Genomic DNA, 57,039 nt, shown 5'->3' on the forward strand with positions numbered 1-57,039 from the left:
TTGGACAAGCGTGAGGATGTGGATAATTATCTGGCGGTGATGGAGCGGTTGTGTATTGACGCCGAGCCCGCCACCCGCATCCGCGACACCCTCGGCTCGATCCTCCGCGACCTCTGACACGGCGTCGCCGCCGGAAGGTGTGAGGGCACCAACGCGACGAGCGCGTGAAGCGCGCGCGTTCCGTCCGCCGTGCGGGATCGATCTCAGAGTTCGCGCATGATCTTGCTGATCAGGTCCATGGACTCATCCGGCGAGGCGCTCTGGACGCACAGTCGCTCCATCGCCGCCGTGTAGTGGTCCATGTCGTCGTCCTTCTCCAGGTACATCGCACCCGTGAGCTGCTCGATGTAGGCGATGTCGGGGAGTTCCGGCTCGGGGAACCGCAGGATCGTGAACGCCCCGGCCTCACCGGCGTGGCCGCCGACCCGGAACGGCATGACCTGCACGGTGATGTTCTCGCGCCGGGCGGCCTCGTGCAGCGCGCGGAGCTGGGCCCGGGTCACCTCGACGCTGCCGATCGGCCGCCACAGCGCCGCCTCATCGATCACGGCCCACAGACGCGGCGGATGCGGCTGGTAGAGGAGCCGCTGCCGGCGCATCCGCAGCTCGACCCGGCGTTCGATCTCGGCCGACGACGGATCGGACATGCCCTGGCGGACGACCGCCCGCGTGTACTCCGGGGTCTGCAGCAGGCCGGGGATGAACTGCACCTCGTAGGTCCGGATGACCTGCGCCGCCTCCTCCAGGTCGACGTAGGGGCGGAACCAGGCGGGCATCGCGTTGCTGTAGGCCTGCAGCCAGCCCGGCCGGCTGGCCTCGCGTACGACGGTCAGCAGGGCGTCGCGCTCGCCGCGGTCGTCGATGCCGTACAGCTTGAGCAGCGCGACGACGTCGTCCTCGTCGAGGCCGGCCCGGCCCTGTTCGAGGCGGCCGATCCGGCTCTCCGTCGCGTTGATGGTCTCGGCCGCGTCCTTGCGGCTCACCCCGGCCGCCTCCCGCAGGCGCCGCAGCTGCGCGCCCACGATCCTGCGGCGTACGGTGGGCCTGCTCACCGAATGCACCGCGACGGCCACGGGTACCCACCTCCGATCACCATAATGCGGGCAGAGTCTGCCATCGATGACCACTGGTGAACAGACCTGACGGCCCTCTCTGACCGAAATAGCCCTTGAAAACCTTCTTTTATGGCGGATCGGTCCAATGGGGCGAGTCGCCGGCCGGCTCCACCCGTCTTCTCTGGGCGGCTCAGGCGGTCGCGGTGGCCTCTTCCTCCTCGATCCGGCGATTCCACTCCGCCTTGCTCGCCCGCCAGCCCTCGTCGTCCGCGCCACGGCGCCAGTAACCGGAGATGGACAGCCGATCCATCGACAGGCCCCGCTCGATTCGCAGGTGCCGCCGCAGCCGCTTGACGAACTCCGCCTCACCGTGCACGAACGCGTGGACCTCGCCCGGCGGGAACTCCAGGTTCTGGACGGCCTCGACGAGCGCGGCACCGACCTCACCGGTGTCACGGTGCAGCCACACGATCCGGGCGTCGCCCGGCGAGGCGAGCGGCACCTCGTCCTCCGCGCCGGCCACCTCGACGAAGACCCGGGCGGTCGCGTCCTCCGGGAGCCTCTCCAGCGAGGCGGCGATGGCCGGCAGCGCGCTCTCGTCACCCACGAGCAGGTGCCAGTCGGCCTTCTCGCTCGGCGCGTACCCTCCGCCGGGCCCCAGGAAGAGCACCTCCTCGCCCGGCTTGACCCCGGCGGCCCACGGGCCGGCCAGGCCGTGGTCCCCGTGGTACACGAAGTCGATGGCCAGCTCCCGAGCCTCCGCGTCCCAGGAGCGGACCGTGTACGTACGTTGCCGCGGCCACTGGTCGCGCGGCAGGTCGCGGTGTACGGCCTCCATGTCGAACGGCTCGGGGTAATTCACGCCGGGCACCGGAAAAAGGATCTTCACGTAGTGGTCGGTGTAGGCGCCGACGGGGAACCCCGCCAGCCCCTCTCCGCCGATCACCACCCGGACCAGGTGCGGCGTGATCCACTCGACGCGCTCGACGCGCCCGCGGTTCACCCGCCGGCCCCGCCGGGCGGGCCTGTCGTCAGTCATAGGGGTCTCCTTGTTTAGGCAAGCCTAACTTTATGCCGCGATGGCTCTCGCATCCCAACGGCGTGAGCGGGATCACGGCCGGGACGCCCACACCGGGGCGGACCCCGGCTCCGGGACGACCAGGCCGACGGGGACCGCTCCGAGGGCGGGACGGTGGACGGCACCCGTGACATCTGTCATGGGAAAGTCGGTGATAGCGCGCTCTATAGGGACGAGGAGGGCTCTGCGAGGATCGACGTCGTGGAGGGAACCGAAATGCGGCTCCGGCCGCCACGTCACCTGGTCAGCAGGAAGGCCATCGGCTACTGGACCCTGCGCGCGCTGGGCGGCTGGCTGCCCATCGCCGCCGCGCAGGTCATCTGGATGCTCGATGACCGGGACCACGTCCCATGGCATCTCGCGGGCCTCATCCTGACCGGGGTGCTCGGCGCGGCGCACGTCATCGTCATGCCGCAGTGGCGGTTCCGTGTGCACCGCTGGGAGGTGACACCGGAGGCCGTCTACACGCAGTCCGGCTGGTTCGACCAGGAACGGCGCATCGCCCCGATCTCCCGGATCCAGACCGTCGACAGCGAGCGCGGACCGTTCGAGCGACTGTTCGGCCTCGCCAACGTCACCGTGACGACGGCCTCGGCGGCCGGCCCGTTGAAGATCCGCGGACTCGACCTGGAGGCGGCGGAACGGCTCGTCGACCACCTCACCGAGGGCACCGCGGCCGACCGGAGCGACGCCACATGAGCGCCACCGAACCAGGTGTCACCGAGCCGGGCGCCGGTGACTGGCGGCGGCTGTCCACCCGGATGCTCCTCGTTCACCCGGTGCAAGAGCTCCTGCGGGCCTGGCCGGTCCTCGTCGGCGCCGTGGTCGTCGGCAGCACCGGAGGGCACGGGTCCTGGTGGAGTCTGGGCGCCACGGGCCTCGTCATCCTCGGCGGGCTGCTGCGCTGGTTCACCACCACCTACCGCGTCACCGCCGAACAGCTCCAGGTCCGCAAGGGCCTCCTGCGACGGCAGGTGCTGACCGTCCCCCGCGACCGGATCCGTACGGTCGACGTCACGGCCCACGCCCTGCACCGCTCGCTCGGCCTGGCCAAGGTGGAGGTGGGAACCGGCCGTACCGACCGCAAGAACGACGGGGTGAAGCTGGACGCGATGACGGCCACCGAGGCCGCCCGGCTGCGGGAGGAGCTCCTGCACCGCGCGGCGGGTCCCGCCGCGCGGCCGGCCGAGCGGCCTCGCGAGACGCTCCTGGCCCGGATGCGCCCGGACTGGGTGCGGTACGGCCCGTTCACGCTGACGGGGTTCGTCACGGTCGGCGTCGTGGCCGGCGTCGTGTGGCGTTCGCTCAACGAGGCGCACGTCGACCCCCGGCGCATCGAGGTGCTGAGCGCGCTGCTGGACCGGTTCGGGCGGACCTCGCCGGCCGTGGACGTCCTGGTCGTCGCGGTCGCGCTGCTCGTGGTCGTGTCGGTGGCCTCCACCCTCGGGTACGTCCTGTCCTTCCACGGCTTCCGGCTCACCCGCAACGACGCCGGCACCCTCCACGTCACCCGCGGCCTCATCACGACCCGCTCGATCACCATCGAGGAGCGGAGGCTGCGCGGAGTCGAGTTCAGCGAGCCGCTGCTGCTGCGGGCCGTCGGCGGGGCCCGGTGCATCGCCATCACCACCGGGCTGCGGGTCGGGCGCGGCGCCGAACGCGGCGGATCACTGCTGCTGCCGCCCGCGCCGCGCGCCGAGGCCCTCCGGGTGGCCGCCGCGGTCCTGCGGGACGACGTCCCCTTCACCCGTGCGCTGACCGGGCACGGGCCGCGCGCGGCCCGCCGCCGGTTCTCCCGCGCCGTCGGCGCCGTCCTCCTCCTCGTGGCCGCCGTCCTCGCCCTGTGGACCCTCGGGGCGGTTCCCGCGTGGACGTGGCAGGCCGCGCTCGTCCTCGTGCCGCTCGCCGCCCTGGTGGCGACCGACCGCGCGCACGCCCTCGGGCACACCGTCGTGGACGGCACCCTCGTCAGCCGCCGCGGCTCGCTCGTACGACGCCGGAGCGCGCTGTCCTGCGAGGGGATCATCGGCTGGAACCTGCGGCGCTCCTTCTTCCAACGGCGGAGCGGCCTGGCCACCCTGGTCGCGACGACCGCCGCCGGACGTCAGCGGGTGGAGGTCCAGGACGTACCCCTGCCGCAGGCCCTGCGGATCGCCGAGGAGGCCCTGCCGGGCCTGCTGACACCCTTCCTGGAGCGCTGAGCGCCGCTCCGGCCCAGCGCCCGCAGCGCCCGAGCGATGCCTGCTCGGCTCCGCGTCCGGCGACGTCTGCTCGCCCGCCGCCCGCCGCCCGCTGCCCGCTGCCCGCCGGCCGCCGGCCGCCGGCCGGCGTCGGCTCAGGATTCGGCCGCGGCTGGGCGCTCGCGGAGGGCCCCGGCGGGCAGGGCGATGAGGGCGGTCATGACCGCGACCAGCGCGAGCGCGGTGGTGAGCGAGGTCGCCTGCGCGACGAACCCGATGACGGGCGGGGCGATCATCCATCCGCCGTACCCGACGGTGCCGACGGCGGCCACCGCCGTGCCCGGGTCCCGGCCGGGGGTACGGCCCGCGGCGCTGAAGGTCAGGGGGACGACCGTCGCCATGCCGAGTCCGAGCAGGACGAACGCGACGACGACCACCGGCGTGACCGGTACGAGCAGCCCCACGGCCAGGCCGACGGCGCCGATCAGGGCCGCCGTGCGCACCACGAGGGGCGCGCCGAGCCGTTCCACGACACGGTCCCCGACGAGGCGGGCGACGGCCATGGACAGGGAGAACCCGGCGTAGCCCCACGCGGCGACGCCGGGTGTGGCGTGGGCGGCCGTGCGGAGGTACACCGCGCTCCAGTCGGCCGCGGCCGCCTCCCCGAACAGGCTGCCGAAGGTGATGACGCCGAGGAGGAGCAGGGCGCGGTCCGGCCGGGCGAACACCTTCCCGGCGGCCGTGGGCGGCGCGGGTGTGAGGCGGGTGCCGCACAGGGTGCCGACCACGGCGATGATCACCCCGACGGTCAGCAGGTGGGCCGGTGCCGCGACGCCGGCACGGGCGACGAGTCCGGCGCTCGCCGAGCCGATCAGACCGCCAACGCTCCACAGGCCGTGCAGCCCCGACATGATCGACCGGCCGTAGCGCTCCTGGACCTTGACGCCCTGGGCGTTCATCGCCACGTCGAGGACGCCGCTGACGGCGCCGAAGAGGACCAGCGAGACGAAGAGCACCGGCAGGACCGGCGCGAAGGCCGGGAGCGGCAGGGCGACTCCGACGGCGATCACCAGCACGCGGGTCAGGGTGCGGCTGTCGACCCGCGCGCTCAGCCACGCGGCGACCGGCATGGCGGTGAGCCCGCCGATCGCCGCGCCCATCAGCGCCAGCCCAAGGTCGGCGGAGGTCAGGTGCCGCGCCTCCTTCACCCAGGGGATGCGGGCGGCCCAGCTTCCCGCCGCGACGCCGTGCAGGGCGAAGACGGCGGCGACGGCGAGGCGGGCCAGGCGGTCCCGGCGGGTCGGGCCGGTCGAGACGGGGGTCAAAGTCACCCGACCATGATCACCCACACGCGCGGGTCGGCGAACCCCGTCAACGGCGGTGCCGGCCCTGTGCGGGGGCCGCGTGGCCCTCGAGGATGTGCCGCAGGCGGCTGTTGGTCCGCCCGTACAGCAGGTAGACGATCAGCCCGAACGCCATCCAGATCCCGAAGTACTCCCACGTGCGCAGGTGCAGGTTGAGCATGAGCCAGCCGGTGGCGCCGATCGCCAGGATCGGTGTCACCGGCACGCCGGGCACGCGGAACCCGCGCGGCAGGTCCGGGCGGCTGCGGCGGAGCACCGGCACGCCCGCCGACACGAAGAGGAAGGCGAACAGCGTCCCGATGACGACCATCTGCTGGAGCGTGAGGACGCTGACCTTCCCGAACGTCCAGACGTCGACCTGGGACAGCGCGATGGCCGTGCCCCCGACCAGGAGCGCGGCGCGGGTCGGTACCTTGTACCGGCCGCTGACGACGGCGAGCGGCGCGGGCAGCAGGCCGTCCCGCGCCATTGCGAAGATCACGCGGGTCTGGGCGACCATGACGACGAGGATGACGGTGGCCAGGCCGATCACGGCTCCCACGTCGATGACCAGGCCCATCCCGTCCGACCCGACGGCGGTGAACGCGCCGGCCAGCGGCGTCGCCGGGTTCAGCCGGCCGTACGGGACCATGCCCACCACGGCGACCGCGACGCCGATGTAGAGGGCGATCGCGATGAGCAGGCTGACGATCATCCCGGCCGGCACCCGGCGCGGTGCGTCCTGGGTCTCCTCGGCGGCCGTGGCGATGAGGTCGAAGCCGATGTAGGCGAAGGCGATCGCCGACGTCGCGGCGAAGATGCCGAACAGGCCGAACGCGTGCGGCGCGCCGCCGGTGATCAGGTCCAGGACGGTCCGGTCGCCGCCGGTGGGCACGGGCCGGGCGGGCGGTACGAACGGCTTGAGGTTGGCGGGATGGAAGAAGAGGAGGCCGCCGACGATCACCAGCCCGATCGCGATGACCTTCGCCAGCACCATGAACCACAGCGTGTAGAGGCTGAGCCGCGCGCCGATGGCAACCACCACCGCCAGCAGGGCGAGGATGAGCAGGGAGAACAGGTCGAAGCCCGTCTCGTGCCCGACGACGCCCGCGATCGCCCCGGGCACGTGGATGGCGGAGACGCCGGAGATGGTGCCGACGTCGGTGATGAGCTGCGTCGCGTACAGGGACCAGGCCCGGCCGACGACCGCGGCGGCGAGTTGCAGTTCGAGCAGGAGAGCCCAGCCGATCACCCAGGCCCAGATCTCGCCGAAGGCGACGTAGGTGAACGAGTAGGCGCTGCCCGCGACCGGCATCGTGGACGACAGCTCGGCGTAGGAGAGCGCGGACAGTAGACAGGCGAGGCCCGCGATGACGAAGGAGACGATCACGGCGGGGCCCGCGGTCGTCGCGGCCTGCTGGCCGGCGATCTTGAAGATGCCGGCGCCCACCATCACGCCGAGGCCCAGAACGATCAGGTCGCGTGTCTTGTAGATGAGGGCCAGCCGGTGGCGGCCCCCGTAGTGCGGGCTGACGGTCTCCTCGATCGGCAGCCGGCGGAGCAGGTTGTTGCGGAACGGCGCCTGGACGCTCAACTCCTGTCGTCCCCCAAAGGTTTCTCGGCCGGTCGAGCCCCCCACCGCCTACGTGTCCTAGGGCCACCAAGGATGTCCAAGTTCCTGATGGATAACAAGGTCACAACCGCTTAATGGGTTTTCGGAAGGTACGCGACACTTCGGCCGTGTTCGGCCGATGTTCTGGAAGCAGGAGCGGTCGGGTGGCATGGTGGGGGCGAGCGTTCACCCTGGGTCAGGAGAGATCTCCATGCGCCGCAGAACCGCCGTCCTCGGGCTCGCCGCCCTCGCCCTGGCGACCCTCACCGTGCCCGCCCAGGCACGGAGCCTGCCCGGCCGGTCCCCGGGCCTCGCTCCGCCACAGGGCAAACAGGCGGTCGCGGTCGGATACGGCGGCGCCGTCTCGAGCGTCGACCTGGACGCCACCCGGGCCGGCATCGAGGTGCTCCGGAACGGCGGCAACGCGGTCGACGCGGCGGTCGCCACGGCCGCCACCCTCGGCGTGACCGAGCCGTACGTCGCCGCGATCGGCGGCGGCGGCTTCTTCACGTACTACGACGCCCGGACCCACAAGGTCTCCACCATCGACGGCCGGGAGACCGGCCCGGCGGGGATGACCAAGGACATCTTCATCGACCCGAAGACCGGCAAGCCGCTGTCGTTCGACGAGGCCGTGACCAGCGGGCTGTCGATCGGCGTGCCCGGCACGCTCGCGACGTGGGACAAGGCCCTGCGCGGCTTCGGCACCCGCCGCCTCGGCACGCTCCTCCAGCCGGCGATCAGGGTGGCCGACCACGGCTTCACGGTGGACCAGGAGTTCTACGACCAGACCGCGGTCAACGCCGACCGGTTCAAGGACATCGTGCCGACGCGCGAGCTGTTCCTGCCGGGTGGGCAGCCGCCGGCCGTCGGGTCGACCTTCCGCAACCCCGACCTGGCCGACACCTACCGCCAGATCGCCCGGCGCGGCCTCGGCTGGTTCTACGGCGGCGGGCTCGGCGCCGAGATCGCCCAGACGGTGCGCAAGCCCCCCGTCGACCCGAAGGCCACCCGGAACATCCGGCCCGGCGTGATGCGGACCTCCGACCTCGCCGCCTACCGCGCCGTGGGCCGCGCCCCGACGCACGTGAACTACCGCGGGCTGGACGTCTACGGCATGGCCCCGCCCTCCTCGGGCGGCTCCACCGTGGGCGAGGCGCTGAACATCATGAAGAACTTCCACTTCAGCGACCCCGTCCAGGCCGTGCACACCTACCTCGAGGCGTCCCGGCTCGCCTACGCCGACCGCAACGCCTACGTCGGCGACCCGGCGTACGTCGACGTGCCGCTGAAGACGCTGCTGTCCGACGGGTTCGCGAGTTCGCGGGCGTGCCTCATCAAACCGGACGAGGCGGCCAAGAGCCCGGTGCCCCCAGGCGACCTGAAGGCGCACGGCTGCGCGACCCCGCGGGGCCAGGGCCAGGACCTGCCGTACGAGGGGCCGCAGACGACGCACCTGGTGACCGCGGACCGCTGGGGCAACGTCGTGTCGTACACGCTGACGATCGAGCAGTTCGGCGGCAGCGGGATCACCGTGCCGCACCGCGGGTTCCTGCTCAACAACGAGATGACGGACTTCGACTTCACGTCCTCGACGCCGGCGGGCTACCCCGACCCGAACCTGCCCGCGGCGGGCAAGCGACCACGCAGCAGCATGGCGCCCACGATCGTGCTGCGGAACGGACGGCCGTACCTCGCCGTCGGCTCCCCGGGCGGCTCCACCATCATCACCACGGTCCTGCAGATCCTGCTGAACCGCGTGGACCTCGGCATGACGCTGCCCCAGGCGGTGGCGGCGCCCCGCGCCACCCAGCGCAACACGCCGCAGACCTTCGCCGAGCAGGCGTTCATCGACCAGTACGGCGCCGCGCTCAAGGCGAAGGGTCACGACCTGGCGCTGTTCCCCGGACCGCCGGCGGGCGTGATCGGCGCGGCGGCCGGGGTGGAGTTCCTCGGCGGCGGCAGGCTCCAGGCCGTCGCCGAACCGGTCCGCCGGCACGGTGGCAGCGCGATGGTGGTCCGGCCCAGCCGGTAACGCGCGGTCCCTCCCCGCCGCGGTCGCGGTTCCTCCGCCGGCCGCGGCGGAGCGCCGTCCCGGGCCGCCCGCGGGCTCAGGCCGCGCCGGTCGCCCATGGGCGACCGGCCGCCACGCCATCGTTCCGGAATGATTACGATCACTAGACGAGGTCGGCGCAGGTCAGGGCTACCATCGAGCGGGGGAGGGAGCGCCCATGGCCGAGGCGTACGTCCAGGTGACCACGAGCACCGACTCACGCCATGAGGCGGCCGAGATCGCCCGGTTCGCGGTCACCGAGCGCCTCGCCGCGGCCGCCCAGCTCGTCGGCCCCATCGCCAGCACCTACTGGTGGGAGGGCGAGATCGAGACGGCCGAGGAGTGGATGGTCGTCTTCAAGACCACCGCAGAGCGCTTCGAGGCCCTGGCCGGCCGGATCGCCGAGCGGCACTCCTACGACACCCCCGAGATCATCGCCACCCCCGTCGTCGCGGGGAGCGCCGACTACCTCGCCTGGGTCCGCGAGCAGACCACCCTGTGACGCCGCATCAGCGTGTCATCTGCTCGTATGCGGGCAATAATCACTTACTTGCTTGCGTCGTGGCGTGTCCTCCTGCGCGCCCGAGACGATCTCTCAAGGCGGTGACGGATGAGCGAGGATTACGGGCTGTTCGGCCCCGGATCCGTGACCTGGAAGGTGATGGGGGAGCCCGTCCTCTTGGTGGGCGGCCTCCGCGCGCTCATCCTGCAGGCACTGCACCCGCCGTCCATGTGGGGCACCGCGCAGAACTCCGAGCTCATGGACCCGCGGGCGGCCTGGGACCGGCTCGCCCGCACGGTCGAGTTCGTGCGCGTCCGGACGTACGGCACCCTGGACGAGGTCGAGCGGGTCGGCCGCCGGGTCCGCCGGATCCACTCCCGGCTGACCGGCTTCCACCCCCACACCGGCGAGATCTTCCGGATCGACGAGCCGGAGAACCTCCTGTGGGTGCACATGGGCGAGGTCGACTCCTACCTCGACGTCGCGTGGCGCTCCGGCGTGCCGCTCACCCCCGAGGAGGCCGACGCGTTCGTCGACGAACAGCGCCGCGCGGGCGCGGTCGTCGGGCTGGACCCGGCCGACATCCCCGCCTCGGTGGCCGAGATGCGGGACTACTACGCGCGGATCCGCCCGGAGCTCTTCGCCTGCCGGGAGGCCAAGCAGGGCCTTCGGCGCCTGTACAACCCGGCGATCCCGCGCCGGATGCTGCCCCTGAAGCTCGCCGCGCCGAGCATCGCGACGCTCGTCGTGGCGACCCTGCCCCGCTGGGCGCGCCGCATGTACGGCCTGCCGGCCACGCCGCTGGAGGACCTGTGGGCCACGACGACGCTGAAGGCGCTGTACCGCGGCACCCGGATCGTCCCCGAGCAGTGGCGTTACTCGCCCGACGCCCGCCGCGCCCGACGCCTGACCCGCGAGACGGTTTCGGACCTGGCCGCCGTGTCCTGACCGGGGCCCGAACCTATCGGGCGGGGACGTTCCAGGAGCCGATGACGGGACGGTCGTGCTCGGTGCCGAGGGCGGAGACGGTCCCGGTGTCGAGCCGGAACAGCCGGCCGTCGGCGGGCGGTAGGCCAAGCCACCGCGCGGTGAGCACGCGGAGCACGTGCCCGTGTGCGACGAGCGCCACGTTCCCCTCGGCGAGGTACGGCCGGACGCGCTCGATGACGGCGTCGGTGCGCGCGCCGACCTGTTCGGCGGTCTCGCCCTCGGGCACGCCGTCGCTCCAGAGGTACCAGCCGGGCCGGTCGCGGCGGATGTCCGGCGTCGTACGCCCTTCGTACGCGCCGTAGTCCCACTCCCAGAGCCGGTCGTCGACGTCGCCCCCGGGCAGGCCGGCCAGCTCGGCCGTGCGGCGGGCGCGCTGAGCGGGGCTGGTCAGGGTGAGCGTGACGTCGCGGGCGGCGATGATCGGAGCGAGCGCCTTGGCCTGCTCCTCGCCGCGCGAGGTCAGGGGGACGTCGGTACGGCCGGTGTGCCGGCCCGTGCGGCTCCATTCGGTCTCACCATGGCGCAGCAGTATCAATTCCCCCATGGGGGCACAATACGGGAAACCTGCACGGCGCTCCCCACCGCCCCGGGGGCGGGAGGAGCGCCGAGTGGGCCCGCGGCCGCGGTCAGGCGAGGACGTCGTCCAGCGCGGTGGCCTCGAGGCCGTGCGCCTCGGCGACCGGCTCGCTGACCAGGGCGCCGTCGTAGGTGCTGAGGCCGAGCGCCAGCGCGCGGTCGTCGCGCAGCGCCGCGCGCCAGCCCTTGTCGGCGAGCGCGACGGCGTACGGCAGCGTGACGTTGGTCAGCGCGTACGTCGACGTGTTCGGCACCGAGCCGGGCATGTTGGCGACGCAGTAGAAGACCGAGCCGTGCACCTGGTAGGTCGGGTCGGCGTGCGTCGTCGGGTGGGAGTCCTCGAAGCAGCCGCCCTGGTCGATGGCGATGTCCACGAGCACCGAGCCCGCCTTCATCCGGGACACCAGCTCGTTGGAGATCAGCGTGGGCGCCTTCGCGCCGGGGATCAGCACGGCGCCGATGACCAGGTCGGCGTCGAGCGCCTCCCGCTCGATGGCGTACGCGCTGGACACCAGGGTCTTCAGCCGGCCCTGGTGGATGGCGTCGATGTACCGGAGCCGGTCGACGTTGACGTCCATCACCGTGACGTCCGCGCCCATCCCGACCGCGATCTGCGCGGCGTTCAGCCCGGAGACGCCGCCGCCGACCACGACCACCTTGGCCGGGGCGACGCCGGGCACGCCGCCCGGAAGGACACCGCGACCGCCGTTGAAACGCATCAGGTTGTAGGCGCCGACCTGCGGAGCGAGCCGCCCGGCGACCTCCGACATCGGGGCCAGCAGCGGCAGGGACCGGTTCGGCAACTGCACGGTCTCGTACGCGATGGAGGTGACGCCGTTCTCGAGCAGCGCGTCCGTGCACGGGCGCGAGGCCGCCAGGTGCAGGTAGGTGAAGAGCGTCTGGCCCTTCCGCATCCGGGGGTACTCCTCGGCGATCGGCTCCTTGACCTTCAGGATCAGGTCGCCGGCCGCCCACACGTCGTCGGCGGACTCCAGGATCTTGGCCCCGGCGCCGATGTAGTCCTCGTCGGGGATGGACGAGCCGGCGCCGGCCCCGCGCTCGATCAGGACGTCGTGGCCGTGCCGGACCAGCTCATGCACGCCCGCGGGCGTGATCGCCACACGGTATTCATGGTTCTTGATCTCGCGGGGTACGCCGACCTTCACGTTTCCTCCTAGTGGTGCTTACACCCCAAGGGTGGCCGCGGAACGCCCGCAGCGGCGGCGGCAACATGTATCCGCCTCGCCGAGCTTGCTGACATGCTGTCAGCCGGTCGGGGGACCCTCCCGCCGGCGGGTGAACACCGCCTCCAGCTCCGGGCCCTCGGTGGCCAGCACCAGCACCTCATCCCCCGCCCGCAACAGCGTGTCCCCGCGCACCGGCATCAGGCGCCCGTCGCGGATGACGAAGCTGATCCAGACGTCCTCGCCGCACGGCAGGTCGTCCACGCTCATGCCGTCGGCGGCCGAACCCGCCCGCACCTGGTACCGGTGCAGCCCCTCGGGCTCCTCCTGGAACCGCACGCCCAGACTCCACGGTTCGGGCTCGACCACGCGCAGCGGGATGCGCAGGCGGCGGGCGAGCGCCGGCACGAGGCCGCCCTGCACGATCACCGAGAACGCCACGACGACGAAGATGATCTCGTAGGCGCGCCGGGCCCCGGGCAGCCCCGCCTGCAGGATGAACAGGCCGAGCAGGATCGGAACCGCGCCCTTCAGCCCGGTCCACAGCACGAAGATCCGTTCGGCGCGCCGCAGGCGCACCGGCCACAGCAGCAGCCCGACGAACAGCGGGCGGATGACGAAGGCCAGCGCCGCGGCGAGGACCAGCCCGATCCACCACGCGCCGCCGTCGTCCAGGCCGCGCAGGCTGATCGTGAGGCCGAGCATGGTGAAGGCGACGATCTCGGCGAGGCTCGCCAGCGAGGAGTGGAACCGCTCGATCTCCCGCTTGTACGGCGCGCGCTCGTCGCCCAGCACGATGCCGGCCACCAGGACGGCCAGGAAGCCCGAGCCGTGCGCGATCGTCGCCAGCCCGTAGACCGCCAGCGCCCCGAAGAGCACCCGCAGCGCGTACAGGCCCTCGCTGGGCAGCGGGACGCGCCGCATGAAGACCAGCAGGATCATCCCGCCGGCGACGCCGATGGCGGCGCCGACGACCATCTGCTCGACGAACGTGACGGTGACGTCGCCGATCGCCGACGCGCCACCGCCCGTGGCGCCCAGGACCGCGACCAGGAGGGCGATGCCGACCGGGTCGTTCGTCCCGGACTCGCCCTCCAGGAGGGTGCCGGTGCGTCCGGCGATCTCCCGGCGGCCCAGCACGGAGAACACCACGGCCGGATCGGTGGGGGAGAGGGCCGTGCCGAGCAGCAGCGCCAGCCGCCAGTCGATGCCGAGGCCGTAGTGGGCGAGCAGGGCGACCGCCGCCCCGGTGACGAGGGTCCCGGCGACGCCGATCCAGATCGTCGCGCCGGCCGCGGCCCGGAACCTGCGCCGGCCGATGTGCATCCCGCCGTCGAACAGGATCACCGCGAGCGCCACCGTGACGATCTTCTCGATCGTCGGGATCGAGACCGTGCCGAGGCGGGGCCACAGGTCCGAGGCGATCGCCGCGCACACCAGGAAGATGGCCGGTGCCGGGATCCGCGCGCGCTCGCTGAACCGGTTGGACAGGACCGCGACCGTGCCGATGAGTGCGATCAGCAGGATCGCGAGTCCGAACTTCTCGGTGTCCGACAAGGCACTGCCCTTCTACGGGGACGACGAAGACAGAGCCGACCAGACTTCCCGGCACACCTGAGGTCTAACGGTATCTACACCCGGCGCAACACGTGACCACGAGCGGCGACGTCCGCCCGCCCGCCGCGCTCCTCGAGGCGGGCGGCGATCTCGTAGCGGTGCTCGACCTCCTTGTTGCCGCCGTACTTGAACTTGGCGCGGACGTCGGTGACGGTGAGCTCGACGCCGCGGATGCCGGGCAGCAGCCGCCGGTCCGGGTCGTCCTCGGCGGACACCGGGAGCCGCCCGGAGCCGGGCTCGAAGTGGCCGAGCTGGCGGTTCAGCAGTTCGGCCTTCTCCGCCGGGTCGTCGACGATCCGGACGTCGCAGGCGAGCTGCACGGTCGCGTAGTAGGACGTCGGCACGCCGCGGCCGTCGGGAGTGGCAGCTCCGGCGTTCCACTCCGACCGTACGTAGGTGTAGTCGTCGACGACCGTGAGGAGCGCCCGGGGGTTCTCCTCCAGGGCCGCCCAGACCGGGTTGGGCCGGGCCAGGTGGAGCCAGGCGGTCCGTACGCCGTCGAAGGTGAAGTGGGTGGGCACGACGATCGGCACGTCGCGCCCACTCCCGGCGGCGATCAGCTGGCCGAAGTCGTGGTCGCCGAGCCAGGTACGCCACTCCTCCTCGTCGGCCGCGTCCCAGGGATGGATGAGCATGGCTCCACCTCTTCTCGTCCGAGATGCCGATCCTGTCAGGAGATGCCGAAGATCCGTTCGATGACGGTGATGCCGAAGTAGGCGACGAAGACCACCGAGATCAGCCACAGCAGCCAGCCGGCCCAGCGGCCACGGGCGGTCTGGATCACGGTGTAGGCGATGACGCCCGCGCCGACGCCGTTGGTGATGGAGTACGTGAAGGGCATGGTCACGATGGCGAGGAACGCCGGGATCGCGATGTCCAGGTCGTCCCAGGCGACCTTGGCGACCTGGGTCATCATCAGCGCGCCGACGATCACCAGGGCGGGCGCGGCCGCCTGCGCCGGCACGACGGCCGCGATCGGGGTGAGGAACAGCGTCGCGGCGAAGAGGATGCCGGTGACGATGTTGGCCAGGCCGGTCCGGGCGCCCTCCCCGATTCCCGCCGCCGACTCGACGAACACGGTGCCGGCGGAGGAGCTGGTGAGCCCGCCGGTGATCGCCGACAGGCCGTCCACGGCGAGGACGCGGCCCAGCCGGGGCACCCGTCCCTCCTCGTCGAGCAGGCCGGCCTCCTCGGTGAGGCCGAGGATCGTGCCCATCGCGTCGAAGAAGCCGCTCAGGACCAGGGTGAACAGCACGACGAGGGCGGTCAGCACCCCCGCCCGGCCGAAGCCGCCGAACAGGTCGACCTTGCCGAACAGCCCGAAGTCCGGCGTCGAGACGAGCTTGGAGGGCAGCTTCGGCACGACCGTGCCCCACGACTCGGCCGCGATCTTGGTGTTGCCGTTGATGATCACGGCGAGCACCGTGGCGACGGCGATGCTCAGCAGGATCGCCCCGGGGACGCGGCGGACGTACAGCACGATCATCAGCAGCAGGCCGATGACGAACACGAGCACCGGCCATCCCGTGAGGTGGCCCCCGGTCCCGAGGTTCAGCGGAGTGCCCTCGCCCTTGCTGACGAAGCCGGAGTCGACCATGCCGATCAGCGCGATGAAGGCGCCGATGCCGGCGGCGATGGCGTGCTTGATGGCCAGCGGGATGGCGTTCATGATGCGCTCGCGCAGCCCGGTCAAGGCCAGGATGACGATGATGACGCCCTCGAGTACCACCAGGCCCATGGCCTGCGGCCAGGTCATGTGCGGCGCGGCCTGGTAGGCGACGACCGCGTTGATCCCCAGCCCGGAGGCGAGGGCCAGCGGCACGTTGCCGACCAGGCCCATGATGAGCGTGGAGATCGTCGCCGACAGCGCGGTCATCGTCGTGAGCTGCGAGATCGACAGCTTCGCGTGGGTGACGTCGGTCGCCCCGCCGAGGATGATGGGGTTCAGCAGGATGATGTAGGCCATCGCCACGAACGTCGTGACGCCGCCGCGGACCTCGCGTGCGACCGTCGTCCGGCGCGCGGTCAGGTCGAAGAAGCGGTCCAGGGGACCTCCGGCCTCCAGCCGCGTCGTCATTCGGGGGCTCCGTTTCGCAGGACTGGGCGTGCGGCCTCCGACGAATCGATCGGGCGAGGGGATCGTCAGGGTCTCGGGCCGCAAGGGGGACGTCGGAAGACTAGCCGCCCAGGCGGCGTTCCGGACCACCCGGTACGGACGTTACACATCCGTCGTATCCAGGTAACACGTCCGTTGTCGGGCATCGGGCGGGGTGACGTGCGGCCTCGCGGGCGCCAGCGCCCCCGGCCCGGCGTCGGCGGTGAAGGGTGTGGTTCGGGGATACGTGGGTATTGGGGGGAATCGCGCTTCGGCTTTGCGGAGATCGGCCGCGAAGCGCGTGTCCGCACGCGGTGATCCCGCGGTGGGCGGCGGCGCGGGTTTCGAAGTCCTCAAAAAGGTCTTCAGTAAGAAGACGGCGAAAACTATCCTTTCTGGTACAAGTATTGTCAGCGACGGGGGACGGTCGGCCGGGGGGCGGCCGGTTCGCCGCTGATGAGAGGCGTGATCGTTGAACTGTCCTGGTTCACGGGGGAACCGCACCCAGGTCGAAGGCCGTGCCGTACGGGCCTTCGTGAGCCGAGACCCGGAGTCGACCACTCCTCCTGATTCTCTGTTGATTGTTTCGGTAAAAGTGGGTCAATGTGGACAGTCACCAATCGCTCGGGCAACGGATCCGCTGGGCACGGATGCGTAAGGGCCTTTCGCAGGCGCAACTGGCTCTCCCTGAGCTGTCCGACAGCTACGTCTCCCTGATCGAGAGTGGAAAGCGCACCCCCACCCCGGAGGTCGTACGGCTCCTGGCCCGCAAGCTCGGCTGCTCGGCGTCCTACCTCTCCAGCGGCATCGACGAGGCCACCCAGGACCGGCTGCAGACGACGCTCGACCAGGCCGAGACCGCGCTGCGGGGCGGCCGGGCGACCGAGGCGCGGGACCGCTTCGCGGAGTTGCTCGCCGACCCGGCGCTCAGCAGCCTGCCCGAGCCGGCGCGCCGGGCGCGCTGGGGACACGCTCTCGCCCTCGAGGCGGCCGGCGCGATCGAGGAGGCCCTCCGCGAGTTCGCCGCCCTCGGGTCGGCCCTGTCGCCGGAGTACGACACCGACGAGTGGATCCGCGTGAACGTCGCGGCCGCCCGCTGCCACTGGGACAACGGCGACCTGACGGAGAGCGCGGCCGTGGCCGAGCGCGCGTTCGCGCGGGTCACCGCGAAACAGGGGCCGTGGAGCGACGAGACGGTCAAGCTCGGCGCCACCCTCGTCGGCGTCTACCTCGAACGGGGCGACCTGGTCAGCGCGCGGCAGCTCACCGACCGGCTGGTCGAGCGCGCCGAGGCGACGGGCAGTCCGGTCGCCCGGATGGCCGCCTACTGGGAGGCCGCCCTGGTGGCCCAGCACAAGGCGGACTTCGAAGCGGCCGTGACGTACGGGGAGCGGGCGCTCGCCCTCTTGGGCGAGGTCGCCGACCTGCGCGACTCCAGCCGGTTGCGGGGGGAGTACGCCACCCTCATGCTGCTGGCCCGGCCGCAGGACGCGGCGCGCGCCCGTGACGAGCTCGAACGCGCCCTCCACGAGCGGACCGCGACCGGAGCGGCCGACGTCGACATCGCCTGGTGCCTGACCCAGCTCTCCCGCGCGGAGCTGGCGATGGGCGAGCCGCGGCGGGCCGCCGAACGGGCGAACGAGGCGCTCGAGCTCCTCGGCAACGAGGCCCGGCCGGCCACCGCCGGCGCCCTGATCGCGCTCGCCGAGGCCACGTCGCGGCTCAGCCGGCGGGAGGAGGCCACGGCGACCCTGGACCGTGCGATGGCGTGCCTCGGGGAGATCGGCCCTTCCCGTGAGGCGGCGCAGGGCTGGTTCCGGCTCGCCGAGCTGCTGTCGGACGCCGGGTCCCCGCAGCAGCGGGCCGACGCGTACCGGCAGGCGCTGACCTGCGCGGGCCTGTGACGGCGGTCGGGCGCGCCCTCTGAACGCCGATCCGCCGCACCGCGTCCCCCGACGGTGAATAAGCTGAGGAGGTCCGGGGAGCGCTCCCGGCGAGCGGGCGGACGGCCGAGGAGACCGCAGGCCGCGCCCGCCCGAGCGGTGAGCGACCCCGGGAGATCCGCCGACCCGGAGAGACGACCGCCTCGCCATGATGATCCTTTCGTTCGCGCACCGCCCCGGTGCCGCCGACGCCCATGCCGGCGCGCCGCGCGCAGCCGTCCTCCTCCTTCGGCGGCCGGTCTCCCGTGCGTAGGCACCGGCCGTACGCCGCGGCGGCACTCGTCGGCCTCACCAGCCTCGCCGCCCTCCTGATCGCGCTGGTGGCCGGTGGCGCGGTCCGCGAGAAGGTGATCAGTGGGCTCGCGGACGCCGGCGCGCTGACCCGGTGGGGGCTGCCGGTCGCCCGGCTGGCCATGGACGTCGGGGGCGCGCTGACCGTCGGGACCCTGCTGTGCGCCGTCGCCCTGCTGCCCTCGGCCAAGGGCGTCATGGACCCTCAGGCCGTGCGGTACGTGCGGGCGACGTCCTGGATCGCCGCGGTCTGGGCGGCCGGCGCGGCCGCCACGCTGATCTTCACGGTCTCCGACATCCTCGGCGAGCCGGTCGGCACGGTCGCCGGCGGCAACGAGCTGTCCAGCTACGTCGGGCAGCTCCCGCAGGGCACCGCGCTGATGATCGTCGTCCTGCTGGCCGCGATGATCGCTCTGCTGACCCGGACCGCGGCCACGCTCGGCAGCGCGGCGGGCCTGCTCGTCGTCGCCCTCGCCGCCCTGCTGCCGCCGCCGCTCACCGGGCACTCGGCGACCTCGCCCAACCACGAGCTGGCGATCAGCGGGCTGGCCATGCACGTCGTCGCGCTCGCGCCCTGGGTCGGCGGCCTGCTGGTCCTCGCCTGGCACGCCGTCCACGACGGCGACCATCTCGGCGTGGCCGCCCACCGGTTCAGCCGGATGGCGCTGTGGTGCTTCGTCGCGGTCGGCGTCAGCGGCGTCGCGAACGCCATCTCCCGGCTGCCGACCCCCGCCCAGCTGTTCACCAGCGACTACGGCCGGCTGGTCCTCGCCAAGGTGGTGCTGTTCGTCCTCCTCGGCGCCGCCGGATGGCTGCACCGCGAACGCACGCTGCCCGCCGTCATGGCGCACAACCCCAAGGGGTACGCGCGGCCGCCGATCGTGCGTCCGCCGTGGCCGCTGGTGCGGCTCCTCGCCGCCGAGGCCTTCGTGATGGCCGCCACGATGGGCGTCGCCGTCGCGCTCGCCCGGACCGCCCCGCCCGCGCCCTCCGCCGAAGAGTCGCCGATCCGCAGCCTCCTCGGCTTCGACATGCCGCCGCCGATCACCCTCGGCCGGCTGGCGACCATGTGGCGGCCGGACCTGTTCTTCGGCGTCCTCGTCGTCGTGCTGGGCGGCCTGTACCTCGCCGGCGTCTCCCGGCTGCGCCGGCGCGGCGACCGGTGGCCCGTGACCCGGACCGTCTCCTGGTTCGTCGGCCTGGTCACCGTGGTCGCGGTGACGATGACCGGCGTCGCGACCTACGCGCCGGTGCTGTTCAGCGTGCACATGGTGCAGCACATGACGCTGTCCATGCTCACCCCGATCTTCCTCGTGCTCGGCGCCCCGGTGACGCTGGCGCTGCGCGCGCTGAAGCCGGCCGCCATCCGCGGCGACCGCGGCCCGCGCGAGTGGCTGGCGGCGATGCTGAAGAGCCGGGCGGCCAGGTTCGTCGGCCACCCGGCCGTCGCCACGGTCATCTTCATGGGCAGCACGTACGCGCTGTACTTCACGCCGCTGTTCGGCTACCTCATGCGCGCCCACGTCGGCCACCTGGCGATGCTCGTGCACTTCATGGCGGCCGGCACCCTGTTCTTCTGGGTGCTGATCGGGGTCGACCCGACGCCGCGCCGGCTGCCGTACATCGCCCGGATCCTCCTGCTGTTCGTCACCATGCCGTTCCACGCCTTCTTCGGCATCGCGCTGATGGAGCTCGGGCAGCCGATCGCCGCGGGCTGGTACAACTCGCTGCACCGGTCGTGGGGGCCGTCGATCCTCGTCGACCAGCAGACCGGCGGGGGGATCGCGTGGGCGTTCGGGGAGATCCCGACGTTCATCGTCCTGCTCGCGATCGTGTTCCAGTGGTTCATGGCGGACCAGCGCCTGGCGCGCCGCGAAGAGCGCCGCGCCGACCGGGCGGCGGCGCGCAAGGAGAACGACGAACTGGCCGACTACAACGCCTATCTGGCGTCCCTCGACAAGCGGGCGCACAGCCAGGAGTGACGGTCCCGGCGGCTTCGGCGGTTTCGCCGAGCGCGGAGACCCCTGTGCCGCACGCCGTCGTGGGGGAAGGCTGACCGTCATGGGTGACTTCCGGTTCTCCTTCGTCCTTCTCGGCATGTCGTCGCACGCGGAGCTCGCCGAGCGCTGCCGGGAGGCCGAGCGCCTCGGCTACGACACCGTCTTCGCCGCCGACCATCTCGGGGTGCCCGCGCCCTTCCCGACGCTCGTCGCGGCGGCCGCGGCGACCCGGCGGCTCCGGGTCGGCACCCTCGTGCTGAACGCCCCCTTCTGGAATCCTGCGCTGCTCGCCCGGGAGGTGGCCACCACCGACCTCCTCACCGACGGCCGGCTGGAGGTCGGGCTCGGCGCGGGGTACGTCAAGTGGGAGTTCGACGAGGCCGGCATCGCATGGGAGCCGTTCGGCGCCCGCGCCGACCGTCTCGAGGCGACCGTCGACGAGCTGACCCGGCTGTTCGCCGCGGGCGGCTACGAGCGGCAGGCCGCGCTGCGCGAGTCCTACGGCTTGCCGGTGCTGGCGCCGGCGCAGCGGCGGGGCTTCGCCGGATCCGGGCCGCCGCTGCTGATCGGCGGCATGGGGGACCGGACCCTGCGGATCGCGGCCGAACGCGCCGACATCGTCGGGATCGCCGGGACGCTGCAGGTCAAGGGGCGGCCGCCGGGCACCTTGCGCCTTGCCACGGCGGCCGAGACGGACGAGCGCGTACGGTACGCCCGCGAGCGCGCCGGTGCGCGGGCCGACCGGATCGAGTGGCAGACCCTGGTGCAGATGGTGCGGCGGACCGACGATCGCCGGGCCGCGGCCGAGGAGCTCAGCGCCCGGTACGGCGGGGCGTTGAGCGCCGAGGAGGTCCTCGACACGCCGTTCGTTCTGATCGGCACCGTCGAGGAGATGGCCGAGCGGATCCTGCGCGACCGCGAGCGGTACGGCTTCACCTACTACACGGTGCACGCGCCGTTCCTCGAGGAGTTCGCCCCCGTCATCGAGCGCGTACGGGCCCTCGCGGGCTGAGTCGGCCCACGGCGGCGGGCCACACGGGCCTCGTAGTACAAGATACGTTCACGGCCCCGGCGGGGAGTCTCATGGCCCGCACTGCGCCCAGACGACCTTTCCCCGGTGCGGGGATGCCTGCCAGTGCAGCCGTCCGTTGGTCATGCAGTGGATCAGGAAGAGCCCGCGGCCCGTCTCGTCGGCGTCAAGGGGGTTGACGATGTGCGGCATCGTCGTGGCGTCGTGGTCCCAGACACCCAGCTCGATGACGGACGCGCCGCGCGGCCGATGAACCCAGACATTGACCAAGGCCCCCGGATACTGGCGGGCGGCATTGGTCGCCAGCTCGGTGAGGATCAGCCGACCGATGTCACGTAGGGTCTTCAGCCCCCACGATTCGACGGCCTGGTCTACGAGGTTGCGGACCAAGTAGACGTTTTCCGGACATGCATGCATATCGAGCGTAAATCGATCCGGGGACGTCCAGTCCTCTACCGGTAGGGCCGTCATAACGGTTCCTCGTCTTTCGCTGAAAACCTCGCCGATCCGTGTCGTTTCCGGGCTGGCCCCATCGCCTCCGTTTCGTGGATACTTACGGTGACAACCGCACTCCAGACGGCTACCGATTGTCAGTCGCCGCCTGGCCGGTTGTCGTCAGTGGTCCAGAGGCGGACGGGAGTGGTGATGTCGTCAGTACGGGGCCGGCCGAAGTCGCTGAAGGCATTCGGAGGGACCGTTAGGAAGCTCCGGACGGCCGCAGGCATGTCCCAAGACCAGCTCGCAGCGAAAATCCCGATCTCCGGCTCGCACATCGGCAAGATCGAGCGCGGCGAGGGCCGCTGCGACCGGGCCATCGCTGAGAGGCTGGACGAAATCCTCGACGGCCGGGGGACACTCCAGAACCTCTGGGATGACCTCGTCCTCGACTCGGCGTTCCCCGTGTGGTTCGACTGGCCAGTGGTCGAGGTCGAGTCGGTCACACTGAGCGCCTTCGAGTCTGTCGTCGTCTACGGACTGCTTCAGACCGAGTCCTACGCCTCCGTCCTCTTCAAGGGGAACAAGGAGGCGGTCGCTGCGCGACTGCGCCGGCAAGCCGTGCTACTGAGAGACGACCCGCCGCCACCACGGCTGACCGTCGTCATGCTGGAGCAGGTTCTCCATCACGAGATCGGCGGCGCCGAGATCATGCGTGAGCAGCTACAGCACCTGATGGACATCTCCGCTGAGCACATCAATGTTCAGATCGTCCCTGGCCCCGTTCCCCCAGACGCCACCGAGGGGGCGTTCGTACTCGCTACTCTCCAGGATCGCAGCGAGCTGGCGTACATGGAGAACCCAGTTCGAGGCATGACCACGGAGGAGACTGCGGACATCCAAATACTCTCGAACCGGTATGACGCGATACGGTCGTGTGCCCTCCCCGTGGGTGCGTCGAGGGAGTTGATCCGCAGGGTGATGGAGGAGAAATGGGCGTGAAGGACGCCACCTGGCGCAAGAGCAGCCGCAGCGGCAATACCGGCAACTGCGTGGAGCTGGCGGTCATCGAGAAGGACTCCGGGCAGCAGTAGCCGGCCAGGGCCGGCTAGGTGATGCCCCCCGCCCCGTGCGGGGGGCATCGTTATCGGAGGCGCACTGCCGGGCGGCCGGCACGGTTAGCCGGCCCGGCGGCGGGAACGTCCGTTCCTGTGTCCCGCACGATGATCACCGGGCTGTTGCTGCTGGCCTGCGCGCTGCCGATGGCCGTCGGCTGCGCCGAGACACACGCCCGGCCGACCACCGACCTGAGCGTCGGGACGCCGGTCGCCTCCGCTCGGACGCGGACGTCACCGGTCGGATCGGCGCCCGGCTCGTTGGGCGTGCCCCTTCCGTCGGACACCGACCAGAGCTTCTCGCTGCCCATGCGGGTCGTCCGCAACGGCGGCGGCACCCTCGTCTTCGTCCCGATCCGGGTCAACGGCATGGGGCCGTACGAGTTCGTCCTGGACACCGGGTCGTCGAACTCCTCCGTCGACCGCAGCCTCGTCCAGCGGCTGGCGTTGCCGCGCACCGGGCAGGAGCACCGCGTCCAGGGCGTCACGGGCAGCGGGATGGTCCCGATCGTCAAGGTGCGGCGCTGGACGCTCGGCGGTGTTCCGCTCCGGGCGACGTCGCTGGCGGTGGTCGACCTGAACATGGGCGTGGCGGGGCTGCTCGGCTCGGACGAGCTCCGCCACTTCAGCAGCGTCACCCTCGACTTCAGCCGCGACCGCATCGACTTCCGGAAATAGGTGGTGGCCGTCGTACCAGGGCGGCCGGTGAGGGTCAGTCAGGGGTCCGGCTAACCGGGCAACTGGCCGAGCGCGATCTGGACGGTGGTCTTGCTGCCGTCGGGGTGCTGGACCACCATCGGGACGGTCTGTCCGGGTTTGAGGCCGGCGAGGACGTCGGACAGGTCGGAGGTGCTCGGCGTCTTCGTGCCGTTGACCGACACGATGATGTCGTTGGGCCGGATCCCGGCCCGGTCGGCGGGACCGTCCCTCGTCACCGACACCACGCCGACGCCGACGACGTTGCCCGACAGATCGGCGACGTCCCGGACCGTGATGCCGAGCGCGGCCCGGCCGGAGTTGGTCACCCGGCCCGACCTGATCAGCTGGTCGGCGATCAACTTCACCGTGTTGCTCGGGATCGCGAACCCGATCCCCGCCGCCGCGCCGCCGATCTGCGGGTCGGAGGCGGCCAGCGCCGGGATGCCGATGACCTCGTTCTCCAGCGTCACGAGCGCGCCGCCGCTGTTGCCCGGGTTGATCGGCGCGCTGGTCTGTACGGCGCCCGAGATGGTCGCGCCGGGGAACGCGCCCTCGCGCGGAGAGGAGACCGTGCGGCCCACCGCGGAGATGATGCCGCTGGTCACGCTGCCCGACAGACCGAGCGGGTTGCCCATCGCCAGCACGATCTCGCCCACCGACAGGCGGCTGGAGTCGCCGAACCGCGCGGGCCGCAGCGACGCCGCCTCGTTCACCCGGACGACGGCCAGGTCGTCCGGGGCGTACTGGCCGACGAGCGTCGCGGGGAGCGCCTTCTTGCCGGTCGCGGTGGTCACCCGCAACCGGTTGGCCCCGGCGACGACGTGCGAGTTGGTGACGATGTCGCCCTTGTTGTCGTAGATGACCCCGGACCCGAGCCCGGTGTCGGTGTCGATCTGCACGACGGAGGGGAGCACCGCCTTGACGACCCGTTCGTAGTCCTGCTCGAGCCGCAGCCCGCCACCCTGGCCCGGCGGCGCGGGCGCCGTCGCGGCCGTGTTCGTGTTGTTCGCGTCGCCGCCCCCGCACCCGGCGATCAGGACGAGCGCAGTGGTCATGGTGACGCCACATCGCGTCATGTGTCCCACATCACTGCTCTTCCCAGCAGGTCGGCCGGGTAAAGCGGCACGGCCCGCCGGGTACGGGGAAGTACCGCCGAGTAAGCGTCGATCAGCCGCCGTGATATTCGAGCCAGTGCGCGGCGAAGGACCCGGCCGACGAGCGGACACCGAGGATCACGATGCCGAGCGTGAGCAGCGGCGTGACCACCCACTTCTCCACCGCGCCGTTGGTGTGGCCCACCAGCGGGATCGCGAGCCGCCAGGGGATGGGCCAGAAGACGGGGCAGCCCTGCGGCGTGATGCTGTCGGTGACGACGTGCGCGAGGCAGCCGAGCCCGACCGCGAACCCGGCCCACCCCAGCGTGAACCCGTGCCCGCCGATGCCCGGCCCGGCGAAGTGCATCCCGGCCATCAGGAAGGTCAGGCCGCCGGCGATCGCGGCGTTGAGCAGCGCGTCGAAGTGCTCGCGTTCCGGGACGCGGATCCCGATGCCGCGCAGGCCCAGGCCGATGATCAGGAACAGCATCACCCACCACGCCTGGACGACGTGTTCCGACAGCCAGTCGGCGCCGAGGGCCATGGCGACGCAGAACAGCAGCGAGTGGGTGGCATGCCGGTGGCCGCCGGACACCGCCGAGATGGCGCGGCACAGGGCGCGGGTGACCGGCCCGAACGTGTTGGCGATCGTGCCGTCGTGGTGGTCGAGGTCGGGCAGCAGCGCCGCCCCGGCGCACACGACCGCCCCGGCCGCGATCTGACCGGGGGTCATCCGCATCCCGTAGTCGGTCAGGAAGGGCACGGTCCCGAGCCAGGCCGCGGCCCCCGCCAGCGCATGCGTATGGCCCATCATGTGAAGATCACCCGCTCTGTTGCCACGCGCGGACTGTAACCCGCTTCGAGGGGTACGGACGCGCGACGCGCCGGGACGGTTCCCGTGATCGACGCGACACCACCGTGGCCCGCGGGCCCGTCCCCCGTACCCGGGAGGCGACGTGGGAGGCCGGCGTCTCGACGGGCGCGGCGGCGCGGGCCGGCACGAAGAGGTCCGCGGCGTCAGGGCGGCGATGGCGGGTCCCCGCGGGGCGCCGAGGCGGCGGTTCGGGGCGTCAGGATTCCCGGACCGGGATGAGACGCCAGTCGGCCCTCTCCTGGTCGTACGGCGCGTCGAGACGCTTGGCGACGACGCCCGGCAGGCCCTGCTCGTGAGCCGCGGCCCGTACCGCCGCACCGTCGTCGAAGCGGGGCGCGGTCTGCCATCGGGGCCCGGCGAGGCCCAGCCCCTCGAGAAGTTCCCGCCGTCGCCGGTACGGCTCGTCGACGAGCGGGCGGCCGTCGAGGTAGAGCAGGTCGAAGACCAGGTAGGTCTCGCGCCCCTCGAGGTCGGTGACCTCGCCGTCCAGGACGACCCGGTGGGCGGAGAGCGACTCCCCGAGGCCGGACGGGGCCTTCGCGGCCCTTCCGTCGCCGTCGAGGGCGCGCGTCGTACCGCGGTCGGAGAACACGACCAGCCGGCGTCCGCCCCACGCGAACTCGAAGCCGTACGCGTCCGCGCGCCGGGGGAGGCGCTCCCGCCGCTCCGGCCGTACCGGGTCGATCCGCTCGGGCATCGGCGCCGCGTCCGGGTCGACCGGCGGATCCATGCGGTGGATCATCCAGTTATCGCCGTTGGTCGGAAACAGCACGTACCGGCCTGAGACGCGGTTCCCGCGCAGGACCACCTTGACCTCGCGGTCGGTCCACTTCTCCGTCTCGTACGTGCCGCGGTCCCAGATGGTCACCCGGCCGCCGCCGTACTCGCCCTTCGGGATCTCCCCGGCGAAGGAGGCGTACTCCAGCGGATGGTCCTCGGTGTGCACGGCGAGGTGGTTGGTCCGCGGGTCGTCCGGCAGGCCCTTCGGCAGCGCCCAGGAGACGAGCACGCCGTCGCGTTCGAGCCGGAAGTCCCAGTGCAGCCGCCGCGCGTGGTGCTCCTGGACCACGAACGTGTCGTCGTCGCCCCGGGGGAGTGGCCCCTCGCCCGGAACCGGCTCCGGCGTACGGCTCGCGTCGCGTTTCTGGCGGTAAGTCCCGAGTCTGTCGGCCACGGCGCGGTACGTACCCGCGAGGAACCGGCCTATCTCACGGGAGCGTGAGGATCTCCGTGCCGCTGTCGGTGACGAGGATCGTGTGCTCGAACTGCGCGGTGCGCTTGCGGTCCTTGGTGACGACCGTCCAGCGGTCCGGCCAGATCTCGTAGTCGATCGTGCCCAGCGTCAGCATCGGCTCGATGGTGAACGTCATGCCCGACTCGATGACCGTCGTCGCGTGCGGGTCGTCGTAGTGCGGCACGATCAGCCCGGAGTGGAACGTCGTGCCGATGCCGTGCCCGGTGAAGTCGCGCACCACGCCGTAGCCGAACCTCTTGGCGTAGGACTCGATGACCCGGCCGATGACGTTGAGCTGCCGGCCCGGGCGGACGGCCTTGATGCCGCGCATCATCGCCTCGCGGGTGCGCTCCACCAGCAGACGGGACTCCTCGTCCACCTCACCCACCAGGAACGTCGCGTCGGTGTCGCCGTGCACGCCGTCCTTGAACGCGGTGATGTCGATGTTGATGATGTCGCCCTCGCGGACGACCGTGTCATCGGGGATGCCGTGGCAGATCACCTCGTTCAGCGAGGTGCACAGCGACTTGGGGAACCCGCGGTAGCCCAGCGTCGAGGGGTACGCGCCGTGGTCGAGCATGAACTCGTGCCCGATCCGGTCGAGCTCGTCGGTCGTCACGCCCGGCTGGATGCGCTTGCCGACCTCCTCGAGCGCCTGCGCGGCGATCCGCCCCGCCACCCGCATCCTCTCGATGATCTCGGGCGTCTTGACGTCCGGCTCCCCGGTCCGCGGCACCTTCTTGCCGACGTACTCCGGCCGGGGGATGTCCGACGGCACCTTGCGCATCGGGGAGACGTGACCGGGGCGGAGTTGCGTCGTCATGCTGTTGGAGTGTAGTCAGCCAGCCGGGGCACAGATGACACCATGATCGGAGGTCGCGATGAGTGACGAGGGAAAGTGGTTCTTCTGCCTCAAGCACCAGCGGGTCGAGCACGGCCCCGGGTGCCCGGACCGGGACCGGATGGGCCCCTACGCCAGTGAGGAGGAGGCGGCCCACGCGTTGCAGCGGGCCGCCGAGCGCAACGAGCAGTGGCGGCGCCAGGACGACGACTTCTAGGGCGTCAGGGGACGGCGGGGCCGCTGATCGTCTCCAGGAGCCGTGCCAGGCGGTCGCGCAGGCCGCGCCTGGGCACCGGCTCCCCGGCGGCGGCGCTGACGAGGTGCTGGGCGGCGTCGAACGACACGAGCCGGTCGTCGGACGGCACCGTCAGCGCCTCGTGCGCGAGGCCCTCCAGCTCACGGTCGCCGGTGTCCACCGCGAAGATCGTCGCGCCGATGCGGCGCGCGTCGTCCACCCGCTCCAGCAGCGGCGCGGGCGACTCGTCCTCGGACACGACGATGAGCGTCTCGCCGCGCCGGGCCGCCTCCAGGCGCTCCAGCCCGACCCGCAGGTGCGGCGGGGCGCCCGGCGGCGGCTCCCAGCGCACCAGCGTGGGCGCCAGCTCGGGCAGGCCGCCGAGCCGGCTCTCGTCGTCCAGGTGCGCGGCCAGGTGCCACGGCTCGTCATCGGGCGGGCCGAAGACCAGCAGGCCGCCCGGGGTCCGGGTGGACGACCGCAACGCCCAGGCGAACTCCCGTGTGCGCTCCGGCCAGCCGGTCGTCGCGAGCAGCTCCCGCAGAGCCGCCACCTGACTCGCGTCCATGGCCCCCATCGTGCCGTACGGACCGTCGGATCACGTGCACTTTGTTAGCCGCGAAGGATCTCAGGTAGGTATTGCCGCATGGAGATACTCGGGGTCGACATCGGCGGGTCCGGCATCAAGGGCGCGCCGGTCGACGTGGACAAGGGTGAGTTCACCCGGGACCGGCTGCGCCTGCCCACCCCGGAGGGCGCGCCGCCCCGGGAGGTGGCGCGGGTCGTCGCCGAGATCGTCTCGCACTTCGGCTGGACGGGACCGGTGGGCGTCACCTTCCCCGGCGTGGTCACCGACGGCGTCGTCCGTACGGCGGCCAACCTCGGGGACGCGTGGATCGACCTGGCCGCGCGCGACCTGTTCGCGGAGGCGAGCGGGGCGCCGGTGACGCTGCTCAACGACGCCGACGCCGCCGGGGTCGCGGAGATGACCTTCGGCGTGGGACGCGGCCGGGCGGGCACGGTCCTCATGCTGACGCTCGGCACCGGCGTCGGCAGCGCCCTGTTCCTCGACGGGACGCTCGTGCCGAACACCGAGCTCGGGCACATCGAGATCCGCGGCAAGGACGCCGAGCGGCGGGCCTCCGCCCACGCCCGGGAGGTCCACGACTGGAGCTGGCACGACTGGGCGAAGCGGCTGTCGGAGTACCTGGGGCGGATCGAGGACCTGCTGTGGCCGTCGCTGATCATCCTGGGCGGTGGCGTCAGCAAGAAGGCCGACCGCTTCCTGCCCCTCCTGGCCGACGTACGGACCCCGGTCGTCCCGGCCGAGCTGCACAACGACGCGGGCATCATCGGCGCCGCGATGGCCGCGGTACCCGGCGCGGCGCGGTCCTGAGGCGGCCTGGCAGGATCATCCACTATGAGCACTCAGCAGGCGGATCTGCCGGACGTCAGCGGTCTTTCCATCGGCATCCTCGGCGGCACCGGCGACCAGGGCAAGGGGCTGGCGCGCCGGTTCGCCCTCGCCGGCCATGAGGTGATCATCGGGTCGCGCAAGGCCGAACGCGCCCAGGAGGCCGCCGACGGCCTCGGGGACGGTCTGCGCGTCAGAGGCGCGGAGAACGCCGTCGTCGCCCGCGAGGCCGACCTCGTCATCGTGGCCGTGCCGTACGACGGCCACAAGGCGCTCCTGGAGTCCCTCCGGGACGAACTGGCCGGCAAGATCGTGGTCGACTGCGTCAACCCGCTCGGCTTCGACAAGCAGGGCGCCTACGCGCTGCCCGTCGAGGAGGGCAGCGCCGCCCAGCAGGCCGCGGCCGTCCTGCCCGACAGCACCGTCGTCGCGGCGTTCCACCACGTCTCGGCCGTGACCCTCCTCGACCCGGCCGTCGACGAGATCGACCTCGACGTCCTCGTCCTGGGCGAGGTCCGGGAGGCCACCAACACGGTGCAGGCCCTCGCCGGCCGGATCGGCGGCGTGCGCGGCGTCTACGGCGGGCGGCTCCGCAACGCCCACCAGGTCGAGGCGCTGACCGCCAACCTGATCTCCATCAACCGGCGCTACAAGGCGCACGCGGGCCTGCGGGTCACCGACATCTGAGGCCGTCGATGCTCGACGACCTCGGCGTCCCGTTCCGGCCCGCCCGGGACGTGCGCCGTGTCGTGTCGCTCGTGCCGTCCCTCACCGAGGCGATCGCGCGTACGGCTCCGGGTCTGCTGGTGGGCGCCACCGACTGGTGCGTCCAGCCGCCGGACCTCGGGGTCGTACGCGTCGGCGGCACCAAGAACCCCGACGTACGCCGGATCGCCGGGCTGGCGCCGGACCTCGTCGTGGCCAACTTCGAGGAGAACCGCCCGGCCGACCTCGACGCGCTGCGCGCCGCGGGCGTGCCCGTCTGGGTGACCGTGATCCGTACCCTCCCGGAGGCGCTGACCAGCCTCGGGCGGATGCTCGCCGCCTGCGGGCAGGACCCGCCCGGATGGCTCACCGAGGCCCGTACGGTGTGGGCCGACGTGCTCGGCGAGCCCCCGCCGCCCGGCGTGACGGCGGTGGTCCCGATCTGGCGGCGGCCCTGGATGGTGCTCGGCCGGGAGACCTTCGCCGGCGATCTCCTCGCGCGGCTCGGCGTCGCCAACGCGTACGAGCACGCCGACGAGCGGTATCCGAAGGTGTCCGTCGCGGAGATGCTGAACCGGCGGCCGGGCCTGGTCGTCCTGCCGGACGAGCCGTACGCCTTCTCCGCCACGGACGGGCCGGAGATGTTCCCGGACGTGCCGGTGGCCCTGGTGAGCGGGCGGCACCTGGAGTGGTACGGGCCGTCGCTCACGGAGGCGCGGCGGGTCCTCAGCGCGTCGCTGCCGCGCTCCGGCCCCTCCTCCAGTCCACGGCCATGATCGTACGAGCGGCGGCGAGCGGCATCAGGCCGGCGCACACCTTCTTCCGCAGCGCGTTCTCGACCTCGTCCTTGTCGGCGGCGGTGCCCCCGCCGGCGTCGTACCGGGGCTCCGGCCACAGGTTGCGCGGATCCCGCGGCGCCCCGCCGAGCTCCAGCGGGACCAGGTGGTCCTCCTCGTAGTGCGCGGGGTTCGTGTCGGGGTAGCCGTACTCGGCGATCTGCCGCACTTTGAGCGCGTTCGTGTACGACACCGGCGGCCGTACGGTCCTGGTCCACCCGGCCACGCAGATCGTCGAGCCGATCGTCTCCTGCGTGACGTCCGGATTGACCGCACCGGGCTGACAGCCGGGATCGGGCAGCGGCAGATAGGCACGGGAGCAGCTCCCGGGGGAGCCGGGCGCCGCGCCGACCGGAACGGCCGGGACGGCGAAGGCCGGCGATGCGGCCGTGGCCGACGCGGCGGTCGCGGTGAGGAGGGTGGTCGTGCACAGGACGGTTTCGAGGACGCGCGGCATGGGAGTGCCCTTCGGCGAGCGGGGGTTCGCCCCGCCGTTCGGGCACTCGTCCCTGACGGCTCGGACCGGTCGTCGGTTGTGGCGTTACACGGGAGTGGTGATCATCTACCCCGACCGGACGATCTTCAAAACGCCGTCGCGACCGGCGACGGCGCGGACGGTGCCGCGGCGTTCCCCTCCAGCGCGGCGAAGGCGTTCAGCACGGCGGCGCGGTCGTGGCCGGCGTCCAGCAGCAGGTGCATGAGGACACGGGCCTTGAGCGGTTCGAGACCGGTGACCGCCGTTCCGCCGGGCGGCGCGGTCGGGGAGTGGAGGACGACCGGGATGCGGGCGGCCGTCTCGGCGAGGACCGGGACCAGCGCGGCGAGGGCGGCCTGCCCGGCGCGGGCGGCGACGATCAGGCCGTCGCAGTGGCCGGCGAGCGTCCGCAGCAACGCGCCGTCGTCGCCGAGCGCCACGACGTGGAGCCCGACGCGCGGGGGACGCCCGGCGAAGGGCCCGCGCACCGTGAACCGCTCCGGCGGGCGCCACAGCAGACGCGGGATCCCGCCGATCACCTGGCCCAGCGGTCCCGCCCCCGGGGAGGCGAACGCCGGCGCCGCGATGCCGGTCGCCCTGACGTGCCGGGCCGCGTGGATGTCCCCGTGCGCCACGACCGCGCAGCCCAGCCACCGCGGACCGGCGGCCGCGACGGCGATGGCGTCCGCCAGCTCGGCCGGGCCGCCGGAGTCCGCGACCAGGGCGATGGGCGCGGAACCCTCGTGCAGCAGTTCCAGCGCCCAGGCGGTCTCCGCGAGGGTCTCCGCCGGATGGACGACGACGACGCCGGTCGCCCCGCCGGCGACCGCCTCGCCGACCGCGCGGGCCAGCTCGCCGACCCCGGCGAAGGTGGAGACGGGACCGGCGGCCGGGCGGCGTTCCACCCTGACCCCGTTCGGCAGCGACGGCACGGCGTCGAGCATGGCGCCGGACCCCTCCGGCACGAACACGACGACGAGCCGGGGCATGATCTCCGGCCCGCCGAGGGGCACGGTCCCGGCCGGAACGTCACCGGTCTCGCCGTCGGCCGGGCCCGCACCGGTCCGGAGAGCCGTGGACGCGCCCGGCGAAGGGGAGGGCGCGGTCGCGAAGGAGACGTCGTCCGGTACCGGTGCGCCGGACGGGCCCGTGGCCGGCGGCGAGACGACGGGGTACCCGTCGGACGGCGCCCCGGCCGCCGGAGCCCCGTCCGGCCGGGGCGGCGACGGCTCGGCGTCCGGTTCGCGCCCCGGGAGCGCGACCTGCCAGGAGGGTGGGATCGGCCACGGCGGCGGGCTCACAGAGGCGGTCATGCTCGGCATCCTTCGCGTCACGCGGCGCCGACGGCGTCCGCCTCGTGATCAGACGACGGACGAAACCTAATGCATTGAGATCGTTTACGGGGGCGACTTGTCGCGAATACGGGGGCCGGATGCGGCCGGGCGCGGTCAGGCGGGGAGGTGGTGGGCCTCGCCGGGCCAGGAGCCGTCGACGTCCTCGTCCCGGTCGGGCAGCTCCAGCTCGCACCAGACGACCTTGCCGTCGCCGGCGGGCCGGGCCCCCCAGCGCTTGGCGAGCCGGTGCACGACCTGCAGGCCGCGTCCGCCCTCGTCATCGTCGGCGGCCTGGCGGGCCCGGGGGAGCGCGTCGGAGTCGTCGCGCACCTCGCAGACCAGGGTGCGGTCGCGCAGCAGCCGCAGCTCGATGTCGCCCGAGGCGTACCGCAGCGCGTTGGTGACGAGTTCGGACACCACCAGCTCGGTGCTGAAGGACAGCTCCTCGCAGCCCCAGCGTTCGAGCGTCTCGCGGACCCGGACCCGGGCGTCCCGTACGGCGGACGGCAGGGCGGGCAGCCGCCAGGACACGACTTGACCGGCGGGCAGGCGGCGCAGGCGGGCGATGAGCACGGCGATGTCGTCGCGGTCGTGGTCGGCGTAGGCGCTGTCGAGGGTGGCCTTGGCCAGCTCCTCCAGCGGCCGGAACAGCGCCTCCGCGCCGAACAGCCCCTGTAGCCGGGACAGGCCGTCGTCGATGTCCTGCCCGCGGTTCTCCACGAGCCCGTCGGTGTAGAGCACGAGGACGCTGCCGTCCCCGATCGTGAACGTACGGGTCTCGATCATCCCCTCGCCGACGCCGAGGGGCGGCGCGGGCGGGACGTCGAGGAACTCGCTGGTGCCGTTCGGCCGGAGCAGCAGCGGCGGCAGGTGCCCCGCCGAGGCGATCTCGCAGGTGCCGTCGGTCGCGTCGTACACGGCGTACACGCAGGTGGCGAAGGCGGGCTCCCGCTCGCCGATCTCCCGCATCAGCGCGTCGAGCTGCTGCAGGCCGTCCGCGGGGGAGAGCTCGAGGTTGACGATGGTCCGCAGGGCGGTGCGCAGGCGGCCCATCGTAACGGCGGCGCGTACGCCGTGCCCGGCGACGTCGCCGACGATGAGGGCGACCCGGCCGCCGGGCAGCGCGATCGACTCGTACCAGTCGCCGCCGACCTCGATCAGCTGGTTGCCGGGCAGGTAACGGTGCCGGACCGCGACGCTGGAGGGCGCGGTGAGGCCGGTGGGCAGCATGCTGCGCTGGAGGGTGAGGGCGGTCGCGCGCTCGCGGCTGTAGTGCCGGGCGTTGTCGATGTAGAGGGCGGCGCGGGCGGCGAACTCCATCCCGAGCTCGACGTCGTACGCGTCGAAGGCCCGGTGCGCGGAGCTCCGGGTGCAGACGAGGAACCCCAGCGTCGTGCCCCGGGCGATCAGCGGCAGCACGACCATGGAGGTGTCGGCGAGGAGCTTGGCGACGGGCTTGCGCCGCCACAGCCGGGCGGTCCGCTTGGCGACCTTGCCGTCGAGGTGGGGCACCAGCACCGGCTCGCCGGTGGCCATGCAGCGCGTGTACGGGGTGTCGGGCGGGTAGGTGAGGACCTCCCCGGTCGGGAAGGCGGCGTTCCAGCGGGGGTCGGACTCGTCGGAGGCGAGGGCGACCCGGCGCAGCACGGTGGTGCCGTCCGCCGCGATCGAGGGCTGCTCGTCGGCGGCGACGATGGCCTCCTGGATGAGGACGCCGGCGGAGTTGCAGAAGTGCGGCACGATGACGTCGGCGAGCTCGCGCGCCATCTGGTCGAGGTCCAGGGTGGCGCCGATCCGTACGAGCGCGTCGTCCAGCATGGCCCGGCGCATCAGGGCCGGGTCGGTGAAGCGCTCGAGGTCGGTGACGGCGACCCGGATCATCATCAGGTCGACCGGGTCGGCGGCGGTGGTGTGCATCGGCTGGACGGTGACGACGCCGTTGCGCGCCTCGCCGTCCGGGGCGCGCAGCCCCAGGACGGCGGTCCGCTCGTGGCGGTCGGCGAGGGCGTCGAGGAGCCCGGTCAGGGCCTCCTTGCTCTCGTCGGCGAACAGGCCGGTCACGTTCGTGCCGACGATCTCTTCGGGGGCATGGCCGAGCACGCCGGAGGAGTTCTGCCCGCACTGGAGGATCTGGCCGGCCCGGCCGATGCCGAGCACCAGAGTCCTCGCCGAAGAATCGGCCATCCGCCGGAGTCCTTCCTGTGACCCGTCATCCCCCGTCGTAAAAGTATGACCAAATGTGATCGGCGGAGGAAGATCATCACCACTCCGGGTTCAGCGTGGCGCGAGTCCCACCATGAGGGCGTCGACGACCCGCTCCGCGTAGTCCTCCGGGACCGGGCCGGCGCCGGCGGCCCGCGTCCGGTGGGCGACGGCTCCCGTGAGGATCCACAGGGTCAGCTCGACGTCCAGGTCGGGGCGCAGCTCTCCGGAGGCGACGCCCCGCCGCAGGACCCCTCGGATGACCTCGCGCCGGGGCTCGACGACCTCGCGGGTGAAGCGGTCCATCAGCTCCGGGTAGCGCTCCGAACTGCCGAGGACGCTCCAGTAGCAGTCGACCCGCTTCTTGTCGCTCTTGTCGGCGACGAACGCCTTGGCGAGGGCGACGAGGTCCTCGCGAAGCGACTCGCCGCGCGGCTCGGGCAGCGGCCCCTTCAACGCGGCGAGCGCGTCGATGATGAGCGCCTCCTTGTTGGGCCAGCGGCGGTAGATCGTCGTCTTGCCGACCCCCGCGCGTGCGGCGACGGCCTCGATGGAGACGCCCGCCACCCCGCCCTCCTCGGCGAGGAGGTCCAGGGTGGCGTCGACGATCGCCTTGGCGGCGCGCTCGCTGCGCGGCCGTCCCGGCGGCCGCGCGGCGCACTGCTCAGTGGTGTGCGACATCACGCTTCACCGTCTCACACCTCGACGGCTTCGCGCTGTTCGACCAGGGGAATGTCGGGCTCGGCCACGGCCTTGCCCGGCATCCACCTCAGGACGACGAGCGCTCCGAGGAAGGCGACGGCGGCCGAGATGGCGGAGGTGATGTGCATGGCGTGGACGAAGGAGTCGTGCGCCGGCGGCAGGAGCGCCCGGCCCGCCGGTCCGAGCTTCTCGGCCACTCCCGTGGTCGCGCCGATGTCCGAGCCGGCGACGGCGCGCAGGTTCTCGGGCAGCGCGGTCAGGTGCGGCTTCATGCCGTTCCGGTAGATCGAGGCCACCAGGGAGCCCAGCAGGGCGGTGCCGAGCGCGACGGCGACCTGACGGGCGATGTTGTTGATGGCCGAGCCGGATCCGGCCTGCTCCCTCGGCAGCACCGACATGACGGAGGTGGTGGCCGGGGTCATCACCAGGGCCATGCCCGCGCCCTGCACGAAGAACGTGATCCCCAGGATCCAGATCGGGCTGTGGACCGCGGCGAAGTGGTAGCTGAGCAGCGCCAGCGCGACCATCGTCAGCCCCGTCGCGGCGACCGGCCTGGCGCCGTACCGGGCGACCAGCCCCGCGCTGCGCGGAGAGAAGATCATCTGGCCGGCGGCCAGCGGCAGCGTGAGCAGGCCCGCCTGCAGCGGGGTGTAGCCGCGGACGTTCTGCAGGTACAGCGAGATGAACAGGAAGACGCCGCCGAGCGCGAAGAACACCAGCGCGATGGCGCCGACGGACGCCGACAGCCGTCCGTCGCGGAACAGCCGGACGTTGAGGGAGGGGTGCTCGATACGGGACTCGTACCAGACGAACACCGCGAGCAGTGCAACGCCGGCGAGCACGGAGCCGTACACGGTCGGCGCGGTGACGGTCGCCTTCTCGCCGCCTTCGATGATCCCGTAGGTGAGCAGGATCAGGCCGGCGATGGACAGCAGCACACCACCGAAGTCGACCTTGGCGCGCACCGGGTTCCGCGACTCCGGAACGAGGAACGCGATGCCGATCACGCCGGCGATGACGATCGGGACGTTGATCAGGAAGACCGAGCCCCACCAGAAGTGGTCGAGGAGCAGGCCGCCGGTGATGGGCCCGACGGCGACGCCGATGCCGACGGCGCCGGCCCACAATCCGATGGCGCGGGCGCGCTCCTCCGGCTCGAAGACGTTCGTGATGATCGACAGGGTCTGCGGCATGACCGCCGCGCCGCCGAATCCCATCGCCGCGCGGGCGAGGATGAGCTGGTCGGGCGTCTGCGCGTACGAGGAGAGCAGCGAGGCCAGGCCGAACAGGAGCATGCCGACCATCAGCATGCGCTTGCGGCCGATCCGGTCGCCGAGCACGCCGAAGGTGAACAGCAGCCCGGCGAACACGAGCGTGTAGGAGTTGATGGCCCATTCGAGCTGGCCCTGGCTGGCGCCGAGGCCGGCGCGCGGGTCCGCGATCGTCTTCAGGGCGACGTTGAGGACCGTGTTGTCGAGCACGATGACGAGCAGGCTGACGATGAGCACGCCGAGGATGGCCCAGCGTCTCTTCTGGATGGTCTGCGGATCCATGAGGCCCTTCGAGGGGGAATATCGATACGAGTCAGTCTCGTTTCTTAACAACGCACAGCCTAGGGCGGTTCTTTCCGATACGCAACCGTACCGTTTTGAAATCTCCGGGAAGAGGCGGGGCTGTACGAGTCGTTGACCCCGTGGGATCATCGATCCGTCCGGGGACGCCACCGTGGCGCCTCGAGGCAGGAGGTTTCCGATGTCTGTATCGACCAGTCGGCCGACCACCCTCTACGGCGGCCAGACCGGGCGCCGCGTGACCGTCCGCGACATCGCGGCGGCGAAGGAGCGCGGCGAGAAGTGGCCCATGCTCACGGCGTACGACGCGCTCACCGCGCGGGTCTTCGACGACGCCGGGATCCCGGTGCTGCTCGTCGGCGACTCCGCCGGGATGGTGGTGTTCGGCCACGAGTCCACGATCCCCGTCACCGTCGACGACCTCATCCCGCTGACCGCGGCGGTCGTGCGCGGCACCTCCCGCGCCATGATCGTCGCCGACCTGCCGTTCGGCGCCTACCAGGCCGGTGTGGCCGAGGCCCTGCACACCGGCGCGCGGTTCCTCAAGGAGGCCGGCGCGCACGCGGTCAAGCTCGAAGGCGGCCGGCGGGTGCTGCCGCAGGTGGAGGCGCTCGTCGCGGCGGGCATCCCCGTGATGGCGCACCTCGGCCTCACACCGCAGTCGGTGAACGCCTTCGGCGGCTACCGCGTCCAGGGGCGCGGTGAGGACGGCGAGCGCCTGATGGCCGACGCCAAGGACCTCGAGGCGGCCGGCGCGTTCTCCGTCGTACTCGAGTGCGTGCCCACCGAACTCGCCGACCGCGTCACCGCCGCGCTGTCCATCCCGACCATCGGGATCGGCGCCGGCCCCGGCACCGACGCGCAGGTGCTGGTGTGGCAGGACATGGCCGGCCTCACCTCGCACACCGCGAAGTTCGTCAAGCGCTACGCCGAGGTGGGCGGCGTGCTGCGCGGCGCCGCCGAGGAGTTCGCCGCGGACGTCGTCTCCGGCGCCTTCCCCGGCCCCGAGCACACCTACCGCTGATCCCCGACCGCCGCCGCCCGCCCCGGACCGCCGGGGCCGGGCGGCGGCGTCTCGTCGAGGTCACGTTCAGAGAACAGGAAGATGCCGCCGAGGATGAGGGCGGCGCCGAGGAACTGGCGGCGGTCGACGCCCTCGCCGAGCGCGAGCATCGCGGTCGCCAGGCCGAACAGCGGGATGACGTTGAGGACGACGCCCGCGACGGTGACCGGTATCCGGGCGATGGCGTGGTTGAAGAGCAGGAACGCGATCGCCAGTCCGCCGCCGCACACGACCGCGGCGACGAACCAGTGCCCGGGGCGCGCGTCAGGGGTGGCGATCCCGGCGCCCGACGTCCACTGCCAGAGCACCAGCGGCAGGGTGAAGACCAGGCCGAACGCGAATTGGTAGGCGGTGACGACCAGCGGCTCGACGTTCGAGACGATGCGACCCGCCAGCACGGAGGAGCCCGCGGCCGACAGTGAGCCGAGGAGCACCAGAAGGTCACCCGCGGCGAGCCGCGCCCCCGGATGGGCGCCGCCGAGCGCGGCCACCCCGCCCGTGGCGATGAGGACCCCCGCGACCCCCCGGAGGGTGGGGAGCCTGCGCGCGGCGAGCGCGGACAGCGCGACGACGAAGCAGGACTCGGTGCCGGACAGCAGGGCCGCCTGCGCTGCCTCGATCGAGGTCAGCCCCAGCCCGATCGCGCCGTAGCCGATCATGGGTTCGAGCAGGCCGAGCAGGGCCATGGTGCGCAATTGCCGCCCGGTCGGGCGTCGATGTCCCTTGGCGAGCAGGACCGCCCAGAGCAGCGCGGCGGCGGCGGCCAGGGTCACGCCGAGCATCGTCATGACCGGCAGGCCCCGCAGCGCGTACTTCTCGCCGGTGGACCAGCAGCCCCAGATCGCCGAGGCGATGATCAGGAGAAGCGTGCCGCTCCGCCGGCCGACCGCGGTCCCCATCACCAGACCCTCTCCACTGGGAGGTCCGGCCGGCGTCCAGGTCCGTTCACCGGGGCGCTACGGCCGTCGCCCGCCTCAGGAGCGGGGACCGGGTGATTCTCGGCCGCACGGGATGGGCCGGGCAAACCATTAACGCCGTGGACGCGGCCGGACGCCGGTCGCGGTGATCGCCGAGGGCCGGCCCGTGCCATCGGCGAGCGGCCGGGCGAGCGTGGTCAGGCGTCCTCGGCGGTCTGCCGCTTCGCGACGCGCGCGGGGTCGCCGGTGTGCGGAGCGACGATCTCCCGCCACTTGTTCGTGATGGGGAGCCGGCGGTCGCGGCCGAAGTTCTTCGGGGTGATCTTCGGGCCGGGCGGGTACTGGCGGCGCTTGTACTCGGCCGCGTCGACCAGCCGGATCACCCGCTCGACCAGCTCCGGGTCGTGGCCCGCCGCGATGAGGCCGTCGCGGCCCATGTCCTTCTCGACGTAGTCGTCCAGGAGCGCGTCGAGGATGTCGTACGGCGGGAGCGAGTCGGTGTCGAGCTGGCCGGGGCGCAGCTCCGCGGACGGCGGCTTGTCGATGATGTTCTGCGGGATCGGCGGGGTCTCCGAGGAGGGCGTGAACGGGTGCGCCCCGTCGATCCGCTCGTTGCGCCACCGGCACAGCGCGAACACCGTGATCTTCGGAACGTCCTTGATCGGCCCGTAGCCGCCCGCCGAGTCGCCGTACAGCGTGGAGTAGCCGGTGGCCAGCTCGCTCTTGTTGCCGGTGGTCAGCACCAGGTGGCCGTGCTCGTTGGACAGGCCCATGAGGATGTTGCCGCGGACCCGCGCCTGGAGGTTCTCGGCGGCCAGGCCGTGCAGCTCCAGCTCGGCCTCGTAGGCGTCGACCATTCCGCGGATCGGGACCGTGCGGGAGTGGATGCCCTGCCGTTTGACCAGGTCCTCCGCGTCGGTGATCGAGTGATCGCTGGAGTAGCGGCTCGGCATGAGGACGGTGTGCACGTTGTCCGGGCCGATGGCGTCCGCGGCGATCGTCGCCACCAGTGCGGAGTCGATGCCGCCGGACAGCCCGAGGATGACCGAGCGGAACCCGTTCTTGCGGACGTAGTCGCGTACGCCGAGGACGAGCGCGCCGTACACCTCCCCGAGGTCGCCCAGCGGCTCGGCGCGGGGCGGCTCCTCCGGGGTGTACGCCGGAACCGGGTCGGGCGACAGCAGCACGCGCTCGATCGTGATGGTGGTGCCGTCGTGCCCGTCGGCGGGCGTCTCGCCCGGCGTGAACTCCGCCGGGGCGGCGGGCAGGTCGAGGTCGGCGACGAGCAGGTCCTCCTCGAACTGCGGGCCGCGGGCGATCAGCTCACCCTCGCCGGTGACGATGACGGAGTCGCCGTCGAACACCAGCTCGTCCTGACCGCCGACCGAGTTCACGTACGCGAGCGCGCACCCCGCCTCGCGGGCCCGGCGCGCGCACAGCTCCAGGCGGACGTCGTCCTTGTTGCGCTCGTACGGCGAGGCGTTCGGGGCGACGAGCAACTGGGCGCCGGCCTCACGGGTCACCGTGACCGGCCCGCCCTCCTGCCACAGGTCCTCGCAGATCGCCACGGCGACGTCGACGCCGTGCAGCCGCAGGACGGGCAGCCGGTCACCGCGGACGAAGTACCGGTACTCGTCGAAGACGCCGTAGTTCGGCAGGTGGTGCTTCGCGGTGCGGACGGCGACCCGGCCCCGGTACAGCACCGCCGCCGCGTCGAGCGGCGCGCCCGCGGGCTGGCCGACGCGGTCCACGACGTCGGCGCGCCGGTCGAGGTAGCCGAGTACGACGGCCAGCTCGCCCAGGCCCTCGTCGGCGAGCCGGCGGGCCGTCGCCTCCAGGGTGGCGATCGACGCGTCCACGAACGACTTGCGCAGCGCGAGGTCCTCCACCGGGTAGCCGGTGAGGAACATCTCGGGGAAGACGACGAGGTGGGCGCCGCGGTCGGCGGCGCGCCGGGTCCATTCGACGGTGCGGTCGGCGTTGCCGGTGAGGTCGCCGACGGTCGCGTTGGCTTGAGCGAGTGCGATACGAAGCTGTGCCACGCTTCGAGACTAGACGGGGTCTACCGGGCCGCGGGCCTCAGGGGATCTGGTGATCGGGTGTCAGGACCGGCGGTCGCGTGGCGGCGACGGCAGCGTCCGTACCTCGGGGAACAGCAGCGGGGTGAGGACGACGAGGACCTGCAGGGCGCCCGCGGTCAAGAGCGTCGTCCGCAGCCCGAAGCAGCCGGCGATGGGCGCCACCAGCGCCAGGCCGAGCGGCTGGCAGGCGAGCGCCCCCGCCCACTCGTAGGCGCAGACCCGCGACAGGGCGGTCTCCGGGATGTGCTGCTGCAGGGCCGTCTCCCAGAGCGTGTTGAAGACCATGAGGACGAGACCGCCGAAGAACGCCGCGATCGCGATGCCGGGCACCGTGAGCTCGCCCGCCAGGGCGAGGGCCGGGCAGGCGAACATCACCATCATCGCCAGTCCCGAGCGCAGCGGGAACCGCGGCCGTACGCAGAGCGCGATCGCGCCGCCGCCGAGACAGCCGGCGCCGAACGTCGCCGAGATCAGCGCCCACGCGCCCGCGCCGCCGAACGACCGGGCGCTCAGTGTGGGGCCGAGCACCGAGAAGGCCCCGCCGAGCAGGTTGACCAGGGAGGCGGCCACGATGACGCTCCACACCCACCGGCGGGACCGGAACTCCCGCCAGCCGTCGGCCAGCTCGCGGACGAACCGCTGCGGCCGTTCGTGGCCGGTACGCCGCAGCCGCAGCCGGGACAGGCAGGCGGCGCTGACCGCGAAGGTCGCCGAGTCCGCGGCGAGCGCCCAGCCCGGGCCCGCGCCGACGACCAGGGCGCCGGCCACCGCCGGCCCGGTGAGGAGGGACGTGGACATCGCCAGGACGCGCAGGGCGTTGGCGGGCTGCCGCTGTTCGGGCCGCGTCGTCGCCTGGACGACTCCGGCGACGGCGGGCCCGGAGAGCGCGGCGGCGATCCCGTGCACCGCCTGGAGGACCAGGAGGTGCCAGATCCGTGCGGCGCCGCTGATCAACAGGGCCGCCGCGACACCCTGGCTGACGGCGCGTACGAGGTCGGTGCCGAGCATCAGCGAGTGGCGTGGCAGCCGGTCGGCGATGACGCCGCCGACCAGGGTGAACATCACCTGCGCGGCCGATCCGGTGGCGAGGACGGCACCGAGGTCGACGGCGCGCCCGGTCAGGCCGAGGACGGCGAAGGCGAGGGCGGGCGCGACCATGCCGTCGCCGAGCATGGAGGTGCACTGGCCGAGGAAGAACCAGCGGAAGTTCCGCTCCCGGAGAACGGACAGTCCGTGCACCAGGCCACAGGACCTCGGAGCCTGCACCATTCAGCTCGTACGCCGCCTCGGAGGGGGACTAACCACCTGAAGTTAGACATTCTCACAGGAACCGGTCAACCCCCTCGGATCCTCCGGATCAGCCAAGGGCCTGCCGCCGGCGCCGCACCGCGGGTCCGAGCGCCAGCGCGCCGGCCGCGGCGGTTCCGCACAGGACCGCGCAGAGCAGCCACGGTGACCAGGAGGCCAGGCCGAGCAGGCCACCGCCGATCGGCGGGCCGAGCAGCGAGGCCGCCGAGAACGCCGTGCCGTACAGCCCGCTGTAGCGCCCCCTCAGGTGCGCGGGCGAGAGGTCCGCGATGATCGCCGTGGACACCGACGCGAAGAGGACCTCGCCCAGCGTCCACACCAGGACCGTCGCCGCGAACGCCCACGCCGACGCGGCGAACGCGGTCAGCCCGAATCCGGCGCCCACCACGGCCACGCCCGCGGCCAGGACGCGACTGTGGTCGCGGCGGGCGAGCCAGGCGCCGATCAGCGGCTGCACGATCACGATCCCGACGCCGTTGAGGGCCACCGCGAAGCCGTACGCCGAAGCCGGAAGCCCCGCCTGCCGCATCGCCAGCGGGAGCGTCGAGTAGGACTGCATGTAGACGAACCCGTAGCAGAGGACGACGAGCACCGAGCCGACGGCGACGCGGTCCCGCAGGACGTCCACGAGCCCGCCGGGTTCGCGCTCCGCGCGCGGGCCGCGGGTCTCGGGCACCGCCCGCCAGACCAGGACGCCGCACATCACGCAGGTGGCCGCGTCGATCCAGAACAACCAGGAGAAGCCCGCCCGCGACAGCGTCCCGCCGAGCACCATCGCGACCGCGAAGCCCAGGTTGATCGCCCAGAACAGCAGCCCGAAGGCGCGGGCGCGCTCGGCCGGCCCGACCAGGTCGGCCAGCAGCGCCTGCGAGGCCGGACGGAACGCGTCGATGGTCAGCCCGAGCACGAACACCAGCGCGATCAGCGCCGGGGTCGCGGTGGTGTACCCGAGCGCGAGCATCGCGGCGGCGGTGGCCAGCATCCCTCCGGTCAGCGTGGCGCGTCGCCCGATCCGGTCGGCGAGCACTCCGCCGACGAGCTGGGAGACGATCGAGCCGAGCCCGAACAGCGCCAGCACGAGCCCGGTCGCGCCGACGGACAGGCCGCGCACGCCCGTGAGGTAGAAGGCGAGGAACGGCTCGACCATCGTGCCGAGCCGGTTGACGAAGTTGCCGGTCCACAGCGCCCAGAAGCCTCGTGGCAGACCGCCGACCCGCGTGTAGAGGAACGCGGGGAGCCGGGAGGAAGGGGGAGCGGGCATCTCGTCGACGGAGGTCATGGGGGCATGGTCGACAACACCGGCATCCGGCTGGAACTCTTTTAGCGGTGCCTAAATGATCGAATTCCTCTTCACCCCGGATGACGTCGCGCGCGTCCGGTTCGCGTTCTCGCCGCTCTGGGAGCTCATGCACAGCCTGCGCGTGCTGGCCGACCCGTCCCGCCGCGCGCTGCATCTGCCGTGGGTCCGCGCCGTACGGCCCCGGCTGCGTGGGCTCGACCTGACGCCGTTGCGCGCGCTCGTCCCCGCGAATGGGTACATGCCCGACTTCCTGACCCCGCCGCCGGAGTCCCCGCTGCCGGATTTCGCGGCCGAACTGGCGCGGGTGCGGGCCACGCCCGCCCGCCGGGTCGCCTTGGAGATCCGAGACGTCGGAAAGAACGCCGAGGGCTCGGTGTCCCACGCTTCTTCTTCGGCTGCGGCGTTCGGCCAGGCGCGCACGGACGCCGCCGGCCTGCGCGCGCGGCGCCGGGCGATGGCCGAGGCGCCCGAGCGTGCCCTCGGCGAGGTCGCCGACCTGATCGCCGCGTACTGGGAGGCGGCGCTCGAGGAGTCCTGGCCGCGGATGCGGGCGCTGCTGGAGGGCGACGTCCTCCGCCGGTCCCGCGCCCTGACCGAGCGCGGGGCCGAGGGGCTCTTCGCCGGGTTGCACGAGTCGGTCCGCTGGCACGGCGACCGGCTCGCCGTCCAGCGCCGGTGGCACCATCACGGCCCGCTGGCCGGGCGCGGGCTGGTACTGGTGCCGAGCGCGTTCGTCTGGCCGGCCGTCTCGGTGATGACCCCGCCGTACCAGCCGATGCTGAGTTACCCCGCGTACGGCGTCGCGACGCTGTGGGAGACCGCCCCGGCGGCGCCTCCGGACGCCCTCGCGGCACTGATCGGGCGGGGCCGGGCGGCGCTGCTGCTCGCGCTGACGGTCCCCGCGTCGACGACGGAGCTCGCCGGGCGCCTGGCGGTGACCCCCGGCGCGGTCAGTCAGCACCTGGGCGTCCTGCGCGCCTGCGGTCTGGTGACCGGCCACCGGGTCGGCAGGCGCGTGCTGTACGCGCGCACGGCGGCCGGCGACGCCCTCGCCGACGCGGGCGGCGCGGGGGGCGCGAGGACGCGCTCGCCGAGGGCCGGTGACGCGCTCACGGCGCGGGCACCGCGATCGACATGGACGTGACGGTGCGCAACTGATTGACTCTTCCGCGTGAGTGGGACGGATGGAGCGTCGTACCCCCCTCGGAGGCACCGTGCACATCTTCACTCTCTCCCGCGCGTGCGCCGTGCCCGCGGCGGCGATGACCGCCTGCCTGCTGACCGCCTGCGCGCCGGCCGGCCAGACCGTGAGGGGCGTTCACCTGGTCGCCCGCGGCACGCTCACCACCTGCACGCACCTGCCCTACGCCCCGTTCCAGTTCCAGCGGGGCAAGGCGATCGTCGGCTTCGACGTGGACCTGATCGACCTGGTCGCCCGGCGTCTCGGCGTCCGGCAGAAGATCATCGACACGCGGTTCACCGCGATCACCTCGGGGGAGGTGTTCGCGGTCGCGGCGTGCGACCTGGCGGCCGCCGGCATGACCGTCAACCCGCAGCGGGCGGCGGTGGTCGACTTCTCCCGGCCCTACTTCGAATCCGGGCAGGTGCTGATGGTCCGGCGTGACGCGCGCGTCACGCCGGACGCCGCAGGCTCCGGCGGGCTGCGCGTCGGCGTGGTCGTCGGCACGACGGGACAGACGTACGCGCGCCGCCGGGGGTGGCAGACGAAGGGGTATGAGAACGCCGCCACCGAGCTGGACGCGCTGCGCACCGGTCAGGTCGACGCGCTGATCCAGGACGACCCGGTGGTGCGCTACTGGCTCACCGACGAGGCCAACGCGGACTTCACCCTCCTCCCGGGGCTGCGCACCCGCGAGCAGTACGGCTTCGCCGTGCGCAAGGGCCACAACCCGGCGCTGCTGCGGCTGATCGACGACGTCATCGCGCAGATCCGGCGGGACGGCACCTACCGGCGGACGTACGAGCGGTGGATGGGCCCGATGCCACCCGAGGCCACCAGGTGACGCCACCGGGCTGATCGGCCGGAACCGGCCACGGCGTCGCCGATGGGGGAGTCCGATGCGCAGAGTCGCCGTCGCCGCGGCCGGTGTGCTCATCCTGCTGGCGGCGGCCGTCTTCTCGTGCGCCGCCCTGCGAGGAGCGCGCGGCCCGGCGACGCCGGAGGAGGCCTCGGCCGCGTACTTCCGCGCCTGGAGCGGCGGCGACTTCGCGGTGATGGGCGAGGACGACGGCGTCCCCGGCTGGGCGGTGCGGATCCAGAACCCGGGGCGGCCGGCGCAGCAGCTCAAGGTCTTCCCCGGCCATGGCGCGGCGCCCGTCCGCACCACCATCGACCGGCGCGCCCAGGCGGCCGCCGACGCGGCCGTGGGATCGGCGCAGGCCGCCCTCGTCGCGATCCGCCCCTCGACCGGCGAGATCGTGGCGGTCGCCGACCGGCTGCCGCAGGCCGAGAGCGCCTTCACGGGCGTGTACCCGCCGGGGTCGACGTTCAAGGTGGTCGTCGCGGCGGCGCTGCTGGACGGCGGGATGACGCCGGCGAGCCCGGTCGACTGCCCCGCCGTGACGGTGGCCGGGCAGCGCACGATCCACAACCACGGCGGCCTGGCGCTCGGCCGGGTCTCGCTCGCCGACGCGTTCGCCGAGTCCTGCAACACGACGTTCGCGGCACTCGGCGTGGCGGCGGGAGCCGGGCGGCTGCGGGAGAGTGCCGCGGCGTTCGGTTTCGGCGCGCACTTCGACACGGGGACGGACCGGGCCTACTCCGGGGACCTCCTCGACCCGGGCGGCGACAACGGGCTGGCCGAGGCGTCGATCGGCCAGGGGAAGGTCCAGGCGAACCCGCTCGCGATGGCGGTGGTCGCCGCGGCCGTGGCCGACGGCTCGTACCGCCCGCCGCGGCTGGTGCCCGCGCGCCTCGTCCACGCGGGAACGGCCCGGCCGCTGCCGTCCTCGGTGGTCGCCGGGCTGCGGTCGATGATGCGGGCGGTCGCGACGCGGGGCACCGCGGCCCGGGCCGGACTTCCGGCGGGCACGGCGGGCAAGACGGGGACGGCCGAATATGATGCCCAAGGTCATACGCACGCGTGGTTCATCGGCTACCGGGGCGATCTGGCCTTCGCCGTCTTGGTCCTGCACGGCGGGGACGGCGGGCAGGTGGCCGGACCGGTCGCAGCCCGTTTTCTTGCTGTGATCAAGTCGTGACCCGCTGACGTTCTCGCAGGTGGCGAGCGGTATGACATAGTCGGACAGTTGTTTGTCCTGCTTATGGAGGAATTGTGGCTATAAGTCGTCGGCTTGCCGCCGCCACCGCCGGACTCTGCGCGGCCGCCCTCGCCCTCACCGCCTGCGGCGGCGGAGGGGACGGAGTGACGGTTCAGGGTGCCAAGCTGGTGAAGAAGGGCAAGCTGACCACCTGCACGCACCTGCCGTACCCGCCGTTCCAGTCGGCCCAGGGCGGCAAGGTCGTCGGCTTCGACGTGGACCTCATCGACCTGGTCGCCAAGAAGCTCGGCGTCACCCAGCAGGTCATCGACACCCCGTTTGAGACGATCAAGACGGGGTCCGCCCTGAACGCGGGGAAGTGCGACGTCGCCGCCGCCGGTATGACGATCAAGCCGGAGCGGGCGCGGTTCATCGACTTCACCAAGCCGTACTTCAACGCCACGCAGGCGCTCATGGCCAAGAAGGGCGTCACCTACGCGTCGCTGGACGACGTCAAGACCAAGAAGCTCAAGGTCGGCTCCCAGGCGAGCACCACCGGTGAGGACTTCGTCCACTCCAAGGGCATCGACTCGAAGTCCTTCAAGGACTCCGCCAGCCTCCTCAACGGGCTGCGCAGCGGCCAGGTCGACGTGATCATCGAGGACTACCCGGTCGTGCAGGGCTGGCTGAAGGACCCGGCGAACGCCGCGTACGGCGTCGCGGCCAGCCTCAACACCGGCGAGCAGTACGGCTTCGCGGTCCGCAAGGGCAAGAACCCCAAGCTGCTCTCGCTGATCAACCAGACCATCGACGAGGCCCGGCAGAGCGGCGAGTACAAGAAGATCTACGAGAAGTGGATCGGCCCGATGCCGGCGGGCGCCTGAGCCGACTCTGATCGATTCGAGAGGCCGCAATGACTGAACACGCGGAGGCGGCGCCGCGGCTGACCCGCACGCAGCGCCGTCGGCTGATCCTGGGCGGCGAGTACGGCATCTTCGTCGTCGCCGTCGTCCTGCTCGTGTCCCTGGCGGACTGGGGGGCGCTGAAGACCAACTTCGCCGAATGGCGGGTCGCCAAGACGCTGTTCCCCGACATCATCACGGTCGCGCTGCGCAACACCCTGCTGTTCACGGTCACCGGGTTCGCGCTCGGCCTGGTGGCCGGCCTGCTGCTGGCGCTGATGCGGCTGTCCTCAGTGCCGCCGTACCGCTGGTTCGCCATCGCCTACATCGAGGTGTTCCGGGGACTGCCCGCGCTGCTCATCTTCATCTTCGTGGGCACCGGCGTCCCGCTCGCCTTCCCAGGGGTCAACTTCCCCGGCGGCGTGTACGGCCAGGCCGCCGTCGCCCTGGGAGTGGTCTCAGCGGCGTACATGGCCGAGACCATCCGGGCCGGCATCGAGGCCGTGCCGCGCGGTCAGATGGAGGCGGCGCGCACGCTCGGCATGTCGCACGGGCGGGCCATGCGCTCGATCATCATCCCGCAGGCGCTCCGCATCGTGATCCCGCCGCTGACCAACGAACTGGTCCTGCTGTTCAAGGATTCGTCTCTCGTTCTGTTCCTCGGCATCACGCTGCAGCAGCGGGAGCTGTCCAAGCTCGCCCAGGACGCGGCCAGCCAGCAGGGCAACACCACGCCGATCATCGTGGCCGCCCTCTGCTACCTGATCATCACGATTCCGCTCGGCCACCTGGCGCGGCGGCTGGAGGCCCGGCAGAAGAGGGGACAGCGGTGACGACCGTGAACACCACCGCGGCGGTCCAGGTGACCGGGCTGCACAAGGCGTTCGGGGACCTTCAGGTGCTGCGCGGCATCGACTTCGAGGTCACGCGCGGCGAGGTCGTGTGCATCATCGGGCCGTCCGGGTCCGGCAAGTCCACGCTGCTGCGCTGCGTGAACCTCCTGGAGGAGCCCACCGCCGGGCAGGTGTACGTCGGCGGCGTCGAGCTGACCGACCCGGACGTGGACATCGACGCGGCGCGCCGCCGCGTCGGCATGGTGTTCCAGCAGTTCAACCTGTTCCCGCACCTGTCGGTGCTCGGCAACGTCACCATCGCGCAGCGCAAGGTGCTGCGGCGCTCCGCCGAGGAGGCCGACCGGATCGCGCGCGACAACCTCGCCCGCGTCGGGCTGGCCGACAAGGTGGACGCCTACCCGGCGCAGCTGTCCGGCGGCCAGCAGCAGCGGGTCGCGATCGCCCGCGCCCTGGCCATGGGACCGGACGTCATGCTGTTCGACGAGCCGACCTCCGCGCTCGACCCCGAGCTCGTCGGCGACGTGCTCGGCGTCATGCGCAAGCTGGCCCTCGAGGGGATGACGATGCTGGTGGTCACGCACGAGATGACCTTCGCCCGAGAGGTCGCCGACCGCGTGGTCTTCATGGACGGTGGCGTCATCGTCGAGGAGGGGCCGCCCTCGAAGGTCATCGGCGAGCCGACCCACGAGCGGACCCGCAGGTTCCTGTCCCGCGTCCTCGACCCGGCCGCCGCCGAGGTCGAGGAGTGACCCGATGAGTCCGTGGCGGTACGCCGCCACGGACTCATCGGGACCGCGGTCGCGCTTCGCGCCCTTGTAACGTGACCGAAACATGGACGCGGCACACTGATAGAACGCCAGAGTTGTCGTTCGCAGGTTTCAAAGGGGATCCGTTTTGGACCGTCAGCAGGAGTTCGTGCTCCGCACGCTCGAGGAGCGCGACATCCGCTTCATCCGGCTGTGGTTCACCGACGTGCTCGGATTCCTCAAGTCCGTCGCGGTGGCCCCGGCCGAGCTGGAGCAGGCGTTCGCCGAGGGCATCGGTTTCGACGGCTCGGCCGTCGAGGGGTTCGCCCGTGTCTACGAGGCCGACATGCTCGCCAAGCCCGATCCGTCGACGTTCCAGGTGCTGCCGTGGCGGGCCGAGTCGCCGGGCACCGCCCGGATGTTCTGCGACATCCTCATGCCGGACGGGTCGCCGAGCTTCGCCGACCCGCGCTACGTCCTCAAGCGCACCCTCAGCCGCGCGGCCGACCTCGGGTTCACCTTCTACACCCACCCTGAGCTGGAGTTCTACCTGCTCGGCGAGCAGCCCGACGACGGCAGCGAGCCGACGCCGGTCGACCTGGGCGGCTACTTCGACCACACGCCGCACCGCGCCGCGCACGACTTCCGGCGCAACGCCATCATGATGCTGGAGTCGATGGGCATCTCCGTCGAGTTCAGCCACCACGAGGGCGGTCCGGGCCAGCAGGAGATCGACCTGCGCTACGCCGACGCGCTCACCACGGCCGACAACATCATGACGTTCCGCCTGGTGATGAAGGAGGTCGCGCTCGAGCAAGGCGTGCACGCCTCCTTCATGCCGAAGCCGTTCACCGAGTACCCGGGCTCGGGGATGCACACCCACATGTCGCTGTTCGAGGGCGACCGCAACGCCTTCTACGAGCCGGGCGCCGAGTACCAGCTCTCCAAGGTCGGGCGCGCGTTCATCGCCGGCCTGCTCCGGCACGCCGCCGAGATCACGGCCGTCACCAACCAGTGGGTCAACTCCTACAAGCGCCTGTGGGGCGGCGTCGGCGCGTCCGCCGGCGCGGGCGGCGAGGCGCCGCCGTACATCTGCTGGGGCCACAACAACCGGTCCGCGCTGGTGCGCGTGCCGATGTACAAGCCGCAGAAGGGCCACGCGACCCGCATCGAGTTCCGCGCGCCGGACACCGCCTGCAACCCCTACCTCGCCTTCGCCGTGATCCTGGGCGCCGGCCTCAGGGGCATCGAGCAGGGCTACGAGCTGCCGCCGGGCGCCGAGGACGACGTGTGGGCGCTCACCGCGGCCGAGCGCCGCGCGATGGGCATCGAGCCGCTGCCGCAGAGCCTGGACGAGGCGATCAGCGCGATGGAGCGCAGCGAGCTGGTCGCCGAGGTCCTCGGCGAGCACGTCTTCGACTTCTTTCTCCGCAACAAGCGCGCGGAGTGGGAGGACTACCGCCGCCAGGTCACCGAGTACGAGCGCCGCCGCTACCTCTCGGTGCTCTGAGACGAGGAGATCATCTCCATCGCCACGGTGAGGCCGGTGGTGCGTCGCTCCTCGTCGGTGATGTCGTAGTCGTCGAAGGCGAAGAGGGCGATGTTCAGCCCGAAGATCGCCATCGCCGACTTGAGCTGGTCGGTCAGCGGCGCCTTCCGGTCGGCGAGCAGCTCGATCAGGGCCCGGACCCGGCACTTCATCTTCTCGCCGACCGCGAGGTCGCGCATGGTGCCCTGGTTCTCGTGGGCGAAGCGCATGAGCGCCGGCGCCGAGGTGTAGAGGTTGTCGGCGTAGCGGCGTACCAGCTCCTGCCGCGTCTCCAGGGTCGGCGGCTGTGCCTGCCCCCAGGCGATCAGGTCGTCCAACCTGGCGAGGGCATCGTCGAACAGGCTGACGATGATGTCCTCTTTGGTCTTGAAGTGGTAGTACAGCGCGGCCTTGGTGACGTGGAGGCGCTCGGCGATCTCCCGTAGCGAGGTCTTCTCGTAACCGTGCTCGGCGAACAGCTCCAGCGCGACCGCCTGAATCCGCTCCCGGGTGTCGCCGCGGGGCTCGCCCATGATCAATCTCCGTCCAAACTAACTTGACGACCGGCTAGTTCCTAACTTACCGTACGGCAGGTAAAGAAACTAGCCGGTCGACAAGTAAGCGTCCGACCACAGAGAGAGGTTATCGATGTCGGGGACGAACACGGCGGAGTCAGCGCCACCAGGCGCGGCGGAGCCGAGAAGCACGCGATCCATCTACATCGCGATCATCGGCCTGATGCTCGGCATGTTCCTCGCGATGCTCGACAACCTGATCGTCGGCACCGCGCTGCCGACGATCGTCGGCGACCTCGGCGGCCTCAGCCACCTCGCCTGGGTCGTCACCGCCTACACCCTCGCCACGGCGGCCGCGACGCCGATCTGGGGCAAGCTCGGCGACCTGTACGGCCGCAAGGGCATGTTCATGGCGTCCATCGTGATCTTCCTCGCGGGCTCCATGTTGTCCGGGCTGTCGCAGAGCATGGGCCAGCTCATCGGGTTCCGCGCGCTGCAGGGCCTCGGCGCCGGCGGCCTCATGGTCGGCGCCTTCGCGATCATCGGTGACCTCGTCCCGCCGCGCGAGCGCGGCCGCTTCCAGGCGATCATCGGCGGGATGATGCCGATCGCCTTCGTCGGCGGCCCGCTGATCGGCGGCTTCCTCACCGACCACCTGAGCTGGCGCTGGACCTTCTACGTCAACGTGCCGCTCGGCGCGATCGCCCTGCTCGTCACGGGTGTCGGCATGCGCCTGCACACCCCGCACATCAAGGCGAAGATCGACTTCCTCGGAGCGTTCCTGCTGACGGTCGGCGTCGTCTCCCTCACCCTGGTCGCGAGCTGGGGCGGCTCCGAGTACCCGTGGGGGTCCTGGCAGATCATCGGGCTGGCGATCCTGTCGGTCGTGGCCCTGGTCCTGTTCGTCCTCGCCGAGGCCCGCGCCGCCGAGCCGATCCTGCCGCCGCGGCTGTTCCGCAACAAGAACTTCGCGGTCGCCCAGGTCCTGAGCTTCCTCGTCGGAGCGGCGATGTTCGGCGCGGTCAACTTCCTCCCGCAGTACATGCAGGACGTCCAGGGTGCCTCGGCGACGGCGAGCGGCCTGCTCCTCCTGCCGCTGATGTTCGGCATGCTGGTCGTGATGCTGACGACCGGGCAGCTGATCTCCCGCAACGGCCGCTACAAGCTGTACCCGATCATCGGCGGCGCGGTGATGACGGTCGGCATGCTCGTGCTGCTCCTGCTGAAGGTGGACACCAGCACGGCGGTCAGCTCGGCGCTCACCGCCGGTGTCGGTCTCGGCATGGGCTTCATCATGCAGAACACGATGCTGATCACCCAGAACAGCGCGGAGCTGCGGGACATGGGCGCGGCGAGCGGCTCGGTCACGCTGTTCCGTACGGTGGGCGGCTCGCTCGGCGTGGCGCTGTTCGGCTCCATCTTCACGAACCGCCTGGAGCACACCATCTCCGACCGGCTCGGCCCGGAGGCCGCCCACAAGATCGCGTCGGGTGGCGCGCACGTGACGCCGGCGCTGCTGCACAAGCTGCCCCTGCCGGTGCAGGAGGCGTTCAAGTCCGGCGTCACCAGTGGCCTGCACGGCACGGTGATCGGCGGAGCGGTCGTCGCCTTCCTGGCCTTCCTCCTCGCCTGGTTCGTCCGCGAGGTGCCGCTGCGCGGCTCGGCGCCCAAGGGAGCGAAGGAGCAGCTCGAGGAGACCATCTCCGAACCGGTCATCTGATCCGGCCCGGCCCCGGGACCGGGGCCGAGCCGGTCACCTGATCCGATCTCACCGAGGACCAGGGGATTCCCGCCGGGAATCCCCTGGTCCTCGCTCAGCGGGGGAGCGTGCCGAAGCGGGCGCCGACGCCGAAGCCGAAGGTGCTCGCCTTGATCAGCTTGGTCGCGACGTCCGCGTACCCGTCACCGTTGACATCCCCAACCGCGACAGGGCGCTGCCCTCGGTACCGGAGGTGTCGTGCTAGTCCTTGTTGAAGTCACGGGCGGTCGGCGTGGCCCGTCCACCGCGACCGCCTTGGTTGACAGTCTTTCCCTAGAACCGACACGCTCGTTAGCGAGCCGGCGTCCTTCTTGGCGTCGATGTCATCGCTGGGTGGGCCGATCGCCAGATCGGAGTAACCGTCCCGGGTCAGCATCTTGGCCGTGAACGGCCGAGCTTGGGGCTCGGCCTTTCACACCTTGTTGCGCTCCCCGTCGCGGCTGGGTGTCGTGCCGGGGTCGCATCTCCCCTCCCTGTGGGGGTGGGGACGGGCATGCTGACAAATGCCCACATCACGCGCGCCCGTTTCCGGATGTTGGTGGCGGCGATGACGTCGGCGGGGCCAGCGAACCCGCACCGGCGACAACGAAAGGTGTCCCGGTCGGGCCGGTTGGCCCGCTCGGTGTGTCCGCACCATGGCACGGGACACCGCTGGGAGGTGTAGGCCGGATCCACCTCCAAGAACGGCACTCCGGCCCGCTGGGCCTTGTACTGGAGGAAGGTGCCGAGCTGGTGGAACGGCCAGGAGGAGTGTGTGGCCCGCTGGTGCCGCCTGAGCCGTACCCGGTCGCGTATCCCGCTCAGTTCCTCAAGCGCGATACCGCGTCCGGTGCGTCGGGCATCGGCCACGACCTTCTTACTGATCTTGTGGTTCTCGTTGGTGGCGTGCCTCGCCTCCCGCTGTGCGCGGCGGGCCAGCCGGCGAGCGGCCGACCGGCTGCCCGCGCTCTTCTTAGCCTGCAGTTCGGCGCGCAGCCGGGCCTGGCGGCTGCGATACCGGGCAAGACCCTTGCCCTGGTGGTTGTCTCCGTCGGAGGTGGTGGCCAGGTTCACGATCCCCCGGTCCACCCCGATCCAATCGGCGGGCTCAAACCGCGACGCCTGTTCGACTTCACAGGTGGCGATCAGGAGGAACATTCCGTCGCGGTGCACCAGATCGGTCTCGCCTTTGCGGTGGTCCGCCAGGAACTTGAGCTGCCCGGGCTCTCCGGTGAAGGCGATGCCGCGAAGACGGCCCTGGGCGGTCCAGATCGAGATGGTCCGGGCGTCCATCTGCCAGGACAGGTATCGGTCATCGAACGGCTGGGCCGCATCGGCCCGCACGGTGATGGGCTTGGAGACGGCCTTGCGGCGCCGCCGTGAGTGCTCACCGCCCAGCAGGCCCGCCTGGATCTGGGCGTGCAGCGTGGTGTAGGCGTCGGCGACCTTACGGATCACATGCAACGCGGGCTGCGGCGACAACCCCCGCGCCTTCAACTCCGCATACACCAGCTTTTGCAGCTTCTGCCGGGCAAACACCTTTTGCTCGAACGCGACCGCCGACACCTCATTCGCCGCGGTGTTGCACAGGGACAGGGTCGCCGCGGGCGCCGCCGCCTGCTCAGGCGCCGGCAGCAGCTTCACCTGCACCACTAGGTTCACGATCCGTGCCTCTATCATTACGAGTGGCTGATCTCGTTGTGATGGCATCGAACCTGGACGTCGCGCGAAACCTCGGTTTTCTCTGCGGGCCTCACGTGTATTGGTCTTCGTCTCCATGTACCGGCGGGGAGCTGATCGGCCAGATCCCGGACCGTCGCCACGAGATCATGGGTGCCGACTTCGACGCCGAACTTCGGAAGTTTCGTGATCTCCGTCTTCAGCGTCGTCAGCGCGCGCCGACGCGACCGGCCGGGCTCATCGGGGGCCGCCGTGCCAGTCGGGCATCGCCCGCTCGCCGACGGCGACGTCATAGGCCGCCCGGGCCAGCAGGCGGGTCGAGTCCAGCGTCGGCAGGGGAGAGACCTCGGGGGCGATCAGCAGGGGGATCTCGGTGCAGACGAGGGCGACCGCGTCGCAGCCCCGCTCGGCCAGCCGCTCGATGACGCGGACGTACTCCCGCCGCGACGCCTCGCTGACCACGCCGTTCACCAGTTCCTTGAAGATGACCTCGTTGACGATGGCCCGGTCGTCGGCGTCCGGCACCTCCGCGGCGATGCCGCGGGCGGCCAGCGCACGCGGGTACAGCGGACCGTCCATGGTGTAGCGGGTGCCCAGCACGCCGACGCGGGCGCGTCCCTCGGCCGCGGCCTGGTCCGCGACGACCTCGGCGATGTGCAGCCCCGGCAGCGGGAGGTCCGGGCCCGGCACCTCGAGGGCCAGGTGGGCGGTGTTGTCCGGGCACACGAAGAAGTCGGCGCCGGCCCGCGCGAGCCGCCGAGCACTGGTGGCCAGGGTGGCGCGGACCGCCGCGTGGTCACCCGCGTCCCACGCGGCCATGCTGTAGCCGAACGCGATGTAGTCCAGCGTCACGTCGGGATGCTCGTTGCGGCCGGTCCGGTGGAAGCCCTCCTCGCAGAAGGTCAGGAAGCAGAGGGCGGCTCCCCCTGTGCTGTGGGCGAGAACTCCAAGGTGTTTCACGACGGCTCCAGCGTTCCGGGATATCGGGTGAAGGCGCCGGCAGCGCGCCGAGCGGCCCGATCGGAGTCTCCCGCGAAGCCCGCCGGGCGCTCATGATTATCTTTGATCGTGAGCGAACGCCGTACGGAGAGCACGACCGCCCGGCTGGCCCGCCTCGGCATCACCGACGTCGCCGAGGCGCAGCGCCGGCTCGCCGGTCGGGGGCTCGGTGATGACCTGCTCGACGTCCTGGGGGCCGCCGCGGATCCGGACCTGGCCCTCACCGGACTGCTCCGGTTGCTGGAGCGGAGCGACATCCGCGCGGACCTGGCCGCCGACCGGGACGCCCTCGGCCGGCTGATCGCGGTCCTCGGCGTCAGCGCCGCACTGGGCGACCACCTGACACGGCATCCCGACCACTGGCGGGTCCTCGCCGGTCCCACGGCGCTCCAGCGCCCCACGGCCGACGAGCTGCGCACCGCGCTGCTGACCGCCGTCGGCGCCGATCCGGCCGATCCCACGCCCCGCGCGGGAGACCCGGAGCCGATGCTCGCGCTCCGGGTCGCGTACCGGCGGGCGCTGCTGAACCTGGCGGGCCGGGACCTGACGGGGGCGACGGACATCGAGGACGTCGCGGCCGAACTCGCCGACCTCGCCGCCGCCGCGCTCGAGGCCGGTCTGGCCATCGCCCGTGCCGAACTCGGCGAACAGGCCGGCACCTGCCGCCTCGCCGTGATCGGCATGGGCAAGTGCGGCGGACGCGAACTCAACTATGTCAGCGACGTCGACGTCGTCTTCGTCGCCGAGCCGATGCCCGGCCAGGACGAGACGGCCGCGCTGCGGGCCGCGACCCGGCTGGCGTCCGGGATGATCAAGGCGTGCTCGGCCAGCACCGCCGAGGGCGCGCTGTGGGAGGTGGACGCGGCCCTGC

The 57,039-nt window shown here is 72.0% G+C and carries 52 protein-coding genes and 1 pseudogene (1 of these 53 only partly in view); 25 read left to right on the forward strand and 28 right to left on the reverse strand.

The window, feature by feature from the left end:
* Positions 1–203 precede the first annotated feature (203 nt).
* Positions 204–1,073 carry a helix-turn-helix transcriptional regulator gene (locus AB0K82_RS29610; RefSeq protein ID WP_364403269.1) on the reverse strand — a complete coding sequence of 290 codons (870 nt, stop codon included), beginning with the start codon at positions 1,071–1,073 and terminating at the stop codon, positions 204–206.
* A 172-nt stretch (positions 1,074–1,245) separates the two neighbouring features.
* Entirely contained in the window at positions 1,246–2,094 is an 849-nt protein-coding gene (locus AB0K82_RS29615) for a siderophore-interacting protein (protein ID WP_364403272.1), read from the reverse strand.
* Between the two features lie 255 nt (positions 2,095–2,349).
* Between AB0K82_RS29615 and AB0K82_RS29620 the strand changes: the two genes are divergently transcribed.
* Together AB0K82_RS29620 and AB0K82_RS29625 are read left to right on the forward strand one after the other, a co-directional pair.
* Positions 2,350–2,832, forward strand: coding sequence for a PH domain-containing protein (locus AB0K82_RS29620; RefSeq protein ID WP_364403443.1), 483 nt, complete (start codon positions 2,350–2,352; stop codon positions 2,830–2,832).
* Positions 2,829–4,334, forward strand: a complete 1,506-nt coding sequence (locus AB0K82_RS29625; protein WP_364403274.1) for a PH domain-containing protein — start codon at positions 2,829–2,831, stop codon at positions 4,332–4,334. The genes AB0K82_RS29620 and AB0K82_RS29625 overlap by 4 nt, the downstream gene beginning before the upstream one ends.
* 134 nt (positions 4,335–4,468) lie before the next feature.
* Here AB0K82_RS29625 and AB0K82_RS29630 read toward each other — a convergent pair whose 3' ends face one another.
* Positions 4,469–5,644, reverse strand: coding sequence for an MFS transporter (locus tag AB0K82_RS29630; RefSeq protein ID WP_364403277.1), 1,176 nt, complete (start codon positions 5,642–5,644; stop codon positions 4,469–4,471).
* Between the two features lie 40 nt (positions 5,645–5,684).
* On the reverse strand, positions 5,685–7,250 hold the full coding sequence (locus AB0K82_RS29635) for an amino acid permease (protein ID WP_364403280.1): 1,566 nt from the start codon (positions 7,248–7,250) through the stop codon (positions 5,685–5,687).
* 229 nt (positions 7,251–7,479) lie between these two features.
* Between AB0K82_RS29635 and ggt the strand changes: the two genes are divergently transcribed.
* The 3 genes from ggt (at position 7,480) to AB0K82_RS29650 (ending at position 10,771) form a co-directional block, all read left to right on the forward strand.
* Complete coding sequence (ggt, locus tag AB0K82_RS29640; protein WP_364403283.1) at positions 7,480–9,303, forward strand: gamma-glutamyltransferase; 1,824 nt, start codon at positions 7,480–7,482, stop codon at positions 9,301–9,303.
* A 196-nt stretch (positions 9,304–9,499) separates the two neighbouring features.
* Entirely contained in the window at positions 9,500–9,823 is a 324-nt protein-coding gene (gene cutA / locus AB0K82_RS29645) for a divalent-cation tolerance protein CutA (RefSeq protein ID WP_364403286.1), read from the forward strand.
* 108 nt (positions 9,824–9,931) lie between these two features.
* Positions 9,932–10,771 (forward strand): oxygenase MpaB family protein, encoded by an 840-nt coding sequence (locus AB0K82_RS29650; protein WP_364403289.1) that lies wholly within the window; start codon positions 9,932–9,934, stop codon positions 10,769–10,771.
* 13 nt (positions 10,772–10,784) lie between these two features.
* Here the strand turns inward: AB0K82_RS29650 and AB0K82_RS29655 are convergent, their stop codons facing one another.
* The 5 genes from AB0K82_RS29655 to AB0K82_RS29675 form a co-directional block, all read right to left on the reverse strand.
* Positions 10,785–11,357, reverse strand: a complete 573-nt coding sequence (locus AB0K82_RS29655; protein WP_364403291.1) for a histidine phosphatase family protein — start codon at positions 11,355–11,357, stop codon at positions 10,785–10,787.
* A gap of 82 nt (positions 11,358–11,439) precedes the next feature.
* Positions 11,440–12,555 (reverse strand): alanine dehydrogenase, encoded by a 1,116-nt coding sequence (gene ald, locus AB0K82_RS29660; protein WP_364403294.1) that lies wholly within the window; start codon positions 12,553–12,555, stop codon positions 11,440–11,442.
* A gap of 99 nt (positions 12,556–12,654) precedes the next feature.
* Complete coding sequence (locus AB0K82_RS29665; protein WP_364403296.1) at positions 12,655–14,130, reverse strand: potassium/proton antiporter; 1,476 nt, start codon at positions 14,128–14,130, stop codon at positions 12,655–12,657.
* Positions 14,131–14,204: 74 nt separating this feature from the next.
* Positions 14,205–14,825 carry an FMN-binding negative transcriptional regulator gene (locus tag AB0K82_RS29670; protein WP_364403299.1) on the reverse strand — a complete coding sequence of 207 codons (621 nt, stop codon included), beginning with the start codon at positions 14,823–14,825 and terminating at the stop codon, positions 14,205–14,207.
* 35 nt (positions 14,826–14,860) lie between these two features.
* Positions 14,861–16,267: an NCS2 family permease gene (locus AB0K82_RS29675; protein WP_364403302.1), complete on the reverse strand. Its 1,407-nt coding sequence runs from the start codon at positions 16,265–16,267 to the stop codon at positions 14,861–14,863.
* 623 nt (positions 16,268–16,890) lie between these two features.
* Between AB0K82_RS29675 and AB0K82_RS29680 the strand changes: the two genes are divergently transcribed.
* The 3 genes from AB0K82_RS29680 (at position 16,891) to AB0K82_RS29690 (ending at position 21,531) form a co-directional block, all read left to right on the forward strand.
* Positions 16,891–18,189 carry a helix-turn-helix transcriptional regulator gene (locus AB0K82_RS29680; RefSeq protein WP_364403305.1) on the forward strand — a complete coding sequence of 433 codons (1,299 nt, stop codon included), beginning with the start codon at positions 16,891–16,893 and terminating at the stop codon, positions 18,187–18,189.
* A 284-nt stretch (positions 18,190–18,473) separates the two neighbouring features.
* A complete protein-coding gene (locus AB0K82_RS29685) occupies positions 18,474–20,501 on the forward strand; it encodes a cytochrome c oxidase assembly protein (protein WP_364403308.1) in 2,028 nt (675 codons plus the stop codon).
* 79 nt (positions 20,502–20,580) lie between these two features.
* Positions 20,581–21,531 (forward strand): TIGR03621 family F420-dependent LLM class oxidoreductase, encoded by a 951-nt coding sequence (locus AB0K82_RS29690; RefSeq protein ID WP_364403311.1) that lies wholly within the window; start codon positions 20,581–20,583, stop codon positions 21,529–21,531.
* A gap of 69 nt (positions 21,532–21,600) precedes the next feature.
* On the opposite strand, the gene AB0K82_RS29695 is transcribed toward AB0K82_RS29690, so the two are convergent.
* Positions 21,601–22,020 (reverse strand): ATP-binding protein, encoded by a 420-nt coding sequence (locus tag AB0K82_RS29695; protein WP_364403314.1) that lies wholly within the window; start codon positions 22,018–22,020, stop codon positions 21,601–21,603.
* Between the two features lie 174 nt (positions 22,021–22,194).
* Between AB0K82_RS29695 and AB0K82_RS29700 the strand changes: the two genes are divergently transcribed.
* The 3 genes from AB0K82_RS29700 to AB0K82_RS29710 all read left to right on the forward strand — a co-directional run bounded on the left by AB0K82_RS29700 (position 22,195) and on the right by AB0K82_RS29710 (position 23,777).
* Entirely contained in the window at positions 22,195–22,986 is a 792-nt protein-coding gene (locus AB0K82_RS29700; protein WP_364403317.1) for a helix-turn-helix transcriptional regulator, read from the forward strand.
* Complete coding sequence (locus AB0K82_RS29705) at positions 22,983–23,078, forward strand: DUF397 domain-containing protein (protein ID WP_364403320.1); 96 nt, start codon at positions 22,983–22,985, stop codon at positions 23,076–23,078. The genes AB0K82_RS29700 and AB0K82_RS29705 overlap by 4 nt, the downstream gene beginning before the upstream one ends.
* A gap of 117 nt (positions 23,079–23,195) precedes the next feature.
* Positions 23,196–23,777: a retropepsin-like aspartic protease gene (locus tag AB0K82_RS29710; protein ID WP_364403323.1), complete on the forward strand. Its 582-nt coding sequence runs from the start codon at positions 23,196–23,198 to the stop codon at positions 23,775–23,777.
* Between the two features lie 50 nt (positions 23,778–23,827).
* On the opposite strand, the gene AB0K82_RS29715 is transcribed toward AB0K82_RS29710, so the two are convergent.
* The 4 genes from AB0K82_RS29715 to map form a co-directional block, all read right to left on the reverse strand.
* A complete protein-coding gene (locus tag AB0K82_RS29715) occupies positions 23,828–24,853 on the reverse strand; it encodes a trypsin-like peptidase domain-containing protein (protein WP_364403325.1) in 1,026 nt (341 codons plus the stop codon).
* A 112-nt stretch (positions 24,854–24,965) separates the two neighbouring features.
* Positions 24,966–25,703: a metal-dependent hydrolase gene (locus AB0K82_RS29720; RefSeq protein WP_364403328.1), complete on the reverse strand. Its 738-nt coding sequence runs from the start codon at positions 25,701–25,703 to the stop codon at positions 24,966–24,968.
* Positions 25,704–25,962: 259 nt separating this feature from the next.
* The gene (locus tag AB0K82_RS29725; RefSeq protein ID WP_364403331.1) at positions 25,963–26,940 is read right to left on the reverse strand and encodes a DNA polymerase ligase N-terminal domain-containing protein; all 978 of its coding nucleotides are present in this window, start codon (positions 26,938–26,940) and stop codon (positions 25,963–25,965) included.
* A 34-nt stretch (positions 26,941–26,974) separates the two neighbouring features.
* Complete coding sequence (gene map, locus AB0K82_RS29730) at positions 26,975–27,823, reverse strand: type I methionyl aminopeptidase (RefSeq protein ID WP_364403334.1); 849 nt, start codon at positions 27,821–27,823, stop codon at positions 26,975–26,977.
* 58 nt (positions 27,824–27,881) lie between these two features.
* Here map and AB0K82_RS29735 point away from each other — a divergent pair, with 58 nt between their 5' ends.
* On the forward strand, positions 27,882–28,058 hold the full coding sequence (locus AB0K82_RS29735) for a hypothetical protein (protein WP_345363775.1): 177 nt from the start codon (positions 27,882–27,884) through the stop codon (positions 28,056–28,058).
* Positions 28,059–28,062: 4 nt separating this feature from the next.
* On the opposite strand, the gene AB0K82_RS29740 is transcribed toward AB0K82_RS29735, so the two are convergent.
* The gene (locus AB0K82_RS29740) at positions 28,063–28,644 is read right to left on the reverse strand and encodes a hypothetical protein (protein WP_364403337.1); all 582 of its coding nucleotides are present in this window, start codon (positions 28,642–28,644) and stop codon (positions 28,063–28,065) included.
* A gap of 78 nt (positions 28,645–28,722) precedes the next feature.
* Here AB0K82_RS29740 and ppgK point away from each other — a divergent pair, with 78 nt between their 5' ends.
* Genes ppgK through AB0K82_RS29755 form a run of 3 tightly spaced genes read left to right on the forward strand, consistent with a single transcriptional unit; the run spans position 28,723 to position 30,971 of the window.
* Positions 28,723–29,472: a polyphosphate--glucose phosphotransferase gene (ppgK, locus tag AB0K82_RS29745; protein ID WP_364403340.1), complete on the forward strand. Its 750-nt coding sequence runs from the start codon at positions 28,723–28,725 to the stop codon at positions 29,470–29,472.
* A 24-nt stretch (positions 29,473–29,496) separates the two neighbouring features.
* On the forward strand, positions 29,497–30,177 hold the full coding sequence (gene npdG / locus AB0K82_RS29750) for an NADPH-dependent F420 reductase (RefSeq protein WP_364403343.1): 681 nt from the start codon (positions 29,497–29,499) through the stop codon (positions 30,175–30,177).
* An 8-nt stretch (positions 30,178–30,185) separates the two neighbouring features.
* Complete coding sequence (locus AB0K82_RS29755; RefSeq protein WP_364403345.1) at positions 30,186–30,971, forward strand: helical backbone metal receptor; 786 nt, start codon at positions 30,186–30,188, stop codon at positions 30,969–30,971.
* On the opposite strand, the gene AB0K82_RS29760 is transcribed toward AB0K82_RS29755, so the two are convergent.
* From AB0K82_RS29760 to AB0K82_RS29780, 5 genes are all read right to left on the reverse strand, one after another.
* Positions 30,922–31,488 carry a hypothetical protein gene (locus tag AB0K82_RS29760; RefSeq protein WP_364403348.1) on the reverse strand — a complete coding sequence of 189 codons (567 nt, stop codon included), beginning with the start codon at positions 31,486–31,488 and terminating at the stop codon, positions 30,922–30,924. The two genes, AB0K82_RS29755 and AB0K82_RS29760, sit on opposite strands and share 50 nt — an antisense overlap.
* Before the next feature lie 125 nt (positions 31,489–31,613).
* Positions 31,614–32,819 (reverse strand): asparaginase domain-containing protein, encoded by a 1,206-nt coding sequence (locus AB0K82_RS29765; RefSeq protein WP_364403351.1) that lies wholly within the window; start codon positions 32,817–32,819, stop codon positions 31,614–31,616.
* A 135-nt stretch (positions 32,820–32,954) separates the two neighbouring features.
* Entirely contained in the window at positions 32,955–35,024 is a 2,070-nt protein-coding gene (locus AB0K82_RS29770) for a SpoIIE family protein phosphatase (protein WP_364403354.1), read from the reverse strand.
* A gap of 90 nt (positions 35,025–35,114) precedes the next feature.
* Positions 35,115–35,723, reverse strand: coding sequence for a TetR/AcrR family transcriptional regulator (locus tag AB0K82_RS29775; RefSeq protein WP_364403357.1), 609 nt, complete (start codon positions 35,721–35,723; stop codon positions 35,115–35,117).
* Between the two features lie 14 nt (positions 35,724–35,737).
* Complete coding sequence (locus tag AB0K82_RS29780; protein WP_364403360.1) at positions 35,738–37,297, reverse strand: MFS transporter; 1,560 nt, start codon at positions 37,295–37,297, stop codon at positions 35,738–35,740.
* Between the two features lie 199 nt (positions 37,298–37,496).
* On the opposite strand from AB0K82_RS29780, the gene panB reads away from it, so the two are divergent.
* The gene (panB, locus tag AB0K82_RS29785) at positions 37,497–38,339 is read left to right on the forward strand and encodes a 3-methyl-2-oxobutanoate hydroxymethyltransferase (protein WP_364403363.1); all 843 of its coding nucleotides are present in this window, start codon (positions 37,497–37,499) and stop codon (positions 38,337–38,339) included.
* Here the strand turns inward: panB and AB0K82_RS29790 are convergent.
* The 4 genes from AB0K82_RS29790 to AB0K82_RS29805 all read right to left on the reverse strand — a co-directional run bounded on the left by AB0K82_RS29790 (position 38,330) and on the right by AB0K82_RS29805 (position 43,963).
* The gene (locus AB0K82_RS29790) at positions 38,330–39,277 is read right to left on the reverse strand and encodes a DMT family transporter (protein ID WP_364403366.1); all 948 of its coding nucleotides are present in this window, start codon (positions 39,275–39,277) and stop codon (positions 38,330–38,332) included. The two genes, panB and AB0K82_RS29790, sit on opposite strands and share 10 nt — an antisense overlap.
* A gap of 215 nt (positions 39,278–39,492) precedes the next feature.
* Complete coding sequence (locus tag AB0K82_RS29795) at positions 39,493–41,337, reverse strand: NAD+ synthase (protein ID WP_364403369.1); 1,845 nt, start codon at positions 41,335–41,337, stop codon at positions 39,493–39,495.
* A 60-nt stretch (positions 41,338–41,397) separates the two neighbouring features.
* The gene (locus tag AB0K82_RS29800) at positions 41,398–42,615 is read right to left on the reverse strand and encodes an MFS transporter (protein ID WP_364403372.1); all 1,218 of its coding nucleotides are present in this window, start codon (positions 42,613–42,615) and stop codon (positions 41,398–41,400) included.
* A gap of 118 nt (positions 42,616–42,733) precedes the next feature.
* Positions 42,734–43,963 carry an MFS transporter gene (locus tag AB0K82_RS29805; RefSeq protein ID WP_364403375.1) on the reverse strand — a complete coding sequence of 410 codons (1,230 nt, stop codon included), beginning with the start codon at positions 43,961–43,963 and terminating at the stop codon, positions 42,734–42,736.
* A 55-nt stretch (positions 43,964–44,018) separates the two neighbouring features.
* Between AB0K82_RS29805 and AB0K82_RS29810 the strand changes: the two genes are divergently transcribed.
* The 7 genes from AB0K82_RS29810 to AB0K82_RS29840 all read left to right on the forward strand — a co-directional run bounded on the left by AB0K82_RS29810 (position 44,019) and on the right by AB0K82_RS29840 (position 51,218).
* Entirely contained in the window at positions 44,019–45,128 is a 1,110-nt protein-coding gene (locus tag AB0K82_RS29810) for a DUF5937 family protein (RefSeq protein ID WP_364403377.1), read from the forward strand.
* Between the two features lie 70 nt (positions 45,129–45,198).
* Positions 45,199–46,008, forward strand: a complete 810-nt coding sequence (locus AB0K82_RS29815; RefSeq protein WP_364403379.1) for an ABC transporter substrate-binding protein — start codon at positions 45,199–45,201, stop codon at positions 46,006–46,008.
* Between the two features lie 55 nt (positions 46,009–46,063).
* On the forward strand, positions 46,064–47,206 hold the full coding sequence (locus AB0K82_RS29820; protein ID WP_364403381.1) for a penicillin-binding transpeptidase domain-containing protein: 1,143 nt from the start codon (positions 46,064–46,066) through the stop codon (positions 47,204–47,206).
* Positions 47,207–47,370: 164 nt separating this feature from the next.
* Complete coding sequence (locus AB0K82_RS29825; protein ID WP_364403383.1) at positions 47,371–48,090, forward strand: ABC transporter substrate-binding protein; 720 nt, start codon at positions 47,371–47,373, stop codon at positions 48,088–48,090.
* 29 nt (positions 48,091–48,119) lie between these two features.
* Positions 48,120–48,941: an amino acid ABC transporter permease gene (locus AB0K82_RS29830; protein ID WP_364403385.1), complete on the forward strand. Its 822-nt coding sequence runs from the start codon at positions 48,120–48,122 to the stop codon at positions 48,939–48,941.
* A complete protein-coding gene (locus AB0K82_RS29835) occupies positions 48,938–49,711 on the forward strand; it encodes an amino acid ABC transporter ATP-binding protein (protein WP_364403387.1) in 774 nt (257 codons plus the stop codon). The genes AB0K82_RS29830 and AB0K82_RS29835 overlap by 4 nt, the downstream gene beginning before the upstream one ends.
* A 145-nt stretch (positions 49,712–49,856) precedes the next feature.
* A complete protein-coding gene (locus AB0K82_RS29840; RefSeq protein ID WP_364403389.1) occupies positions 49,857–51,218 on the forward strand; it encodes a glutamine synthetase family protein in 1,362 nt (453 codons plus the stop codon).
* Here the strand turns inward: AB0K82_RS29840 and AB0K82_RS29845 are convergent.
* Positions 51,200–51,769 (reverse strand): helix-turn-helix domain-containing protein, encoded by a 570-nt coding sequence (locus AB0K82_RS29845; protein WP_364403391.1) that lies wholly within the window; start codon positions 51,767–51,769, stop codon positions 51,200–51,202. The genes AB0K82_RS29840 and AB0K82_RS29845 overlap by 19 nt on opposite strands.
* Before the next feature lie 193 nt (positions 51,770–51,962).
* Here AB0K82_RS29845 and AB0K82_RS29850 point away from each other — a divergent pair, with 193 nt between their 5' ends.
* A complete protein-coding gene (locus AB0K82_RS29850) occupies positions 51,963–53,471 on the forward strand; it encodes an MDR family MFS transporter (protein WP_364403445.1) in 1,509 nt (502 codons plus the stop codon).
* Positions 53,472–53,565: 94 nt separating this feature from the next.
* Here AB0K82_RS29850 and AB0K82_RS29855 read toward each other — a convergent pair.
* The 3 genes and pseudogenes from AB0K82_RS29855 to AB0K82_RS29865 form a co-directional block, all read right to left on the reverse strand.
* Positions 53,566–53,679 (reverse strand): annotated as a pseudogene (locus AB0K82_RS29855) (hypothetical protein); the annotation flags it as partial.
* Between the two features lie 200 nt (positions 53,680–53,879).
* The gene (locus AB0K82_RS29860; RefSeq protein WP_364403394.1) at positions 53,880–55,142 is read right to left on the reverse strand and encodes a transposase; all 1,263 of its coding nucleotides are present in this window, start codon (positions 55,140–55,142) and stop codon (positions 53,880–53,882) included.
* A 264-nt stretch (positions 55,143–55,406) separates the two neighbouring features.
* Positions 55,407–56,129: an amino acid racemase gene (locus AB0K82_RS29865; protein WP_364403397.1), complete on the reverse strand. Its 723-nt coding sequence runs from the start codon at positions 56,127–56,129 to the stop codon at positions 55,407–55,409.
* A gap of 105 nt (positions 56,130–56,234) precedes the next feature.
* Between AB0K82_RS29865 and AB0K82_RS29870 the strand changes: the two genes are divergently transcribed.
* A protein-coding gene (locus AB0K82_RS29870) for a bifunctional [glutamine synthetase] adenylyltransferase/[glutamine synthetase]-adenylyl-L-tyrosine phosphorylase (RefSeq protein WP_364403447.1) crosses the window boundary here: on the forward strand, positions 56,235–57,039 show its start. It continues 2,198 nt past the right edge of the window; only the first 805 of its 3,003 coding nucleotides appear in the window; it begins with the start codon at positions 56,235–56,237; its stop codon lies off the right edge, out of view.

The sequence above is a fragment of the Actinoallomurus sp. NPDC052274 genome (genome assembly GCF_040679475.1).
In the GTDB taxonomy this organism is placed as follows: Bacteria; Actinomycetota; Actinomycetes; order Streptosporangiales; family Streptosporangiaceae; genus Actinoallomurus; species Actinoallomurus liliacearum.

Coding starts and splice junctions, on each gene's coding strand:
- AB0K82_RS29615 (WP_364403272.1), bottom strand. CDS start 2,094: ATGACTGACGACAGGCCCGCCCGGCGGGGCCGGCGGGTGAACCGCGGG.
- AB0K82_RS29620 (WP_364403443.1), top strand. CDS start 2,350: ATGCGGCTCCGGCCGCCACGTCACCTGGTCAGCAGGAAGGCCATCGGC.
- AB0K82_RS29625 (WP_364403274.1), top strand. CDS start 2,829: ATGAGCGCCACCGAACCAGGTGTCACCGAGCCGGGCGCCGGTGACTGG.
- ggt (WP_364403283.1), top strand. CDS start 7,480: ATGCGCCGCAGAACCGCCGTCCTCGGGCTCGCCGCCCTCGCCCTGGCG.
- cutA (WP_364403286.1), top strand. CDS start 9,500: ATGGCCGAGGCGTACGTCCAGGTGACCACGAGCACCGACTCACGCCAT.
- AB0K82_RS29650 (WP_364403289.1), top strand. CDS start 9,932: ATGAGCGAGGATTACGGGCTGTTCGGCCCCGGATCCGTGACCTGGAAG.
- AB0K82_RS29655 (WP_364403291.1), bottom strand. CDS start 11,357: ATGGGGGAATTGATACTGCTGCGCCATGGTGAGACCGAATGGAGCCGC.
- AB0K82_RS29670 (WP_364403299.1), bottom strand. CDS start 14,825: ATGCTCATCCATCCCTGGGACGCGGCCGACGAGGAGGAGTGGCGTACC.
- AB0K82_RS29675 (WP_364403302.1), bottom strand. CDS start 16,267: ATGACGACGCGGCTGGAGGCCGGAGGTCCCCTGGACCGCTTCTTCGAC.
- AB0K82_RS29690 (WP_364403311.1), top strand. CDS start 20,581: ATGGGTGACTTCCGGTTCTCCTTCGTCCTTCTCGGCATGTCGTCGCAC.
- AB0K82_RS29695 (WP_364403314.1), bottom strand. CDS start 22,020: ATGACGGCCCTACCGGTAGAGGACTGGACGTCCCCGGATCGATTTACG.
- AB0K82_RS29700 (WP_364403317.1), top strand. CDS start 22,195: ATGTCGTCAGTACGGGGCCGGCCGAAGTCGCTGAAGGCATTCGGAGGG.
- AB0K82_RS29715 (WP_364403325.1), bottom strand. CDS start 24,853: ATGACCACTGCGCTCGTCCTGATCGCCGGGTGCGGGGGCGGCGACGCG.
- AB0K82_RS29720 (WP_364403328.1), bottom strand. CDS start 25,703: ATGGGCCATACGCATGCGCTGGCGGGGGCCGCGGCCTGGCTCGGGACC.
- map (WP_364403334.1), bottom strand. CDS start 27,823: ATGACGACGCAACTCCGCCCCGGTCACGTCTCCCCGATGCGCAAGGTG.
- AB0K82_RS29735 (WP_345363775.1), top strand. CDS start 27,882: ATGAGTGACGAGGGAAAGTGGTTCTTCTGCCTCAAGCACCAGCGGGTC.
- AB0K82_RS29740 (WP_364403337.1), bottom strand. CDS start 28,644: ATGGACGCGAGTCAGGTGGCGGCTCTGCGGGAGCTGCTCGCGACGACC.
- ppgK (WP_364403340.1), top strand. CDS start 28,723: ATGGAGATACTCGGGGTCGACATCGGCGGGTCCGGCATCAAGGGCGCG.
- npdG (WP_364403343.1), top strand. CDS start 29,497: ATGAGCACTCAGCAGGCGGATCTGCCGGACGTCAGCGGTCTTTCCATC.
- AB0K82_RS29755 (WP_364403345.1), top strand. CDS start 30,186: ATGCTCGACGACCTCGGCGTCCCGTTCCGGCCCGCCCGGGACGTGCGC.
- AB0K82_RS29760 (WP_364403348.1), bottom strand. CDS start 31,488: ATGCCGCGCGTCCTCGAAACCGTCCTGTGCACGACCACCCTCCTCACC.
- AB0K82_RS29765 (WP_364403351.1), bottom strand. CDS start 32,819: ATGACCGCCTCTGTGAGCCCGCCGCCGTGGCCGATCCCACCCTCCTGG.
- AB0K82_RS29770 (WP_364403354.1), bottom strand. CDS start 35,024: ATGGCCGATTCTTCGGCGAGGACTCTGGTGCTCGGCATCGGCCGGGCC.
- AB0K82_RS29775 (WP_364403357.1), bottom strand. CDS start 35,723: ATGTCGCACACCACTGAGCAGTGCGCCGCGCGGCCGCCGGGACGGCCG.
- AB0K82_RS29780 (WP_364403360.1), bottom strand. CDS start 37,297: ATGGATCCGCAGACCATCCAGAAGAGACGCTGGGCCATCCTCGGCGTG.
- panB (WP_364403363.1), top strand. CDS start 37,497: ATGTCTGTATCGACCAGTCGGCCGACCACCCTCTACGGCGGCCAGACC.
- AB0K82_RS29790 (WP_364403366.1), bottom strand. CDS start 39,277: ATGGGGACCGCGGTCGGCCGGCGGAGCGGCACGCTTCTCCTGATCATC.
- AB0K82_RS29805 (WP_364403375.1), bottom strand. CDS start 43,963: ATGACCTCCGTCGACGAGATGCCCGCTCCCCCTTCCTCCCGGCTCCCC.
- AB0K82_RS29810 (WP_364403377.1), top strand. CDS start 44,019: ATGATCGAATTCCTCTTCACCCCGGATGACGTCGCGCGCGTCCGGTTC.
- AB0K82_RS29820 (WP_364403381.1), top strand. CDS start 46,064: ATGCGCAGAGTCGCCGTCGCCGCGGCCGGTGTGCTCATCCTGCTGGCG.
- AB0K82_RS29830 (WP_364403385.1), top strand. CDS start 48,120: ATGACTGAACACGCGGAGGCGGCGCCGCGGCTGACCCGCACGCAGCGC.
- AB0K82_RS29845 (WP_364403391.1), bottom strand. CDS start 51,769: ATGGGCGAGCCCCGCGGCGACACCCGGGAGCGGATTCAGGCGGTCGCG.